At 26.0% G+C, this 57671-nt stretch carries 58 protein-coding genes and 4 tRNA genes (2 of these 62 running past the window's edge); 46 read left to right on the top strand and 16 right to left on the bottom strand.

Features of this window, described 5'->3' with window-relative positions:
- The 6 genes from AWT63_RS01195 to AWT63_RS01170 all read left to right on the top strand — a co-directional run.
- Positions 1-110: the 3' end of a PTS sugar transporter subunit IIB gene (locus tag AWT63_RS01195; RefSeq protein ID WP_068267838.1), read on the top strand. The gene continues 181 nt to the left of window position 1, outside the view; the window shows 110 of its 291 coding nt (coding positions 182-291); its start codon lies beyond the left edge, outside the window; it ends in the stop codon at positions 108-110.
- 54 nt (positions 111-164) lie between these two features.
- The gene (locus tag AWT63_RS01190; RefSeq protein WP_068267837.1) at positions 165-1208 is read left to right on the top strand and encodes a hypothetical protein; all 1044 of its coding nucleotides are present in this window, start codon (positions 165-167) and stop codon (positions 1206-1208) included.
- Positions 1209-1226: 18 nt separating this feature from the next.
- Positions 1227-2702, top strand: a complete 1476-nt coding sequence (locus tag AWT63_RS01185; protein ID WP_068267835.1) for a BglG family transcription antiterminator — start codon at positions 1227-1229, stop codon at positions 2700-2702.
- Between the two features lie 203 nt (positions 2703-2905).
- On the top strand, positions 2906-3967 hold the full coding sequence (gene ulaG, locus AWT63_RS01180) for an L-ascorbate 6-phosphate lactonase (protein WP_068267833.1): 1062 nt from the start codon (positions 2906-2908) through the stop codon (positions 3965-3967).
- Between the two features lie 10 nt (positions 3968-3977).
- Positions 3978-4835 carry an L-ribulose-5-phosphate 3-epimerase gene (locus tag AWT63_RS01175; protein ID WP_068267831.1) on the top strand — a complete coding sequence of 286 codons (858 nt, stop codon included), beginning with the start codon at positions 3978-3980 and terminating at the stop codon, positions 4833-4835.
- Positions 4829-5518, top strand: coding sequence for an L-ribulose-5-phosphate 4-epimerase (locus AWT63_RS01170; RefSeq protein WP_068267829.1), 690 nt, complete (start codon positions 4829-4831; stop codon positions 5516-5518). Before AWT63_RS01175 ends, AWT63_RS01170 begins: the two co-directional genes overlap by 7 nt.
- A gap of 126 nt (positions 5519-5644) precedes the next feature.
- Here the strand turns inward: AWT63_RS01170 and asnA are convergent, their stop codons facing one another.
- The 15 genes from asnA to AWT63_RS01090 all read right to left on the bottom strand — a co-directional run bounded on the left by asnA (position 5645) and on the right by AWT63_RS01090 (position 17707).
- Positions 5645-6649: an aspartate--ammonia ligase gene (gene asnA / locus AWT63_RS01165; protein ID WP_068267827.1), complete on the bottom strand. Its 1005-nt coding sequence runs from the start codon at positions 6647-6649 to the stop codon at positions 5645-5647.
- On the bottom strand, positions 6646-7329 hold the full coding sequence (locus tag AWT63_RS01160) for a TMEM164-related integral membrane acyltransferase (protein WP_068267825.1): 684 nt from the start codon (positions 7327-7329) through the stop codon (positions 6646-6648). Before AWT63_RS01160 ends, asnA begins: the two co-directional genes overlap by 4 nt.
- Positions 7329-9338: an NAD-dependent DNA ligase LigA gene (gene ligA, locus AWT63_RS01155; RefSeq protein ID WP_068267824.1), complete on the bottom strand. Its 2010-nt coding sequence runs from the start codon at positions 9336-9338 to the stop codon at positions 7329-7331. The genes AWT63_RS01160 and ligA overlap by 1 nt, the downstream gene beginning before the upstream one ends.
- 2 nt (positions 9339-9340) lie before the next feature.
- On the bottom strand, positions 9341-10801 hold the full coding sequence (gene guaB, locus AWT63_RS01150) for an IMP dehydrogenase (RefSeq protein ID WP_068267823.1): 1461 nt from the start codon (positions 10799-10801) through the stop codon (positions 9341-9343).
- Positions 10802-10804: 3 nt separating this feature from the next.
- Positions 10805-12421 (bottom strand): hypothetical protein, encoded by a 1617-nt coding sequence (locus AWT63_RS01145; RefSeq protein ID WP_068267820.1) that lies wholly within the window; start codon positions 12419-12421, stop codon positions 10805-10807.
- A gap of 2 nt (positions 12422-12423) precedes the next feature.
- Positions 12424-13125: a tRNA (guanosine(46)-N7)-methyltransferase TrmB gene (gene trmB / locus AWT63_RS01140; protein WP_068267819.1), complete on the bottom strand. Its 702-nt coding sequence runs from the start codon at positions 13123-13125 to the stop codon at positions 12424-12426.
- The gene (locus AWT63_RS01135; protein ID WP_068267808.1) at positions 13125-13919 is read right to left on the bottom strand and encodes a hypothetical protein; all 795 of its coding nucleotides are present in this window, start codon (positions 13917-13919) and stop codon (positions 13125-13127) included. The genes trmB and AWT63_RS01135 overlap by 1 nt, the downstream gene beginning before the upstream one ends.
- A gap of 26 nt (positions 13920-13945) precedes the next feature.
- Positions 13946-14029: transfer RNA gene (locus AWT63_RS01130), tRNA-Leu, on the bottom strand.
- A 35-nt stretch (positions 14030-14064) separates the two neighbouring features.
- Positions 14065-14835, bottom strand: coding sequence for an exodeoxyribonuclease III (locus tag AWT63_RS01125; protein WP_068267807.1), 771 nt, complete (start codon positions 14833-14835; stop codon positions 14065-14067).
- A gap of 18 nt (positions 14836-14853) precedes the next feature.
- On the bottom strand, positions 14854-15558 hold the full coding sequence (locus AWT63_RS01120; protein WP_068267805.1) for a radical SAM protein: 705 nt from the start codon (positions 15556-15558) through the stop codon (positions 14854-14856).
- Positions 15558-16265, bottom strand: a complete 708-nt coding sequence (locus AWT63_RS01115) for a queuosine precursor transporter (protein ID WP_068267803.1) — start codon at positions 16263-16265, stop codon at positions 15558-15560. Before AWT63_RS01115 ends, AWT63_RS01120 begins: the two co-directional genes overlap by 1 nt.
- Before the next feature lie 22 nt (positions 16266-16287).
- Positions 16288-16848, bottom strand: coding sequence for a hypothetical protein (locus AWT63_RS01110; protein WP_068267801.1), 561 nt, complete (start codon positions 16846-16848; stop codon positions 16288-16290).
- 622 nt (positions 16849-17470) lie between these two features.
- A tRNA-Phe gene (locus tag AWT63_RS01100) sits at positions 17471-17546 on the bottom strand.
- Position 17547: 1 nt separating this feature from the next.
- Positions 17548-17624 (bottom strand) — tRNA-Asp (locus AWT63_RS01095).
- Between the two features lie 7 nt (positions 17625-17631).
- A tRNA-Val gene (locus AWT63_RS01090) sits at positions 17632-17707 on the bottom strand.
- A gap of 96 nt (positions 17708-17803) precedes the next feature.
- Between AWT63_RS01090 and AWT63_RS01085 the strand changes: the two genes are divergently transcribed.
- The 39 genes from AWT63_RS01085 (at position 17804) to AWT63_RS00905 (ending at position 55509) form a co-directional block, all read left to right on the top strand.
- Positions 17804-18895: an MGDG synthase family glycosyltransferase gene (locus AWT63_RS01085; protein ID WP_068267794.1), complete on the top strand. Its 1092-nt coding sequence runs from the start codon at positions 17804-17806 to the stop codon at positions 18893-18895.
- 91 nt (positions 18896-18986) lie between these two features.
- A complete protein-coding gene (locus tag AWT63_RS01080) occupies positions 18987-20117 on the top strand; it encodes a glycosyltransferase (RefSeq protein ID WP_068267793.1) in 1131 nt (376 codons plus the stop codon).
- Positions 20118-20235: 118 nt separating this feature from the next.
- Positions 20236-20847 carry an O-methyltransferase gene (locus AWT63_RS01075; RefSeq protein WP_068267791.1) on the top strand — a complete coding sequence of 204 codons (612 nt, stop codon included), beginning with the start codon at positions 20236-20238 and terminating at the stop codon, positions 20845-20847.
- 1 nt (position 20848) lies between these two features.
- Positions 20849-22135, top strand: a complete 1287-nt coding sequence (locus AWT63_RS01070) for a glycoside hydrolase family 10 protein (RefSeq protein WP_068267790.1) — start codon at positions 20849-20851, stop codon at positions 22133-22135.
- Between the two features lies 1 nt (position 22136).
- Positions 22137-24107 (top strand): excinuclease ABC subunit UvrB, encoded by a 1971-nt coding sequence (gene uvrB, locus AWT63_RS01065; RefSeq protein WP_068267789.1) that lies wholly within the window; start codon positions 22137-22139, stop codon positions 24105-24107.
- Complete coding sequence (xseA, locus tag AWT63_RS01060; protein WP_068267785.1) at positions 24107-25363, top strand: exodeoxyribonuclease VII large subunit; 1257 nt, start codon at positions 24107-24109, stop codon at positions 25361-25363. Before uvrB ends, xseA begins: the two co-directional genes overlap by 1 nt.
- A gap of 43 nt (positions 25364-25406) precedes the next feature.
- Positions 25407-25847, top strand: coding sequence for a deoxycytidylate deaminase (locus AWT63_RS01055; RefSeq protein ID WP_068267905.1), 441 nt, complete (start codon positions 25407-25409; stop codon positions 25845-25847).
- 9 nt (positions 25848-25856) lie between these two features.
- Positions 25857-26555 carry a rhodanese-like domain-containing protein gene (locus AWT63_RS06280; protein ID WP_082680404.1) on the top strand — a complete coding sequence of 233 codons (699 nt, stop codon included), beginning with the start codon at positions 25857-25859 and terminating at the stop codon, positions 26553-26555.
- Between the two features lie 18 nt (positions 26556-26573).
- A complete protein-coding gene (locus AWT63_RS06275) occupies positions 26574-26906 on the top strand; it encodes an AAC(3) family N-acetyltransferase (protein ID WP_068267784.1) in 333 nt (110 codons plus the stop codon).
- Positions 26894-27214 (top strand): AAC(3) family N-acetyltransferase, encoded by a 321-nt coding sequence (locus AWT63_RS06270; RefSeq protein ID WP_068267783.1) that lies wholly within the window; start codon positions 26894-26896, stop codon positions 27212-27214. The genes AWT63_RS06275 and AWT63_RS06270 overlap by 13 nt, the downstream gene beginning before the upstream one ends.
- 122 nt (positions 27215-27336) lie before the next feature.
- Positions 27337-28455 (top strand): MFS transporter, encoded by a 1119-nt coding sequence (locus tag AWT63_RS01035; RefSeq protein ID WP_156414475.1) that lies wholly within the window; start codon positions 27337-27339, stop codon positions 28453-28455.
- Positions 28456-28479: 24 nt separating this feature from the next.
- On the top strand, positions 28480-28635 hold the full coding sequence (locus AWT63_RS06185; protein ID WP_156414474.1) for a hypothetical protein: 156 nt from the start codon (positions 28480-28482) through the stop codon (positions 28633-28635).
- 14 nt (positions 28636-28649) lie between these two features.
- Positions 28650-29309: a CPBP family intramembrane glutamic endopeptidase gene (locus tag AWT63_RS01030; RefSeq protein ID WP_068267779.1), complete on the top strand. Its 660-nt coding sequence runs from the start codon at positions 28650-28652 to the stop codon at positions 29307-29309.
- 138 nt (positions 29310-29447) lie between these two features.
- A complete protein-coding gene (locus tag AWT63_RS06480) occupies positions 29448-29582 on the top strand; it encodes a hypothetical protein (RefSeq protein ID WP_269431473.1) in 135 nt (44 codons plus the stop codon).
- Positions 29582-30286: a hypothetical protein gene (locus AWT63_RS01025; protein WP_068267778.1), complete on the top strand. Its 705-nt coding sequence runs from the start codon at positions 29582-29584 to the stop codon at positions 30284-30286. The genes AWT63_RS06480 and AWT63_RS01025 overlap by 1 nt, the downstream gene beginning before the upstream one ends.
- A gap of 60 nt (positions 30287-30346) precedes the next feature.
- On the top strand, positions 30347-31021 hold the full coding sequence (locus tag AWT63_RS01020) for a copper homeostasis protein CutC (RefSeq protein ID WP_068267776.1): 675 nt from the start codon (positions 30347-30349) through the stop codon (positions 31019-31021).
- A gap of 216 nt (positions 31022-31237) precedes the next feature.
- Complete coding sequence (gene msrB, locus AWT63_RS01015; RefSeq protein WP_068267774.1) at positions 31238-32290, top strand: peptide-methionine (R)-S-oxide reductase MsrB; 1053 nt, start codon at positions 31238-31240, stop codon at positions 32288-32290.
- 6 nt (positions 32291-32296) lie between these two features.
- Positions 32297-32980 (top strand): cytochrome c biogenesis CcdA family protein, encoded by a 684-nt coding sequence (locus tag AWT63_RS01010; RefSeq protein WP_068267772.1) that lies wholly within the window; start codon positions 32297-32299, stop codon positions 32978-32980.
- On the top strand, positions 32977-33453 hold the full coding sequence (locus AWT63_RS01005) for a redoxin family protein (RefSeq protein ID WP_068267771.1): 477 nt from the start codon (positions 32977-32979) through the stop codon (positions 33451-33453). Before AWT63_RS01010 ends, AWT63_RS01005 begins: the two co-directional genes overlap by 4 nt.
- Before the next feature lie 137 nt (positions 33454-33590).
- Positions 33591-36428: an excinuclease ABC subunit UvrA gene (uvrA, locus tag AWT63_RS01000; RefSeq protein ID WP_068267770.1), complete on the top strand. Its 2838-nt coding sequence runs from the start codon at positions 33591-33593 to the stop codon at positions 36426-36428.
- Positions 36425-37540 (top strand): sporulation integral membrane protein YtvI, encoded by a 1116-nt coding sequence (ytvI, locus tag AWT63_RS00995; protein ID WP_068267768.1) that lies wholly within the window; start codon positions 36425-36427, stop codon positions 37538-37540. The genes uvrA and ytvI overlap by 4 nt, the downstream gene beginning before the upstream one ends.
- Positions 37524-38471: an endolytic transglycosylase MltG gene (gene mltG / locus AWT63_RS00990; protein WP_068267766.1), complete on the top strand. Its 948-nt coding sequence runs from the start codon at positions 37524-37526 to the stop codon at positions 38469-38471. The genes ytvI and mltG overlap by 17 nt, the downstream gene beginning before the upstream one ends.
- Positions 38471-39325 carry a SpoIID/LytB domain-containing protein gene (locus AWT63_RS00985; protein ID WP_068267764.1) on the top strand — a complete coding sequence of 285 codons (855 nt, stop codon included), beginning with the start codon at positions 38471-38473 and terminating at the stop codon, positions 39323-39325. Before mltG ends, AWT63_RS00985 begins: the two co-directional genes overlap by 1 nt.
- A 7-nt stretch (positions 39326-39332) precedes the next feature.
- Positions 39333-40502, top strand: coding sequence for a tRNA lysidine(34) synthetase TilS (tilS, locus tag AWT63_RS00980; RefSeq protein WP_068267761.1), 1170 nt, complete (start codon positions 39333-39335; stop codon positions 40500-40502).
- Complete coding sequence (gene ftsH / locus AWT63_RS00975; RefSeq protein WP_068267759.1) at positions 40496-42502, top strand: ATP-dependent zinc metalloprotease FtsH; 2007 nt, start codon at positions 40496-40498, stop codon at positions 42500-42502. Before tilS ends, ftsH begins: the two co-directional genes overlap by 7 nt.
- Positions 42503-42519: 17 nt before the next feature.
- A complete protein-coding gene (locus tag AWT63_RS00970; RefSeq protein ID WP_068267758.1) occupies positions 42520-43173 on the top strand; it encodes an N-glycosylase/DNA lyase in 654 nt (217 codons plus the stop codon).
- 136 nt (positions 43174-43309) lie between these two features.
- A complete protein-coding gene (acpP, locus tag AWT63_RS00965; protein WP_068267757.1) occupies positions 43310-43540 on the top strand; it encodes an acyl carrier protein in 231 nt (76 codons plus the stop codon).
- Positions 43537-44235 carry a ribonuclease III gene (gene rnc, locus AWT63_RS00960; RefSeq protein ID WP_407921931.1) on the top strand — a complete coding sequence of 233 codons (699 nt, stop codon included), beginning with the start codon at positions 43537-43539 and terminating at the stop codon, positions 44233-44235. The genes acpP and rnc overlap by 4 nt, the downstream gene beginning before the upstream one ends.
- A 2-nt stretch (positions 44236-44237) precedes the next feature.
- Entirely contained in the window at positions 44238-44747 is a 510-nt protein-coding gene (gene coaD, locus AWT63_RS00955) for a pantetheine-phosphate adenylyltransferase (protein WP_068267756.1), read from the top strand.
- Complete coding sequence (gene radA, locus AWT63_RS00950) at positions 44740-46089, top strand: DNA repair protein RadA (protein ID WP_068267755.1); 1350 nt, start codon at positions 44740-44742, stop codon at positions 46087-46089. Before coaD ends, radA begins: the two co-directional genes overlap by 8 nt.
- Complete coding sequence (disA, locus tag AWT63_RS00945; RefSeq protein ID WP_068267754.1) at positions 46089-47168, top strand: DNA integrity scanning diadenylate cyclase DisA; 1080 nt, start codon at positions 46089-46091, stop codon at positions 47166-47168. Before radA ends, disA begins: the two co-directional genes overlap by 1 nt.
- Before the next feature lie 22 nt (positions 47169-47190).
- Positions 47191-48213: an extracellular solute-binding protein gene (locus AWT63_RS00940; RefSeq protein ID WP_068267753.1), complete on the top strand. Its 1023-nt coding sequence runs from the start codon at positions 47191-47193 to the stop codon at positions 48211-48213.
- A gap of 10 nt (positions 48214-48223) precedes the next feature.
- A complete protein-coding gene (locus tag AWT63_RS00935; protein WP_068267749.1) occupies positions 48224-49300 on the top strand; it encodes a nucleotidyltransferase family protein in 1077 nt (358 codons plus the stop codon).
- Positions 49297-50214: an alpha/beta hydrolase gene (locus AWT63_RS00930; RefSeq protein ID WP_068267748.1), complete on the top strand. Its 918-nt coding sequence runs from the start codon at positions 49297-49299 to the stop codon at positions 50212-50214. Before AWT63_RS00935 ends, AWT63_RS00930 begins: the two co-directional genes overlap by 4 nt.
- 53 nt (positions 50215-50267) lie before the next feature.
- Entirely contained in the window at positions 50268-51527 is a 1260-nt protein-coding gene (locus AWT63_RS00925; protein ID WP_156414472.1) for an MFS transporter, read from the top strand.
- An 11-nt stretch (positions 51528-51538) separates the two neighbouring features.
- Positions 51539-52348 (top strand): transketolase, encoded by an 810-nt coding sequence (locus tag AWT63_RS00920; RefSeq protein WP_068267742.1) that lies wholly within the window; start codon positions 51539-51541, stop codon positions 52346-52348.
- An 11-nt stretch (positions 52349-52359) separates the two neighbouring features.
- On the top strand, positions 52360-53289 hold the full coding sequence (locus tag AWT63_RS00915; protein ID WP_068267740.1) for a transketolase family protein: 930 nt from the start codon (positions 52360-52362) through the stop codon (positions 53287-53289).
- Positions 53290-53306: 17 nt separating this feature from the next.
- Positions 53307-54293, top strand: a complete 987-nt coding sequence (locus AWT63_RS00910) for a cell division protein FtsX (protein WP_068267738.1) — start codon at positions 53307-53309, stop codon at positions 54291-54293.
- Positions 54274-55509 (top strand): murein hydrolase activator EnvC family protein, encoded by a 1236-nt coding sequence (locus tag AWT63_RS00905; RefSeq protein ID WP_068267736.1) that lies wholly within the window; start codon positions 54274-54276, stop codon positions 55507-55509. Before AWT63_RS00910 ends, AWT63_RS00905 begins: the two co-directional genes overlap by 20 nt.
- Before the next feature lie 31 nt (positions 55510-55540).
- On the opposite strand, the gene AWT63_RS00900 is transcribed toward AWT63_RS00905, so the two are convergent.
- Positions 55541-56110, bottom strand: a complete 570-nt coding sequence (locus AWT63_RS00900) for a LemA family protein (protein WP_068267735.1) — start codon at positions 56108-56110, stop codon at positions 55541-55543.
- Between the two features lie 134 nt (positions 56111-56244).
- On the opposite strand from AWT63_RS00900, the gene lepA reads away from it, so the two are divergent.
- Positions 56245-57671 carry the 5' portion of a translation elongation factor 4 gene (lepA, locus tag AWT63_RS00895; protein ID WP_068267733.1) on the top strand. The gene runs 373 nt beyond the window's last position, so only the first 1427 of its 1800 coding nucleotides appear in the window; it begins with the start codon at positions 56245-56247; its stop codon lies off the right edge, out of view.

Here is a 57671-nt window from a genome sequence, read left to right as displayed (position 1 = left end):
AGGAATTTAACCAAGCAGTTGAAGCAGGTAAAAAAGTAATAGGACTTAAAAACCCAATATCTGATAAAGAAATGGAAGAAAAATTAAAAGAAGCAGGAATTATTTCATAATATTAAAGGCAGGTATTACCTGCCTTTAATAAATTAATATTGAAAGGAATTTATATGAAGATAACAAAACAAGTATTAGACCATTTAACAAAATGTTATTGCATTGCAAATATAACGTACAATAACGAACATCATATAGTCGTAGCAGCTGAAAAACAAGATCAATGCTATATATATAATCATAATTTTGAAAGAAAAGCTACAATATGGGACGGTCCTGGAGGAACTATGAGTATAGTTCCATTAGAAAATACTAATGGAAGCTTTCTTGCAACACAACAATTTTATTCTCCAAATGATTCAACTCAAGCAAAAGTAGTATATGTAAGTGGAGATGAAAATTATAATTTTAAAGTTAGAGTAATTGCTGATGTACCTTTTGCACATAGATTTGATGTGTTAAAAGGATTAGATGGAACAAAGTACTTTTTAGTTTGTGCTTTAAAATCAGCTCATGAATATAAAGATGATTGGAGAAGTCCGGGGAAGACATATTTTACAGAGTTGCCAGAAGATTTAGAAAATAGTCCTGTAATTACTGAAAAAGATTGTGAAATTATACAAGAAAATATGTTGAAAAATCACGGATATTATAAAATAGTAGAAGATGGTATTGAAAAAGGTATAATTTCATGTGATAATGGAATATATTTATATACTCCACCTGCAAGAAAAGGTGAAAAATGGAAAGTTGATTGTTTAGTAAATGACGCAGCAAGTGATGCAACATTAATAGATTTAGATGGTGACGGTCAAAAAGAATTAGTTGCATTTTCACCATTTCATGGTCATAAATTAAGAGTATATAAGAAAATAAACGGTAAATATGTATTGCATAAAGAGTTTCCTGAAGATATTGAATTTTTACATGCAATATGGGGTGGGCAAATTAAAGGTAAAAATGTAGTAGTAATCGGTAATAGAAGATCAGAAATGAAAACTTTTATTTTACATTACGAAAATGGTGATTATGTTTACAATGTAATTGATGAAAACGTGGGAGCTGCAAATGTAAATTATTTTGTTAAAGATAATAAAGAATACATAATAGCTGCAAATAGGGAAATTGATGAAATTGCCCTATACATAGTTGAATGATAAAAGAATAGGAGAAAAATGTATATTGATAAGGCACTTTATGACTTAATAAATCTTTTATTAATTTCTCAAAAAGAGCAAACTGTAACTGAACTTGCAAAAAAAATTGGAAAAAGCAGAAGAATTGTTTATTATAATTTAGAAAAAATTAATATTGAATTATCAAAATTAAATATTGAGATTATAGTAAATGATAAAAAAAATGGAATAGTTATAAATAATAAGCAAAGCGAAATTTTAAGAAATTTAATACTGGACAAAGAATATATATTAAGTAAATTAGAAAGAGAGTTAGCTATAACTTTATTAATTGCAACAAATCCAAAAAAACAGACTTTAGATTTCTTGGTTAATACATTTATGGTTAGCAAAAATTCTATATTGTCAGATATTAATTACATAAAATCCAAATTAAAAAAATTTAATAATAAAATTAAAATAAGTTCAGCTAATAAAGGTGGCTATAGAATAGTAGGACCTGAATTAATTCAAATACAATATATATATACAATTTTAAAAAAAATTTCTGAATTAAAAAATTATAAATATTTTGATTTTATTCAAAATCTTTATAAAAATACAAGCATTGTTTTTTCTGATGAATTTATTGAATCACTGATAAATGAGTTTTATATTTTGCAAGAAAAATTAGGGAAAAAAGTAAGTGTAAAAGAAACTGAACATTTTATTTTTTCTTTTCCTTATTTATATTTGTTTGCAGTTAGAATAAAAAATAAAGATATAGAAAAAGAGTTAATGGTTTTAAAGGAAAGACTTGAATATAAAATATTAAAAGATACTTTATATACTTTTAGTAGAGATTTTAATTTAGAATATAACGATAAGATTATAATGCTATTTACTTTAATTGTTTTATGTACTGGTAAAATTACTGATTCGCATAATGATAGTAAAGATTATGAAAAGCTAAGAGAAATTGCAAACATGTTAATTAGTAATTTTGAAAATGAAACAAAATTTAAAATAAATGATAAAATACAAATATCAAATGATCTGGTAACTTATTTAAAAGTAATGGGATTTAGAAGAAAATACAATATAATATCACAAGATATAAATGTAGATAAAGTAAAAAAAGAATACAAAAGTGTATTTGATATTGTAAAAAAAATATCGAAAACTAATAATTTAGATTTTAATGATGATGATATTTCTATAATTAGCTTAAATCTTGCAAGAGTAGTAAATATAGTAAAAAAAATTAATATACTTATAATAACAAATGAAGGTAATATTATAAAAAAATTATTAGTATCAAATTTAGAAAAACTTTTTTCAAATATACAAATTATTGATATTATTGATAAATCAAAATTTTCTAAATACAATACGGATAATATTGATTTAATAATATCTACAGAAGATGATATTAAGTATAAAAATGGCGTAGTATACGTTGATTACTTATTAAGTAATGAAAATTTAATTGATATATTTACAAATATATTAAAAATAACTGAAAATATATTATAAAAAAATCACAAGACTTATATATTTTAAATATAAGTCTTTTTTATTATAAAACAAGGTATATAGTATATTTTGGTTTAAATATGAACATACGCATATAACCATATTGAACTTTAAATATCCTAATTTTAAAATATAATAATAATGTAAGTAAATAATAATAAATTTTTTAACCGTTCTAATTTAATTTTAAGGAAGTGATTTAATTGTCAAAAGTAAATGAGATAACTAGAGAAAGTTGGATACTAAATACATTCCCAGAATGGGGAACTTGGATTAATGAAGAAATAGATGAAGAAATAGTTGAAAAAAATAAAGTTGCCATGTGGTGGCTTGGAAATATGGGAACTTGGATTAAAACAGAAGGCGATGCAAATATTTGTATTGACTTATGGTTGTCAACAGGAAAAAGAACAAAAACAAATAAATTCATGAAAGAAAAACACCAACATCAAAGAGCAGTAGGGTGTGTTAAATTACAACCTAATTTAAGAAATACACCTTGTTTAATAGATCCTTTTAAAATAACTAAAATAGATGCTATTCTTGCAACACATAGTCATAGTGATCATATAGATGTTAATGTCGCAGCAGCAATTACTCAAAATTGCCCTGAAGCAAAATTTATAGGTCCAAAAACTTGTGCACAACTATGGAGAAAGTGGGGAGTTCCTGAGGATAGAATTGTAACTGTAAGACCAGGAGATGTTGTTAAAATAAAAGACATGGAAATAGTTATGTTAGAATCTTTTGATAGAACTATGTTATTAACAGTTGAAGATGATGTAGTTTTAAAAGGTCATATGCCTCCTGATATGAATGATATGGCGGTAAATTACTTAGTTAAGACATCTGGTGGAAATATTTACCATGCAGGGGATTCACATTACTCAAATTATTATGTTAAACATGCAAGAGATCATAAAATTGATGTAGCTTTAGTAGGATATGGTGAAAATCCTAGAGGAATGACAGACAAATTAACAGCTTCAGATGTTTTAAGAGTAGCTGAAAGTTTAGATACTCAAGTAGTTATACCAATTCATCATGATATATGGACTAATTTCATGGCTGATCCTAAAGAAATACAAGTATTATGGAATATGAGAAAAAATAGAATGAAATATACATTCAAACCATATATTTGGCAACCTGGAGGTAAATTCATATTCCCTGATAATAAAGATGATATGGAATATATGTATCCTCGTGGATTTGAAGATGCTTTTGAAATCGAACCTGATTTACCATTTATTCAAATATTATAAGGCGATTGAAATGAGAAATTATGTTTTAGGTGTTTATGAAAAAGCTATGCCAAATAGCCTTACAATTGAAGAAAAACTTAAATATGCAAAAGAATTAGGATATGATTTTTTAGAATTAAGTGTAGATGAAACAGAAGAAAAATTATCAAGATTAGATTGGGATAAAAAAACTGTTGATGAATTAGTATTTGCGATGAAAAGAGTGGATTTTCCTATAAGAAGTCTTTGCTTATCAGGGCAAAGAAAATATCCAATGGGTTCATTAGATAAAAATACAAGATTAAAAAGTATGGAGATTATAACTAAAGCAATTAAATTAGCAGATTCTTTAGGTGTTAGAATAATACAGTTAGCAGGTTATGATGTATATTATGAAAAGGGGAACGAAGAAACAAAAAAACTTTTTATACATAATTTAAAAAAGGCTGTAGAAATTGCATCAAAATACGGAATTATACTTGCTTTTGAAACTATGGAAACTGATTTTATGGATACAGTGAAAAAAGCAAAAATAATTGTAAATAAAATAAATTCTCCATTTTTAAAAATATATCCTGACCTTGGAAATATTAAAAATTCATCATTAATATATGGTCATGATGTATTAGATGATATAAACGAAGGAGAATCTTTAACAGTTGCAGCACATATAAAAGAAAGTATACCGGGGCATTATAGAGAAATTCCATTTTTAACAGGGCATGTTAATTTTAAAGAATGTCTGACAGCTCTATGGAATTTAGGTGTTAGAAGATATGTGACTGAATTATGGTATACAGGGGCAGAAGATTTTACAGTTGATTTAAAATTTGCCGTTAAAACATTTAGAAAAATGCTAGATGAAATAGAGGGTGAAACTAAATGTTAGAAGAACTAAAAAAAAGAGTATACAAAGCTAATATGGATTTACCTAAATATAATTTAGTAAAATTTACTTGGGGAAATGTTAGTGAAATAGATAGAGAAAAAGGTCTTTTTGTAATTAAACCAAGTGGCGTTGAATATGAAAAACTGACATATGAAGATATGGTAGTAGTTGATCTTAATGGAAATGCAGTCGAAGGAAAATATAAACCATCATCAGACACACCAACACATTTAGAATTATATAAGGCCTTTGAAAATATAGGAGCAATAGTTCATACTCACTCAACTTGGGCTACAAGTTTTGCACAAGCAGGTAGAGATATTCCTTGTTACGGGACAACTCATGCTGACAGCATATATGGAAGTGTTCCTTGCAGTAGAAATCTTACAAAAGAAGAAATAGATAGTGGATATGAAAAAAATACAGGTAAAGTTATAATAGAAACTTTTAAAGATTTAGATTATGTTGCAACACCTGCAATTTTATGTAGAAATCATGGATCATTTGCATGGGGAGAAAATGCCAAAAAAGCTGTATATAATGCAGTTGTATTAGAAGAAGTAGCAAAAATGGCACTTTTAACAGAATTGTTAAATAAAGATGTTTGTGAAGCACCTAAAATAATACAAGATAAACATTATTTCAGAAAACACGGTAAAGATGCTTACTATGGTAATGATTGAAAAGATGATAAAAATTAAAATATAATTTTTGTAAGAGCCTAATTTAGTTTATAACTAGCTTAGGCTTTTCATTTTAATAAAAAAATAATGTATAAACAAATTTAATTTATACATTATCTTTATTTTTTATAATAAATTAATACCTAATTTTTCACAATCTTTTTCAATTTCAGCAGTCCATAATGAAGCTTGCACCTCTCCTATATGAGCAGTTTTTAAAAATAACATACATAATCTTGATTGACCTATACCGCCACCTATTGTAAGAGGTAACTCATCATTTAAAAGCATTTTATGAAAGTTAGTATAGTTTTTTATATTACATAAATCAAGTTGACTTTTTAATGAAGTTTTATCAACTCTTATACCCATTGAAGAAATTTCAAAAGCGATATCAAGTATTTCATTGTATACTAATATATCTCCATTTAATTTCCAATCATCATAATCAGGAGCACGACCATCATGTTTTTGACCTGAATTTAAAATATCTCCTATTTGCATAAGAAATACGGCACCATATTTTTTAGTAATTTCTTTTTCACGTTCTTTAGTTGTTAAAGTTGGATACATATCTTCTAACTCTTGTGAAGTAATAAAATGTATTTCTTTTGCTAAAAATGGAGTATATTTAGTAGGGTATTTTTCTTTTAACATTTCTTCAGTTTTTAAAAGAACTGAATATATTTTTTTTACAACTTCTTTTAAAAATTCAATATTTCTGTTGCTATTATTAATAATAAATTCCCAATCCCATTGGTCTACATATATAGAATGAATATTATCTAAGTCTTCATCTCTTCTTATAGCATTCATGTCTGTATATAAGCCGAAACCTTCCTTAAATCCATATCTTTTAAGTGCATATCTTTTCCATTTTGCAAGAGAGTGAACAATTTCAATAGTTTGATTAGGTTCTTCTTTCATATCAAAGCTAACAGGTCTTTCAATCCCATTTAATGTATCATTTAAACCTGAATCTAAACGTACAAATAAAGGTGCTGATATTCTAGTTAAATTTAAAGCTTTTGCAAGTTCAACTTCAAAGAAATCTTTAATTTGTTTTATTGCTATTTCCATATCAAGTATATTGAATATTGGTTCATATTTTTTTTGTATTTTTATGTTCATATTTTTTGTTCTCCTTGTTTTTTTATAGCGTGGTTATACATAATTCTATATATGATAAAATATGTTAATATAATTAATATTTTATAAAGTACTAAAGGCTTTATAAATTTTAAAAATGGTACAGCATAGTCATTTAAAAACATAAAATTAGTGTTAAATTTATGATTTATAAATGTATTTATTAATATTAGTGCAAACATAAATAATTTTGTAATATTATATCCTTTTTGTGTAATAGATACGTTAAGATAGAGTATACTATATATAAGTATTACATATTCAAAAGTATGTGTTGACATATATATTAATGGATAATACCAGCAATTAAATGTAGTGTAATCAGGAAATATTATTGCAAGTATTGCTCCAAACGAGAAAAAGTAAAGAATATTAAACAAAATCTCATTTTTAGTTATAAGAAATATAGCACCAATTATTAAAGATATATTGCACAAATGTAGTGGCAATATACTAAGCAGTCCATAATTTTCATATTTATAAACTACATAAGAATCCAAAATTTTTAGTATAAGTAAAAATATACCAAATAATATTGTGTATGTGTTTAAATGTTTTTTTGATAATAATTTTGGAATTTGTGTAAATGTTATAAACAAAATGACAGAATATAACATTAAAAATATATGTAGCATTCCAAAAGTTTCTAATTTATAAATCATTAATTTTTTCCTAATAATATTAAAAATTCATCTTCTGTTAAAATTTTTATACCTAAGTTAGTGGCTTTTTCAAGTTTAGAACCTGCTTTTTCTCCAGCAATTAAGTAGTCTAAATTTTTTGAAACAGCACTTAAGTATACACCGTTATACTTATTTATAATTTCTTTTATATCTTCCCTTTTAAAATTAGTAAATGTACCAGTTGCTAAGAAAGATTTACCTGATATATTATTGTTAAACAGTTTTTCTTGTTTGACATTTTTTAGATTAAAACCAATTTCTTTAAGTCCATTAATTATTCTAATTGAATTTGCATTTCTAAAATATGAGTATACAGAATTTGCAACTTTTTCTCCAACACCTTTTATTTGAGATAAAGCTTTGACATCAGCGTCTATTAAATCATCAATATTTTGGTATCTATCGCATATTAAAGAAGCAGTAGTTTTTCCAACATAATTAATTCCTAAAGAATAAATTACTTTATCAAAAGAATTATTTATACTTTTTTCAATGCTGTTAAGTAAATTTTCAACATTTTTTTCGCCCATTTTATCAATTTGTATTAATTCATCTTTAAGATTTTTTAAATTATATAAATCAAGGATATTAGTTATTAACCCTAAATCAATAAGTTTTCTTATTATTTTTGTTCCAAGACCTTTTATATTCATACAATCTCTTGAAACAAAATATTCAATAAGTCGTGTTAATTGTTCAGGACAATAAGGATTTATACATTTTAATGCTATTATGTTTTCAAATGAATGTAATTCATATCCACAACTTGGACATAATTTGGGTTTTTCAATTCTTTTTTCTATACCTGTTCTTTTTTCAAATAAAACATTTATTACTTGAGGTATAATTTCAGCAGCTTTTTCAACAACCACAGTATCAAAAATTCTTATATCTTTTTTATAAATTTCATCAAAATTGTGTAAAGAAGCACGTTTTACAACTGAACCTGATAAATTTGCAGGTTCAAAATTCGCAACAGGAGTAACTACGCCTGTTCTACCAACTTGATAATCAATAGAAATTATTTTGGTAATCGCTTGATCAGGTTTAAATTTATATGCAATAGCCCATCTTGGACTCTTAGCAGTATAACCTAATTTTTCATATAAAGTAATATCATTTATTTTTAAAACTAAACCATCTGTTTCATAATCCAATTTTTTTCTTTTTGTATTCCAAATTTCAATTGCATGTTCAATATCAGAGAAATCATTATATATTTCAAATACACCAGTTGTATTAAATCCTAAGTCTTTTAATAAATTAATGCTCTCCATATGAGTTTTAATACCAAAATCCTGAGAATTTACAACATAGTATAAATAACAATCTAAATCTCTTTCTTTTACAACATTCATATCAAGCTGTCTTATAGTACCTGAAGCAGCATTTCTAGGATTTGCAAAAACAGGTTCTCCATTTATTTCTCTTAATTCATTTAATTTATTAAATTTAGAAATAGGAAATACAATTTCACCACGTACTTCAATATTTATATTTTTATTTAGTTTGTGAGGGATATTTTTTATTTGCATTACATTTTCTGTAACATCTTCTCCATAAATACCATCACCACGTGTTACAGCTCTAACAAGTATACCATTTTCATAAATTATACTTATACTTATTCCATCAAGCTTTAACTCAAGAACATATTCTATTTTATTATTAGAATTTAATAACTTTTGAATCCTATTATTAAAATCTTTTATATCATTTATGTTATATGTATTAGCTAAACTTAACATAGCTGCATTATGCTTAACTTTTGAAAATTTTTCATTAACGTATCCACCCACATGTTCAGTAGGAGAGGATTCATCAATATATTCAGGATGCAATTTTTCAATTTCAACTAATTTTTTTAATAAATCATCAAATTGTTTATCTGAAATTAAACTTTCATTTTTTTCATAATAATGATAATTATATTTTTCAATTTCTTTTTTTAAATTTAGATAATTTTCATAATCTTTATTCATTTTCATCACTATTTTATTGAAGTGTAATTTGGAGCTTCCTTTGTAATAATTACATCATGTGGGTGACTTTCTTTAAGTCCAGCATTTGTTATTCTTACAAATTTTCTACTCTCTTTTAATTCATTTATTGAATGTGCACCACAGTACCCCATTCCTGAACGAAGACCTCCACATAGTTGGAATAAAGTATCTTTTATTTTTCCTTTATATGGAACCATTGATTCAATACCTTCAGGTACTAATTTATCAGTAGCAGATTCAAGTTGGAAATATCTGTCTTTACTTCCACGTTTCATTGCTGAAATAGACCCCATACCTGCATATGTTTTAAATGTTCTTCCGTTATAAATTATTTCTTCTCCAGGAGCTTCTTGTGTACCTGCAAGTAATCCACCAAGCATTACACAATCAGCGCCGGCAGCAATGGCTTTAACTATATCTCCAGATAATTTAATTCCTCCATCTGCAATTACACAAACATTTTTATCTTTACAATATTCATAAACTTCCATTATGGCAGTAATTTGTGGAACACCAACACCTGCAATAACACGAGTAGTACAAATTGAACCAGGTCCAATCCCAACTTTAACTGCATTAACACCAGCGTCAATTAAGTCTTTGGCAGCTTCTTTAGTAACAATATTTCCACCTATTAAATCTAAGTTTGGGAAAGTAGCTCTTAATTCTTTAACTTTATCAATAACTCCTTTAGAATGGGCATGAGCAGAGTCTACAGTAACAATGTCGACACCAGCTTCAACTAAAGCTCTAACTCTTTCTATTGTATCGGTTCCTATACCTACAGCAGCTCCAACACGAAGTCTACCTTTACTGTCTTTACATGCATTAGGATAATTTAATACATTATCAATATCTTTTATAGTTATTAATCCTTTTAATTTACCATTTTCAACTATTGGTAATTTTTCAATTCTATGTTTAAGTAATATCTCTTTTGCCTGTTCAAAAGTAGTACCTATTTTTGCAGTTATTAAATTTTCTTTAGTCATAACATTAACTGCAAGTTCATCTAAATTTTCACGATATTTTAAATCACGATTAGTAATAATTCCAAGTAAATTCATTTCATCATCAATTATGGGTAATCCTGATATTTTGTATTTACTCATAAGTTTATGAGCGTCATTTAAAGTAGCTTCAACTCCAAGTGTTATTGGATTTGTGATCATTCCACTTTCTGAACGCTTAACTTTTGATACCTCTTCTGCTTGTCTTTCAATAGTCATATTTTTGTGAATAAATCCAATACCACCTTCTCTTGCTATAGCAATAGCAAGTTGCGATTCAGTAACAGTATCCATAGCTGCACTTAAAATAGGAATGTTAAGTTGTAAATTTTTTGTCAAATTTGTTTTTAAACAAACTTTATGCGGTAATACATCAGATGCTTGTGGTATTAATAAAACATCATCAAAAGTTAAACCTTCTAAAATAATTTTACTCATATATTATTCTCCTCCTAACCAATTTATTATATGTTTTGTTTTAATAAACGATAATCCATTGAAAAAATCATTTGGATTTTCAATATTTCCCGCACTAACAGGGTGATTATGGAATATTGTTTCACCATTTAATATATGTTTTTCAAATGGTTTTACATCTTTACCCCATAGTAGATATATAATATTCATGTTTTTCGTACTGATATATTCTAATAAATCATTTGTAAATGATGACCAAAACTTTTTGTGAGAACCTGTATTATTAACTAATACGGTTAGAGTAGCATTTAAAAGTAACACACCTTGTTTTTCCCACGATTTAAAAAGTTTATCTGGAGGCAAAATTTTAAATTTACCTTTGTTTATATCTGTTTTTATGTCTTCTAATTCTTTAAATTTATTCTTATATGAATAGTATATTAATTTTAATATATTTTTAACAGAAGTATTCATGTTTTTTTCTGACCATGATTTTTCTTTTATTTCAAGAGCTAATCCTGTTGCAATAGCAGGATAATTATTATATGGTTCTTTTCCTAATATACAAACTTTTTTATTTGAAATAGGAGTATTTAAAGCTCTAAATATATTTTTTTTACTAGGTGTATAAATTGTTGCATTTGAAGTTTCAAGTTTTTTTATAAAGTTTTCAATTTCAGTAACTCTATTTATATTAAAAAATTCTCTATAATCTTCGTGTATTTTATATTTTTTCATAAAATCATTTATTATTGTAATATTATCTTCATCAAATAATGAAAAAATAAGTATTTGATTATTTTCGCATAAAACATAAAGAGTATCATCAAAATAGTAAATTTTTCTAATTTCACTTTTTATCCAATTAATAGTTTTAACAACTTTTAATTTGTCATTTGTTACGATTAATTCTCCACGTGATGTTCCAAAATAAAACCATTCGTCATCATTTTCAATATATGTAATACGTGAATCACAAATTTTCTTTGCATCTATAAGTTCATTTGATATTGCGTCCCAAATTTCAATAAGACCGTTAGCAGTTGCTCCAAAATATCTTGTTCCTATTAGTTTTACAAAGGTATGATTATTTTCAGAATGAATTGAAAATATTTCTGATAAATTTTTGCTGTAAAATATTTTTATAATATTGTCATTTTTACCAAATTCTCTGCTTTTTACAATGATATTTTCATTGATTATAAATATAGATAAGCTGGCTCTTTCATCACCAATATATGTTTTTATTTCTTTTTTGCTAAAACTGTCGTATGAATAAAGGTGATTATTGCTAATATATATTATTTTACCTTTATTTGTAACATTAATTGATTCAATGTTAAAATTCGGTTTAAATATACAATCAAGAACTTTTTTACTTGAACTATCGCATTTGTATATATAATTATTACTGCTTATAATATAAAAAGAAGAAGAAGTAAAAAGTTGACTTTCTTCTTTTATATACTTAATTGTTTCACAATTATTTATGTTTTTTATAATTTGTTTATCTTTAGAAAAATTTTTCTTAAAGAAAGTTAGACCTTTACCAATAGTGATAAGAGTATTATTTAATGGATTTAGCGTAAAATCTTTAATTTTATTGTCTAAATTTATTTTTTCTTTAAGTATCAGTTCCATTACTATTCCTTACATTTTAAAATTTCAATATATTTAATACTTATTTTTAATTTATTAATAAATAAATTTTCAAACTCAGTTCTAATGTTTTCTGGTTTGTAGTCAGTGTTATGTAAATCGTCAGTGTGATAAATTACTTTGTAATTATCAGTTTTTTTTATTAACTCTAAGACAGAGTTATAGTAATCTAGATGATCTGTTTTAAAATATATTTTTGAATTGTCTTTTAGCAGAGGTCTTAAAGTATTAAGTAAGCTTTCTGACAATATTCTTTTATGTTCTTCACCTTCCCAAGGATCAGGGAAGTTTATAAAAAGACCGGAAAGTTCATCATGAGCTATAAATTCATTTAAATGAGTAGCATCATATCTTATAAATTTAATATTTTTTAAATCACGTTTTTCTGATTTTTTAGCAGAATAGACAAGTCTTTTAAGCCTTAGTTCATCACCAATAAAATTTTTGTCTTTATGTTTAGTAGCCATTTCAATAGTGAAATTACCGCTACCTGATCCTATTTCAAGATAAATACCATTTTCATTTTGGAAAACATTATTCCAATTGCCTTTTAGATTTTTAATTTCTTCACCTGAAAATATTAAATAATTTGGGTATTCAACCATTTCAAACATATATTTATTGTAATATCTTTTTGGCTTATTAAAAAAGTAAGTCCAAAGTTCCTGCCCATTATAATTAATCATTAGTTAATAACAGCTCCATCATCTTTTTTATATTTTTCAATCTTTTTATCAATTTCATATTTATCAGTTATTTCTTTTATATATTTGCTCATATTTTCATTTACTTTTGTTTGAAATAAGAAAGTTGATATTTGAGAATAAGCATATTGAATATCCATATTTTCAAAATCTTTAGTATGATCTACATAATATTTGCTAACTTCTTCCTCTGTTATTTTAACATCTTTACTACAAAGTATATCTGCGTAATATTTAAGTCTTATTTCTTTTTTTATTGTTTCAAGTTCATCAGCATTATCCTCAAAAAAAGTATTTTTTATTGCTTCTTGTTTTAATAGATTTTGTAATAGAATAGATTTTATTAAATCGGGATTTCCCTTAGTAAATACTAAGTCTTGTTTAGATAAAGTAACACTTTCTTCCATGTTGTGGACCAAATTGTATACTAAATCTTGTTCTAATCCAAAATTAATTTCTTGTGTAAGTTGATTTTTTATAATGTCATGAGCTTTAGAAAAAGATATGTTTTGTGATTCAAAGTAGCTTTTATTTTCATTATATTTATCAATTATTGTTGTTTCTGTAACAAGTAATCTTGGTTCAACAGTTTTTCTCATGTAAAGTCTAACTGCCTCATTTTGTTCTATATATTTAATTTCTTCAAGTTGTTCTTCAGTAAATTCATAATTATAGCTTTCATTATATATAGCTCTTGAAACAAGTATATTTTTTATTGCTTCAGGGTTATAATTAGCTTGTTCTAGTTCTTTTTCTGTTAATTCAAGTGATAACATTTTATTCTCCTTTATAATATACAAAATGGTGCCTAGGAAGGGACTCGAACCCTTATGGATTTCTCCGTCAGATTTTGAGTCTGATGCGTATACCATTTCGCCACCCAGGCACCTTGTTTATTTATGTAATATAATTTTATTAAATTTATGATAAATTGTCAAGACTTATTATAAGTTCAACAGGACAATGATCAGATCCCATAACATCAGTTAGTATTTTAGCATCAATTAAATTAGAATTAAGACTATTAGAAGTTATGAAGTAATCAATTCTCCAGCCTGTATTTTTTTCTCTTGCTCTCATTCTGTAAGACCACCAAGAATAAATTTGTTCTTTATCTGGATAAAAGTATCGGAATGTATCTGTATATCCATTTTCAAGAAGTTTTGTAAATTTTGTTCTTTCTTCAATAGTAAATCCAGCACTTCTGGTATTTGTTTTTGGATTTTTTAAATCAATTTCCTTATGTGCTACATTTAAATCTCCACAAACAATAACTGGTTTATTTTCATTAAGCTTATTTAAATAATTTCTAAACTCATCTTCCCATATCATTCTATAATCAAGTCTTTCAAGTTCAGTTTTTGAATTTGGAGTATATACGGTTATGAAATAATAAGTAGGGTATTCAAGCGTAATTACTCTACCTTCTGTGTCATGTTCTTCTATTCCAATTCCATAAGTAACATTAATTGGTTTTTCTTTTGTAAAAACAGCTGTTCCTGAATATCCTTTTTTTTGTGCATAATTCCAATAAGTATAATAATTTTCTAATGGAAAATCAATTTGACCGTCTTGAAGTTTTATTTCTTGTAAGCCAATAATATCCGGATTTTCCTTTTTTAAAAATTCCATAAATCCTTTTGTAAGTACAGCACGAAAGCCATTTACATTCCAAGATACTAATTTTTTCATACATAGCCCTTTCCTAAATTATGAATAAACACCGAAATCTTTATTATCTATTAATATTTCAAGTTTTTCATTATTTTTTATTGTTGGATAAATTTCTTTTATGAACCATTTAACAAGATTTTCATCTCTTTTTATACTAGTTCCGTTGTCTATAAAAACACTAATAGTAGTTATATTAAAATTTTGTAAACCTGTATTTATATCATTTAGAATTTGTTCTTTTGTTTGCCCTTGTGTACAAATTAAAAGTAGAACAGTATAATATTCTTGTTTTACTTTTTCAAAAATTTTATCTGTTAAGTAAAAATTTTTCTTTAAAGTCTTTATTCTATATTTATTATCAAAAGTTTCAATTCCTATAATAAAACGAATTTCAATATCTGAAAAAAAGTTTCTTATTTCATCAAGTCTTTTAACATAACCAAAGTATGCTTCAAAGTAGAGTATTTTAATATTTTTTTCATATACTATACGTCTTATTTCTTCTAAAGTAGAAATAGGTAATTCAAATACAGAAGCTGAATTAATAACTTCTAATACTCCAAATTCACCGGTTATGTTTTTAAGAATTTCCATATTTACATTGTTTATTTCATTTTCATCAGTAGAATTATCTAAAATATAGTTGCAAAAAGCACATTTCCCATAATCACAGGGAAGACTTTTTAATAATACAATTTCTCTTTTATTAACATAATCAGTTATTTTACTATATCTATTCATTAAAATTCTTCAATTTTCCCTTCTTTTTTCCACCAAGCTGCAATATATACAAATGGAGTATCTAAAGTAGAAATAATAACTTTTAAAAAGTAAGTTGAAAACATAATACTAATTAATATTTTAAAATCATATATACCAGCAAAAGCTACAAGGGTAAAAATAACATTATCAACTATTTGACTAAGTATTGTACTTAAATTGTTTCTTATCCATATATTTTTAAAGCTTGGCCATAAGCTTCTTATTGCTTGGTATGCGTAAATATCAACTAATGAAGAGCAACCATAAGCAGTAAGAGAAGCGAATGTAAGTCTATAAAGTGGTGCAAATAATGCAACCAAATGTGGTTGAGCTGTATCTTCAGGAGCAACATTAACGTGTATTGCAATACTCATTATTATTGTCATAAATATCATAGTTGCAAATCCAATTGTAATTACTTTTTTCGCATATTGTTTACCATAATTTTCAGATAAGATATCTTCAATTAAAAATATTCCACCATATGCTATATTTCCCATGGTTGTAACTACACCAAATATAGTCATAAGTTTATTTACTTGTATATTAGCAACAACTATTGATAGGGGGATAAAAATTAATATACCGACTTTTCCCCATTTTTTATATGCGATTAATATAAATGTATAATTAACTATTATATATATAAGCCACAAAAGTTCATTTAATGTGAATATATTTTTCATTTTTTAATTCTCCTTTTTTTAGTTAAATATCTATGAAAGATACTAACATAAAAACACATAAAATACAATTTGAAAAGAATAGAGAGCTATCTATTTTATGAAAAAAATAAAAAAAATACTGATAGAAAAAATCCATATTATAAAAATTATTGCATAAAATTTTACCATTTAATATTTCAATTTTTTTTTGTATCTTTTTTGTTTTCATGTAAATTTTTTCTTCTGAAGTGATAACATCATTATCATTTTTAATAATTAATTTAATACAATGGGTATATACGTTAATTTTGTTATGAATATTTTCTAAAAATTCTAATTCAACATACATTTCTTTAGTGACATTGTTAATTAATTTGCTTAACATAACAATATTCTCTGTTTCTTGTAAATAATTAAAACAAAGAACAATGTTTTTAATAGTTTCAATTGACTTTATTATACTAGTTTTACCTATTCCATTTCTCCCAAATATTCCTTTAATTCTAAAATTGTCAGGATTAAATTTTTGTAAATTATTTTTATAAAAATCAATTTGAAATTCATTAGATATACTTTTTAGGGATAAAAGAAAAAAATTATTCATAAAATTCCTCCTTTATTTACATTTTGTAATTTATTTCACTGTTTTTTTAGGAAAAAGTCCAGAATTTTAATAAAATTTGTTGAAATTTGTATAAAATTTAATTGTTGTGAATAAATTAAAATTTTGAAATAGATACCCTTTCAGTTATTATTAAGGTTAAGAATTATCTGAATATTTAGAATATGAATTTAGAAAAAAATTAAATAAAAAAAGGGAGTGTCCGTAAACAAATCCCAATATACATATATATTATTTATCATTATTTTCATTACAAAGTGACGAAGCGAATACTAATGCCATGATTAAATTAAAAATTATAAAAGGTGGAAATAAAAATGAAAGTAGAATAAATAACCACCCAACAGGATGCAATAAATAACTTAATAAAAAAATCACAAATAAAAGTATAAAATTTTTATTTTTATTCATAATGTTTAATTTTCCTTTTTTTATTTTAATTATATCACTTCACTTAACTAAAATCAATATTAAATGTGAAAATGACAAAATTAAACATATATAATTTTTGATTAATTATTATTAAAAAAACGTGAAAGTTCACAAAAATAAATAAACAGGGCTTAACCCTGTTTTTATTAATTTCAAAATATATTCTTTAAAATGGTCCCCAGACGCGGAATCGAACCACGGACACAAGGATTTTCAGTCCTTTGCTCTACCGACTGAGCTATCTGGGGTTGGCGGAAGTGACGAGACTCGAACTCGCGACATCTTGCGTGACAGGCAAGCACTCTAACCAACTGAGCTACACCTCCAAAAAAATGGTGGTCACAACTGGGCTCGAACCAGTGACCCCCTGCTTGTAAGGCAGGTGCTCTCCCAACTGAGCTATGCGACCTAACAGAAGGAATAATACAGTATTAAATAAAATTTGTCAATAACTTATTGAATTTATTTTTTTTTTATTATATCATTTATATGAAAGGGGAGATTTATGAAGATAATGATTTTAACTGCTTCTACAGGTGCAGGACATAATCAAGCAGCAAGAAATATAGCGAATGAATTTTTAAAATTGGGCAATGACGAAATAGAAATTTTTGATTTTTTTATGGATACATCTAAAAGAGCAAATGAATTTGTTACAAAGAGTTATGATACGTTCGCTAATAAATTTCCAAATACATATGGCTTTATTTATAACATATCAAATAGAAAATTAATAAATGATATATTTATGAAAAATCTATTTTTTAAAGTAAAAGATAGAGTTAAGAAAAAAATTCTCGAAGATAATCCAGCAGTTATTGTCTCAACACATCCTATGAGTGTACCTTTAATAATGAAAATATTTGAAGAAGAGAATATTACAATACCGTTTGTTCAAATAGTTACTGATTTTAAAGCACACTATATTTATGTTGATAAGGGAGTTACTGCATATATTACAGGTAGTGAGTATACTAAAGAAAATTTAATAAAATGTGGCGTAAGTAGTGATAAAATATTTGTATATGGAATACCTATTAGAGATGAATTTAAAACTGTAAATAAAAGTGAAACAGAAACGTTTAATATACTTTTAATGGGTGGTTCAATGGGTCTTAAAAAGATGGAAGATTCTGTTGACGTATTATTAAATTCTGATTTAAATGTAAAAATAACAATAATTTGTGGAAATAATACAGAACTTAGAGGAAAACTTGTAAAAAAATTTAAAGATAAAATTATATCAGGTAAAACTGAAATTAAAGGTTTTGTTAATAACATTGATGAGCTTATGGACAAGTCAAAACTTATTATCACAAAACCTGGTGGTCTTACTTCAACAGAAGCTATTAATAAGCAAATACCTATGATTATTCCGTTTTCTATACCAGGACAAGAAGAAGAAAATACAGCATTTTTAGTTGAAGAAAAAATGGCTATTAGTATTAATGATATTGATGATTTACCTAAATATGTAAAAATGTTATTGGAAAATAAGGAATTATATAACGAAATAGTTGATAATATGAGAAAATTATCTGAAAGTTACTCAGTTGAAAAGATTGTTGATTTAGTACATAATTTGAAAAATAACTAAATAATGTGGATAAAAAGTAAAAAGATATTAAAGAATTATGAAAACTATGATATAATATGGATTATTTAAATCAAATTGAAGAAGGTAATCTATGAAAATACTAATAGTTATGAATGAATACTTTTCCAAAAGCAATGGTATGAGTATATCTACGCAACGTTTTGTTGAGCAATTTAAAAAAATGGGAAAAGAAAATGAAATAAGAATTTTAGCAGGTAGTTCAAAGGGAACTCCTGATTATCCACTACCTGAACTTATAGTGCCAATTTTTAATTCAATAATTAAAAAACAAGGATTTTCTTTTGCTAAAGTAAAAAAAGACGTTGTATATGAAGCTGTAGAATGGGCAGATATAATCCATCTTGAAGATCCGTTTTATTTATGTTCATATACTGCAAGAGTTGCTAAAAAGATGAATAAACCTTGTATGGGAACATTTCATTTATATGCTGAAAATATGACATATTCAGTAGGATTAGGGTGGCTTAGGCCAGCTAATGTTTTAATAACTTGGGCATTTAAACATTTTGTATATGAATATTGTAGTGATATTCAATGTCCAACAGAAGCAGTTAAAGAAAGACTTATAAGATACAAGTATAATTCAAATTTACATGTTATTTCTAATGGTATACATAAAGATTCAATTGTACCTCGTAGTGAAAAACCAACTCAATTTAAAGATAAATTTGTAATAATAAGTGTAGGTCGTTATTCTGTTGAAAAAAATCAAATACTTTTATTTGAGGCAATAAAAAAATCAAAATATGCTGATAAAATACAATTAATATTAGCAGGTAAAGGTCCACTTGAAAATAAATATAGAAAATTAAGCGAAAGTTTACCTAATAAAGCTATACTTGAATTTATGTCTCAAGAGCAATTAAGAAAAACAATCTCATATTCTGATTTATACATACACTGTGCTAATGTTGAAGTTGAAGGAATGTCATGTATGGAAGCATTTGCAAGTGGTTTAGTTCCTTTAATATCAAATAGTTATTTATCTTCAACTAAACAATATGCATTAAGTGAGAATAATTTATTTAAAGCAAATGATTCAGATAGTCTTAGAGATAAAATTGATTATTGGATAGAACATCCTGAAGAAAAAGAAGAATTTAGTAAAAAATATATTGAGTTTGCAAAAGAATATGATATAGAAAATTCTGCGAAAAAATTATTTGAGATATTTGAAAATTTAGTAAATAAAAATAATTAAATATATTTTAAGCCTTTAATTTAGTGAAAAATACCACTATTTTATTGGCTTTTTTTGATGTAAAAATAAATACAATTTTTTATTATTTTGTGTTATACTTACCATAAAGGAGTCTGTAATGATAGAAAATTTTGAGAAAGTAACGGCTTATGCAAGAAGTTTATTTAAAGAAGATAAAGATATATTAGAAGTAAAAAAATATGGTATTGATAATAAAGTTCCTATAGTAACAGAAGAGGTACTTAACTTTATGTTATTTTTAATTAAACACAATAAGTATAAAACTTGTCTTGAAATAGGAAGTGCAATTGGTTATTCTGGTAAATATTTAGCTAAAAATTTACATTTGACAACTATTGAAATTGATGAAGATAGATATAATATGGCAAAGAAAAATTTAGAAGGGCTAAATGCTGATATTTATCTTGGAGATGCACTAAATATATTGCCTAAACTTTCAAAAAAATTTGACTTTATTTTTATTGATGCTTCAAAAAGTCATAATATGGAATTTTTTAATTTATCATATGAAAGACTTAACGATGGTGGTATGATATTCATTGATAATATAGCATTTAGAGGATATATATGTGAAAGTGAATATAATAAAAGGTACAAAACAATAATTAATAAATTAAAAGAATTTATTAATTATTTAAATGAAAATTATGACTTTGTCTTCTTACCTTTCGGTGATGGAGTAGGCATAGTTACAAAGAAAGGAATATAATATGAAAAAAATAGTAATTTCTTTAGGATTAGCAGCATTTTTAGTATCATGTTCATATGTTTCTAAAGATTATAAACAAGTTATGGGAGAGCAAAAAACTGAAAAAATTGAAAAAAAACCGGGTAAAGACACAGAATTAGGAAATAAGAGTAATGAAGATATATTATCTAATGAACAATTATCAAAACAAGTTTTTGACAGAAGTAAAAGAAAAGTAAATACTAATTTAAAAGGTGTTTGGGTTTCAACTGTATTTAATTTAGATTTCCCAAAGAATAAAGGATATAATCCTGAGGTTCAAAAAAGAGAAATTGATAAATTAGTTGAAAATGTTAAAAATTGGGGATTAAATGCTATCTTTTTACAAGTTAAACCTACAAATGATGCGTTTTATAATTCAAAAAATTTACCTTGGTCTATGTATTTAACTGGTATAGAAAATCAATATCCTGGTTATGATCCTCTAGCATATTTTATACAAAAAGCACATGAAAATAATATTGAATTACATGCATGGATAAATCCATATAGAGTTGCTATGACAACAGATCGTAGTAAATTGTCTTCTAAAAATGTAGCAAATCAACATCCTGATTGGGTATTTGAATATGATGGTAAACTATATTTAAATCCTGGAAAACCTGAAGTTGTAAAATATTTATATAATAATATAGAAGAAATAGTTAAAAACTATAACATAGATGGTGTTCATTTAGATGATTATTTCTATCCATATCCTAATGGAGCTAAGAAAATCCCTGATTTTGATATTAGAGAATATCAAGAAAATGGAAGTTCATTTAATACACTTGGAGATTTTAGAAGAAATAATGTAAATGATTTAATAAAAAATTTATCTACATCAATTCATAAATTAAAACCAAGTATTTCATTTGGAATAAGTCCATTTGGTATTTGGAGAAACCAAAGTACAGATTATAGCGGTTCAAATACAAATGGATTACAAGCATACGATGATTTATATGCTGACAGCGTTAAATGGATGAGTGAAGGTTGGATTGACTATATTGCACCTCAAATATATTGGCATATTGACCATCCAAAAGCAGGTTATGAAAAACTTGTTAATTGGTGGAGTAGTGTATCAAAAAGAACTAATACCCCATTATATGTTGGAGAGGGAGTATATAAAGTAAATGAATGGCCTAAAGGCGAAGTGAGAGAACATAAAAATATAAGAAATCAAAATTCTGCTGTAAAAGGTTACATATTATTTAGATATGATACACTTTTAAACAATAAATGGATAATTGATGAGATGAATTAATATGGATTTTAAATTATACTCAAAATTTAAACCTACGGGTGATCAACCACAAGCAATAGAAAAACTTGTAACTAATTTAGAAAATGGAATATATGAGCAAATTCTTTTAGGAGTTACAGGTTCAGGAAAGACATTTACTATTGCTAATGTAATAAATAGATTAAATAGACCTGCTCTTATTTTAGCACCCAATAAAACATTAGCAGCTCAATTATATAATGAGTATAAAAAATTTTTTCCTGAAAATGCAGTTGAATATTTTGTATCATATTATGATTATTATCAACCGGAAGCATATATTCCACAAACTGATACATATATTGAGAAAGACTCATCAATAAATGAAGAAATAGATAAATTAAGACACGCTGCTACGGCAGCTCTTTTAACAAGGAGAGATGTAATTATTGTAGCGTCTGTTTCAGCAATTTATGGTTTAGGTTCAAAAAAAGCATATAATGATAATGTTATTCCAATTGATAAAAAAGTAGGAATTTCTAGAAAAAAATTAATTAAAAGACTTATTGAACTTAGATATAATAGAAATGATATGGTACTTGAAAGAGCTTCTTTTAGAATAAAAGGAGATATTATTGATTTACTGCCTCCATATCAAGATAGTGCATACAGATTTACATTTTTTGATGAAGATTTAGAGTATATGTACGAGATAAATCCTTTAACAGGTAAAAAGATTAAAAATTTAAAAAGACTTGCAATAATGCCTGCAACTCATTATTTATCAACAGTTGATAATCATAATATGTTTATGAAAATAAAGGAAGAACTTAAAGAAAGAGTAGATTTTTTTGAAAAAAATAATAAATTATTAGAAGCACAAAGAATAAAACAAAGAACAGAATATGATATGGAAATGATAAGAGAAATAGGTTATTGTAAAGGAATTGAAAATTATTCAAGATATCTTGCTGATAAAAAGCAAGGTGAAACTCCTGATACTTTAATTGACTATTTTCCTGATGATTTTATTGTATTTATTGATGAGTCTCATATAACAGTTCCACAAATAGGTGGTATGTATAACGGGGATCATTCAAGAAAAAACATGTTAATTGAAAATGGTTTTAGACTACCAAGTGCCTTTGATAATAGACCGCTTAGACTAGAAGAGTTTTTCGCTAAAATTAATCAAGTTGTATATGTTTCAGCTACACCAAGTGATTACGAGCTTACAAATTCTAAAGATGAAATAGTGGAACAATTAATAAGACCTACAGGACTTATTGAACCAAGTATAGAAATCAGAAAAACAAAATATCAAGTTGATGATTTACTAGAAGAAATAAAAAAGGAAGTTGAAAAAAATCAAAGAGTTTTAATAACAACTTTAACTAAGAAAATGGCAGAGGAATTAACTGACTATTATTTAGAATTAGGAATTAAAGTAAGATACATGCACTCTGATATTGATACAATTGAAAGAGTTGAAATAATAAAAGGCTTAAGAACAAAAGAGTATGATGTACTTATAGGTATTAACTTACTTAGAGAAGGTTTAGATTTACCGGAAGTAGCATTAGTTGCAATACTTGAAGCAGATAAAGAAGGATTTTTAAGATCAAGAAGATCACTTATACAAACTATGGGTAGAGCATCTAGAAATGTTGAAGGTAGAGTTATACTTTATGCAGATACAATAACAAAATCTATGAAAGAAGCGATAACAGAAGTTGACAGAAGAAGAAAAATACAAAATGACTATAATATAGCAAATAATATTAATCCTAAAACTGTTACTAATAGCTCTGTTGATTCACTTGTAGAATATGATGAACAAGAGACTGTTACTGAAAATACAGTTGAATTTAAAAATATAAAAGATATAGAAAAACAAATATCCAAATTAGAAAAAGAAATGAAAAAATATTCAAAAGAGCTTAATTTTGAAAAAGCAATTGAAATAAGAAATAAAATATCGCAATTAAATAAAATTCTTATGGAGGTTATGTAGTGAAAACCTATACAGTTGGAGAAATAAATAATATTATAAAAGAATATCTTGAAAGTGTAGTGATGCTTAAAGCTTTTTGTGTTGAAGGAGAAGTATCAAATATTACGTATCAACAAAGGCACATGTATTTTACATTAAAAGATGAAAAAAATAATATTAAATGTGCGGGTTTTAACTATATAGTAAATGATATCCCAAGAAACTTAAAAGAGGGAGATCATGTTAAAGTTTATGGGAAAATAAATGTATATAATGTCAATGCAACACTTCAAATTGTTTGTAGTAAAGTTGAAAAAATTTCAAATATTGGGGAACTATATAAAAAGCTTGAAGAATTGAAACTAGAATATCTTGCCAAAGGATATTTTGATAAAGAAATAAAAAAGCAAATACCCAAGTATCCAAAAAAAATAGGTGTGGTAACAGCTCATACAGGTGCTGCAATACATGATATTATAGATACAACACAAATTAGAAATAATAATGTTGATATATATGTATATTCAGCGAAAGTGCAAGGAGAAGGTGCAGGTTTATCAATAGCTGAGGGAATAAGAGTTTTAAATAATAAAAATTTAGACCTTGATTTAATAATAGTAGGTCGTGGTGGTGGAAGCATAGAAGATTTATGGGCATTTAATGAGCGTGAAGTTATAGAAGCTATATATGAATCTAAGCTTCCAATAATTTCTGCTGTAGGACATGAGGTAGATGTCTTATTATCTGACTTTGCAGCAGATTTAAGAGCAGCAACACCAACTCAAGCAGCACAGCTTGTTGTACCTGAAAAAAAAGAAATTCTTAAAATGATTATAGAAATGAAAAGAAAATTAAATGTTGATTTGATGCAAAAATTAAAACTTCAAATAAAAGAAGTAGATAATTTGAAAAATAACTATTATTTTAAAGAATTTTATACAAATAGGATTTTAAGTAACTATCAATTAATTGATAAATATACTATAAGACTAGAAGAAATCATGAAATTAAAATTAAACTATGATGAAAAAATTAAAAGAATTGAAAGTATAAAGAAAAATCTTGACAGTATTATTTTAAATAAATTGGAAAATAAGAAAATCAAAATTGAAAGTTTGAAAAATAAGCTTGAGAAATATAATTTGAATGAATTATATGATAGAGGTTTTAGTATAACACTTGTGAATAATAAATTAATAAAAGATGTAACACTAAAAAAAGGTATGAAGTTAGAAACTGTTTATAAAAATGGTAAAGTATCAAGCGAGGTGAAATAACGTGTCAAAAAGAGAAGATTACATAAGTTGGGAACAATACTTTATGGGTATAGCATTTTTGTCTGCACAAAGAAGTAAAGATCCTGTAACTCAAGTAGGAGCTTGCATAGTAAAAAATAACAAGATTATAGGTATAGGATATAACGGGTTTCCAAGAGGAAGCAGTGATGATATTATGCCTTGGACAAAAGTAGGAGAAGTATTAGATACAAAACATCCTTATGTAGTTCATGCAGAGCTTAATGCAATATTAAATAGTATTAAAGATTTAGAAAATAGTACAATATATGTAACTCATTATCCTTGCAATGAATGTGCAAAAGCCATAACACAATCAGGAATAAAAAAAGTAGTTTACTACTCAGATAAACATAAGCATCATGAATTATTAAAAGCTTCTACAAGAATAATGGAAAATGCTGATATAAAAATTGTTAAATATATTGATGAAAAAAATGAAATTAAAATAACTTTTGGAGATTAGAGGACAGCTATGTTTGATTTTTTGAAACCAGTACCAAGTATAAAAATAGAACAACTAAAAGAAGATATGGTTTTAATAGATGTACGAAAAGAGGAAGAATATAAGGAAGGACATATAAAAGGTTCTAAAAATATTCCATTAGATAAAATAGAAAGTTTTTGTGGAGATAAAAATAAGAAAGTATATGTCATATGCAGAAGTGGAAGAAGAAGTAAGATAGCAACAAAGTACTTAAATAAAAAAGGTTATGATGCCTATAATGTATTAGGTGGAATGCTTGAATGGGAAATGCTAAAAGTAAATTTTTATGATAATGTTGAAGATAGTTTGTTAAAGTTTGCAGTGATTATTACAAAATTTAATGATGAATTTGTATTTTGTAAGCACAAAAAAAGAGATACATTAGAAATTCCAGGTGGACATAGAGAATTTGGTGAAGATATTCTGACTACTGCAAAACGTGAATTATATGAAGAAACAGGAGCAATAAAATATACAATTACTCCTATATCTATTTATTCAGTTACTGTAAAAGGTGTTGAAACTTTTGGTATGCTATATTTTGCAGATGTAAAATTATTTGAAAAAGAATTACACAGTGAAATAGAAAAAATAGTTTTTTTGAAAAACTTACCTAAAAATTTAACATATCCTGAAATACAACCTAAATTAATAAGTATAGCCAAGCAAAAAGGGTTTATTAAATAAGAAATAGAGGAAATAATTATGTATGAATACTTGACAAAGACCGAAAAAAAAGGTTTAAAACCAATCACAATATGTGATCTAAAAAAAATATTTTTAAATGTAGGGGTTGAAAAAGGCGATGTATTAATGGTACATTCATCAATTTCATCTTTAGGCTATGTTGTTGGAGGGAGCGAGGCTATATATGAAGCTTTAATTAGTATAATTGGTCCAGAGGGAACTATAGTTGTTCCATCTCAAACAGTTGATATTTCAGATCCGGCTTCTTGGCAATATCCTCCAGTACCTTCAGATTGGTTTGAAATTATCCGTTTGGTTTGCATTCTCCTTTGTCTAAAATGTATGATTTAAATGCTAAAATTTTAATGATAGGAACAGATTTTGAAACCAATACATCAATTCATTTAGCAGAAAATTTTCTTGGAAGAGAAACAATTATAGAAAAAAGTAAAATGAAACATAATGAAATAGATAAATGGGTAGAATTTAAAAATATTGAGGTTGATATCTATGATGATTATCTAGAAATTCAAAAGTTATTTTACGATTATTTATCCATTAAACCCATAAAAGTTAATGAAGCTGAGATTAGTTGTTTCAGATTAAAGGAATGTGTTAATTTTTCAAAACAATATTATCTTGATAGGGGTAAGAAGTGAACGTATTTTTAAGGAATAAAATCTATAGATTAATAACTATATCAGATTGTTTATCTTTAATAGGTGACTCAATTTTTTATTTAGCATTAATTGCGTATGCTAATAAACTATAAAATAATATTATGGCTATATCTATAGTAACAGTTTCAGAAACATTACCTCCATTTTTTTCAGTTTATACGGGATATTTAGTTGATAGAACTAAAAATAAAGCTTTTGCTGATATAGTTTCTAATTTGTTGAGATTTATTATTTATGTTTTAGTTGCAATAGTTTTATACATTTATAATGGTATTACAACAATTATTATCATATCTATATTAAATATCTTATCAGATTTAATAGGCTCTTATTCAGATAACTTAAGATTTCCTATAATCTATTCAATTATTCCAGAAGAGGATATGGAGGAAAGTTTTTCTTTTTCTAATATTACATACTATATTTTCTCTTTTGGTGCTAAAGTATTTGGTGGGATTATATTATTGCTTTTGGGTTCAAATTTTATTACATTTTCAATTTTAAACAGTATAACATTTTTAGTTGCCGGTTTAATGATGATACATATTTTTTCAGATTTAAGATTTAAAATTTTAGAGTATGAGAAAAATTTAAATCAAGATAATGAAAATAATAATGATATTAAGATTTTTAGAAGTATATTAAGGCTTTTAAAGAATAAAAAGATAATGAAAGTGCTTCTTCCAGTGTCGCTATCAAATTCTTTAGTAGCTTGTTTACTATCTTTCATGTATGTATATATTAATAATCCTAAAATATTGAGTCAGTTACCATATGAAACGATTATTAGTTTATTGGGAGGTATATCAGTTATTGGTATAATTGTAGGAAATTGGGCTTCAACTAGATACTTTAAATCATTTTCAATATTTAAGTCTCTCAATTTTATGTTAATTATCTTAGGTATGATTTCTTTTCTTTTATTTACTAATTCAAATATATATATTTTATTAATTTTTATTTTTATCCTATTTGGATTTGAAGGAATTTTATCTCCCCAATTTAGTCTATATTTAATGGAAAATCAAGATTATGATAGTCTAGGTGTTTCAAGTGGAGCAATCAATACCTTATTAGCAGTTACAATACCAGTACAAATTTTTATAGTTTTAACTAGTGCAAATATTTTTGGTCTTTGGTTTTCAGAAATATTATTATTTGTTTTTGTTATAACTTATCTGGCTTTGGTTAATAGATTGGACAAAAAATATGAGGATTAAGAATACTATTATGAAAGGAAAAAAATGAAAAGAGAAATGACTATAATAGGGGTAATTATGTTTATTCAAGGTATATTACTTACAGTTATTCCTATGTATATGGAAAATGTATTAAAAAATGATGTATTAGTTGGAATAATAGCAACTATAATAGGATTAATAATTCCCATTTTAATATAGGAATAAAACAATACGTGAAAAATATTAGTGAAGAAAGAAAAAGCATTAGTATTTATGAAATTGCATTCTTTTTTGCATTGTGTTGTGTAGTTACCTTAGTTTTATCAAATATTTTGGAACCAATATTTCATTATTTTAAATTAATTGAAGATACTTCGTTGTATTCTGATGCTTCAACAAGTATATCACTTGTGGTTTATACAGTAATAATAGGATCTATATTTGAAGAAATGCTATACAGAGGTTTTTTACTAAGAAAATTGGAAAAATATGGTCCATTTTTTGCCGTTATAACATCTTCAATATTCTTTGGAACAACACATCAAAATATATATCAAGTTTTTGTAATAGCTATTGCAAGTACAATTATTGGATATGTTGCGTATAAATATTCATTTAAAATTGCAGTTTTACTTCATATAATGAATAATCTTAATGTTGAAATAAACTCACAATTAGCAAATATAAATGCATCATACAGTACATATTATCAATATGCACTTTTCGTCTTATCACTTATAATTACAATAAAATATAAAGATATAATAAAAAATATTAATATATTAGATAGATTTAAGCATGAAAAAGAAAGTTTTAAAACTTTTTTTACAAGAATACCTGTCCTAATTCTACTTTCTCATGACATATTTTTTACGATTATATCGGCATTTTAAATAAAAGCTCTAGAGTCTTAAATTCTAGAGCTTTATTTTATTGCAAGTAAAATCACCCTTGATTTTACAAGAATTTTCTTGATTTTATTGAAAAAGATGTGATACTATCATACGTGAGTTTTTAGATGGTAGAAAAAAATGAGAAAAATTATTTTAGGAATTATGACTTTAGCCAGTATTAGTGCGATGTCGTACGATTTTGAGGCTAATATAAAGGTTGGATATGATTTTTTTAGAAATAGTACAAATGTAAAATCTGAAAGAAAAAAATAATGCATAAAGATCCAGATGTAGTAGATGTTCCATATAGTAGAGGTTTTGTAATAGGTGCTGAAATTTATCCAATCCACTTTTTAGATAGAAAGCTAAAATTAGGTGCAGGTATTGAATATAACTTTGGAGAAACAACAGTAAAATATAGAAATTTGAAGAATAATACTAATGATTATTCAGTAACTATGATACCTATTTATGCAACATTAAAATACAATTTCTATAAACATAACAGTGGATTAAATCTTTATACATTCGGAAGAGTAGGATATGCTATTTCAAGAGAAGTATATGATTATGGAAGGCAACCATACATTCAAAATAGATTTAAAAATACTAGTGGTGTTTACTACGGTTTAGGATTTGGGCTGGATTATAAATATTTCTTAGCAGAGGTTTTATATGATGGAAAGTATTTTTCTAGAATGAAAAAATATACTATATCTACATCTACAACATCGTTTGCCACCCCTGCTAATTTATCGGATTCGTATGATACTAGTATTAGTATAACATCTTATACATATTATACATCACATTATTTTCATCACAAGCTTGGTGTAAGATTAGGGTTAATATTGGATACAAATGATTTTAATAAACCACAAATTCAAGATTATCCAAAATGTGTAGAAAAGGTAGTAGAAAAAATTGTTAAAGTACCTGTAAGAGCTAAAGAAAAGACATTACGAATAAAAAAATAAATGTGAAAAATTGATTTTAGCATAATTGATATGATATATTAAAATAAAAAGGCAAATGATATGAAGAAAATAGAAATATGTTTACAAAATATTGACGATATAATACTTGTAAATAAGTATGAATGTATATCTAGAATAGAGCTTAACAGTGCAATTGAAGTAGGAGGACTTACACCAGATATAAATTTATTGAAAAATGCAAGAAAAGTTAGTAATAAGAAGATAATATCAATGATAAGAATACGTTCAGGTAATTTCATATATACAGATAATGAATTTGAAATTATGCTAGAAAGTGCAAAAAATATTATTAATTATTGTGATGGATTAGCTTTTGGTGCATTGAATGAAGATTTAACAATAGATGTAGAAAAAACTAAAAAAATTATAAACTTGTGTAGGGAAAATAATAAAGAGTTTGTATTTCATAGAGCTATAGATATAGTTAAAGACTATAAAAAATCAATAGAATTACTAGATAAATTAGGTGTTGATAGAATACTTACAAGTGGTCATGAAGTAGATGCAGTTTTAGGTTTTGAGAATATAAAAAGGTTAAATACAAAATGTGAAATTTTGATAGGTTCCGGAATAAATATAGAAAATATTAATTTATTTAATGGGTATAATATCCACGGTACATTTTCAAAAAGAGTAGATTCAAAATTATTCGGTTATTATTTAAAAGTAGATGAAAAAATATTAGATAAAATAGATAAAATGTATAGTTTTTAGGCTATACATTTTTTTCTTTGAATATTTTTATTTTCATATAATTTTTATTTGAAGCTATAAGCGGCTATTTAGTGAGTTTAAAAATAAAAGTTATGTCAAAGTCAATAAATACAATCCTTAGAATTGCCTTAGAATTATCTTAGAATTGTCAAAATCTATTGATTTTTAAAAATTCCTATGTTAAACTTTATTAAATCAAGCAGGGAGGATTTACTTATGAAAAAAATGTTTGTTTTAGCGGTAGTAGCACTTACAGCTATAACAGGATTTGCATATAAAAAGATGCAAACAACTAGTAAAAAAACAATGATTGTAAAAGATAAGAAAACAAATCCTAAAAACTACAGAAAAATTTATTTAGCAGGAGGTTGTTTTTGGGGAGTAGAAGAGTTTTTTGAAAGAACACCAGGAGTAGTAAATGCCATTTCAGGTTATGCAAATGGAAAAACGAAAGATACAAGTTACAATTATATCTCACAAACAGGACATGCTGAAACTGTTGAAGTTACTTATGATGCAAGTAAAACAGATCTTGAAACATTATTACAACAATATTTTACTATAATAAATCCAACTAGTGTAAATAAACAAGGAAATGATGTAGGAACACAGTATAGAACAGGAATTTATTATGTAAATGATGAAGATAGAGAAGTAATTACAAAAGCACTTAATAATTTACAAAAGAAATTTGATGCAAAAGTAGTAGTTGAAAATTTAAAATTAAATAATTTTATTGTGGCTGAAGAGTATCATCAAGATTATTTAAAGAAAAATCCAAATGGATATTGTCATATTGATCTAAGTAAAGCAGGTCAGGTAATAATTGATAAAGATAGATATCCAAAAAATTTAAAAGGATTAACAAAAGAACAAATAGAAGTTACACAAAACGGTAATACAGAATATGCATTTTCTAATGAATATTGGGACAACCATAGACCTGGTATATATGTTGACATTGCAAGTGGAGAACCTTTATTTTCTTCAGCAGATAAATTTGATTCAGGTTGCGGATGGCCAAGTTTTACAAAACCTATTGTAGACTATGTTGTGACATATAAAGATGATTTTTCATTTAATATGCATAGAACAGAATTAAGAAGCCGTAGTGCGGATTCTCATTTAGGACATGTATTTAAAGATGGTCCGGCAGATCGTGGAGGATTAAGATATTGTATAAATAGTGCAGCAATTAAATTTATACCTCTTGATGAAATGGAAAAAGCAGGATACGGATATTTAAGACATTTAGTGGAAGGGAATTAGTTCAAAATGAGTGAAAATATTTATTTATGGTCGGCATATATAGGAGGGATTATTACTTTCTTATCACCTTGTATATTTCCAATATTACCGGTTTATTTATCAATATTAGGAAAAGATGGTAAGAAAATATTAAATACATTCTTATTTATATTGGGATTATCAATAACATTTATACTTTTAGGATTTAGTTTTGGGTTTATAGGACAATTTTTGGTAAATCCTACTGTAAAAAAAGTATCAGCAATAATTGTAATATTACTTGGATTACATCAAGCTGATATACTAAATTTTAGCAAACTTAAAGAAACAAAAACGGTAGAAGTAAAAAAACAATTTAAAAGTAGTGCTGTAGAGTCATTTGTTTTAGGGTTAACTTTTAGCTTAGGTTGGACGCCTTGTGTAGGACCAATACTTGCAACAATATTATCATTAACAGTTGATTCAGCTTCACAAGGATTTGGAGCAATATTAATGGCATTCTTTGTTCTTGGATTTGCAACACCATTTTTAATCTTTACAGTATTTTATAAATATATAAACAATAAATTAGGATTTATTAAGAATAATTTAGAAACTATAAAGAAAATAAGTGGATATTTAATTATAATTTTAGGTATTTTGTTATTCTTTGATAAATTTGAAGCAATAGTGACATACTTTAATGGAATAAGTTTAGGAGGAATAAAATGAAAAAATTAGCAGCAGCAGTAATGTCTTTAGCATCTATATTTTCAGTAGCAGCAGGAATTGATGTAAATTTAAAAGATATTAATGGAAAAGAGGTAAAATTAAGTCAATTTAGAGGAAAACCAACATATATAAAAATGTGGGCATCTTGGTGTCCTATATGTCTTGCGACTTTACCGCATACACAACAATTAGTAAGAGAAAAAAATAAAGATTTTAATGTAATAACAGTAGTTTCACCAGGACATATAAATGAACAAACAACAAAAGAGTTTTTAAAATGGTGGAAAAGTTTATCACAATATGGTGATATACCTGTCTATCTTGATGAAAGTGGAGAATTAATAAGAAAAGCAGGAGTTAGAGCATATCCTACAAATGTTTTCCTTAATAAAAATGGGGAAATTAAATTTTCAGCTCCAGGACCTATCTCAAGTGAGATTATAAAAAAACACATCAAGGAAAGAGCAAAATAAATTAGTTAAATTTCAATCTCTCTATAAAATATAATTGTTATTACGGGATCAAATCAATGGTTTGGTCCCTTTTAAATTTAACTTATTTTTATGTTAATTTTTACCTATTCATGATATAATAATAAGCGAGGTGTAAAATGGATTTTATTAGAATAAAAGGAGCTAGAGAACACAATTTAAAAAATATTAACTTAGATATTCCTAAAGGTAAAATGGTTGTTATAACAGGTGTATCGGGTAGTGGAAAATCTTCAATAGCTTTTGATACAATTTATTCAGAAGGACAAAGAAGATATGTTGAAAGCTTATCAGCATATGCAAGACAATTTATTTCACAAATGAAAAAACCTGAATTAGATAGTATTGAAGGTTTATCACCAGCAATATCAATAGAACAAAAAAGTGTTTCAAAAAATCCAAGATCAACTGTTGGAACAATGACAGAAATATATGATTATATGAGATTATTGTGGGGTCATATAGGTATAGCACATTGTCCTTTATGTAATAAAATAGTTAGTAAAAAATCAATACAAGAAATTATAGAAGAAGTATATGCAAAATGTAATGAAAAAGATAAATTAATCATATTATCACCTGTAGTAAAAGATAAAAAAGGAACTTTTAAAAATCTGTTTATTTCATTACAAAAACAAGGATTTCAAAGAGTAGCTGTAGATGGTACTGTATTTGATCTTGATGATGAAATAGAAATTGATAAAAATAAACGACATAATATTTATGTTATTGTTGATAGAATAATAATTAGAAAAGATGAAGAACAGGAAATATTAACAAGAATCACAGAAAGTATAGAACAAGGTATAAAGCTTTCACAAGGTAGCATTGAAGTTGAACTTAATAAAACTAGATTAAAATATAATGAGAATTTTGTATGTGAAAATCATGAAGATATAGCTTTTCCTGAAATTGTACCAAGATTATTTTCATTTAATGCACCTTATGGTGCTTGTGAGAAATGTAATGGACTTGGCTCAGCATTAGTAATTGATGAAAATAAGATAGTAATTGATAAAAATTTACCGTTAAATAATGGAGGAGTTTTTGTTTGCGGAGGAAGCTCAAAAACTTCATGGACTTATAAAATGTTTACGGATTTTTTAAAAGCTCATGATATTGATGAGAATTTAAGCTTTTCACAACTTTCTGAAAATCAAAAGCAAATTTTGTTTTATGGAACTGACAAAAAATTTAGATTTACTATAAACACTAAAGAATATAATTATGATGGATATAAAACATTTGATGGTATTATATCTCTTGCAAATAGAAGATACAAAGAGTCATTTAGCGAAAGTATAAAAGAAGAGCTTGAAAACAAGTATATGATTGAAAAAACTTGTAGTGAGTGTCATGGTGATAGATTAAAAGATGTAGTTTTAAATATTAAAATAAATGAAAAGTCTATTATTGATGTGACTAAATTAAGTATATCTGATGCTCTTATATTTTTTGAAAATTTGGAACTTACAGATAAGGAAAAGAAAATAGCTCAAGAAATATTAAAAGAAATAAGAGAAAGACTTAGTTTTATGGTTAATGTAGGTCTTGACTATTTAAGTTTATCAAGAAATACTAGAACTTTATCAGGAGGAGAAAGTCAAAGAATAAGACTTGCAACTCAAATAGGAAGTAAACTTACAGGTGTTATTTATGTTTTAGATGAACCAAGTATAGGACTTCACCAAAGAGATAATGAAAAATTATTATCAACTTTAAAAGATTTAAAAAATATAGGAAACACTCTAATAATAGTAGAGCATGATGAAGATACTATGAGAGAGTGTGATTATTTAATTGATATAGGTCCTGGTGCTGGGATTTGCGGAGGAAATATAGTCGCACAAGGTAGTCCTAATGAAGTTATGAAAAATGAAAATTCAATAACTGGAAAATATTTAAGTGGTAAACTTAACATAGAAATACCAAAGAAAAGAAGAAAAGCAACAAAGTTTTTAAAATTAAAATCATGTACGGGTAATAATTTAAAAAACGTTGATGTTGATATACCACTTGGAGTATTTACTGTTGCTACAGGAGTATCTGGAAGTGGAAAGAGTACTCTTATAAATCAAACTTTATATCCAATATTAAGCAATGAACTAAACGGTTCAAAACTATATCCGCTACCATATAAAAGCATAAGTGGTATTGAAAACGCAAAAAAAGTTATTAATATTGATCAAAGTCCAATAGGAAGAACACCTAGGTCAAATACTGCGACATATACAAAGATTTTTGATGATATAAGAGATTTATTTTCAAAAACAAACGACGCAAAAATACGTGGATATGATAAAGGAAGGTTTTCTTTTAATGTAAAAGGTGGAAGATGTGAAGCTTGTTCGGGGGCAGGTATAGTTAAAATTGAAATGAATTTTTTACCTGACGTATATGTAGAATGTGAAATATGTAAGGGTAGAAGATACAATAATGAAACTTTAGAAGTAAAATATAAAGGAAAAAATATTGACGAAGTTTTAAATATGACAGTAAGAGAAGCGTATGAATTTTTTACAAATATTCCATCACTTAATAGAAAATTAAGTACTTTAATAGATGTTGGTATGGATTATATTTCACTTGGTCAAAGTGCAACTACTTTATCAGGGGGAGAAGCACAGAGAATAAAACTATCAAGTGAACTTTCAAAAACAAGTAATGGAGATACAATATATATATTAGACGAGCCAACTACGGGACTACATTTTGAAGACATTAGAAAATTATTAATAGTTCTTAACAGATTAGTTGAGAATAATAATTCAGTAATTGTAATAGAACACAATTTAGATGTAATAAAATCAGCAGACTATATTATTGATATAGGTCCTGAGGGTGGACAAAATGGCGGACAAGTCATAGCACATGGAGAACCTGAAAAGATATGTAAAAATAAGAAATCTTATACAGGAAAATTTTTGAGCAAAATTTTAAGGAGGAAAGATAAATGAAAGGGTTTGACATTAAAAGATTAACGCCGCTTATTTATGTGATATCGGTATTAATATTACTTTTAATTACATTCAAACTATTGGTGTTTTTACTACCTTTTGTAATAGCAACAGCTATTGTAAGTGTTACAAACCCAATTGCAGGATATCTTAGTTCAATACTGAAAATAAAAAACGCAATTGCTAAAGTTATAACTTTAACTTTATTTTATATGATAATCTTTTTAATAGTTTTTATTGTATTATTTAATATAACGGTAGAAGTTGTTAGATTTGGAAATGAATTAGCACAAAATTCTCAATCACTTATACAAGCAATTAATGATTTATCAAAAGAAATTAATTCATATATATCATTTTTACCAAAGTACACAATTGATTATGTAAATAGTACTATAGTTAAATTGGTTAATTATATTTCAAATTACGCTTTGATAATACTAAATTCAAGTATAAGTTTAGTAAAAAAGTTACCGACTTTAACTGTATATACAATAATAACAGTATTATCATCTTTTGTAATTTCAAGTGATAAAAAAGAAATAGTAGATTTTTTTGAAAAGCAAATGCCTGTTACTTGGATTGAAATGTTTTTCAAAATAAAAGAAAATGTTTTAACTATGATATTTATGTATCTTAAAACACAATTAGTATTAATAACATTATGTTTTTTTGAATTAATTATAGGACTTAATATAATAAATTTATATACAAATAAAATAAGCTATGTACTTATAATAGCCATTGCAATAGCATTAATTGATGCTTTACCTATACTTGGAACTGGAACTGTTTTAGGTCCTTGGGCTCTTATATCTATTTTACAAAAAGAATATATTTTAGGTGTAAGCTTACTTGTATTATATGCAATTATTACTTTGGTTAGACAATATAGCGAGCCTAAATTATTAAGCAAAAATGCAGGAATACACCCACTTTTAACATTAGTTGCAATGTATAGTGGATATAGAATATTTGGAGTTCTTGGATTTTTATATGGACCTATAATTATGACTATAATTAGAATTGTATTTACAAAAGAAATAGAGTATGGATTTTTTAAGTATTTAATTAATGAAAAAAGGAAGGAAATAAATGAAGAAAATATTTAATGTTTTGTTTTTTATATTCGCAATTTTCATACTGTCATCTATGTATATGTATTACGATATATTTTATAAATCATACAAGACGGATAATAAAGAGTTAGTAGTAGAAAAAAAATACAACTTTAGAAAAATATATAGTATGCTTAATATTAATTATTCATTAGCAGACAAAGTATTTTTTAAATTAACGCAAAATGATAAGAAAATAAAAAGTGGTAAATATATTTTAAAACCTAAAATTACTAAATATGAAATAATTTCTATGATTATTTCTTCAAAAAGAGATGAAATATCTTTAACAATACCTGAAGGATTTACTTCAAATCAAGTGTTGGCAAGAATAGAAGCCTTAGGTTTAGCAACAAAAGAAGAAATGTTGTCTGAAATGAAAGAATATACTTTCTATTATCCTCATTCTGATAACTTTGAAGGATATCTTTATCCGGAAACATATTTTTTCAACCAAGATAGTAGACCTAAAGAAATACTTGATAAAATACTTGAAACTTTTTTACAAAAATTTCCGCCGGCAGATTATCCTAATAAAAATGAATTTTATAATAACTTAATTTTAGCATCTATAGTTGAAAGAGAAACAGAAAAAGAAGAAGATAAACCTATAATTGCAGGTATATTTAAAAATAGACTTAAAATTAATATGCCTTTACAATCAGATGCCACATTAAGATATGAACTTGAAAGAAGAGCATATAAAAAGGATTTATTATCTTCAAAGTCTAAGTATAATTCATATAAACATAAAGGGCTTACACCTACACCTATAAGCAATCCAAGTTATGATACAATTATAAAAACTATGAATCATACAGACACTTCATATTTATATTTTTTTATGTATAATAATAAGACTTATTATTCAAAAACACACACAGAACATTTAAGACAAAGAAAAGAAAGCGGACATTTAAAATAATGAAAAAATTAATATTTTTATTGGTATTTGTAATTAGTTGTACTTCAATAAATACAAATAAATCAAAAATTGATTTAAATAATGAACAAGTTATAAGAGTAAAAGACAGTAAAACAAATGAAATAACAAAAATTACGCTTGAAAAGTATCTTTATTCAGTTGTAACTTTTGAAATGGGGAAAAGTTTTCCTATTGAAGCCTTAAAAGCACAAGCTATAGCTGCAAGAACTTATGCACTGAAAAATATCTTAAGAAATGTAAATAAAGATTTTGATGTGTATAACGATACTTATTCACAAGTTTATAGAAAAATAGATAATGTAGATAAAAAAATAGAAGATGCGGTAAATGATACGAGAGGTATAATTATTGTATATAATAATAAACCTATTGATGCACTATATCATTCAAGCAGTGGAGTAAAAACTAAATCTGCAAAACAAGTTTATGGAAATGAAGTTGAATATTTACAATCTGTTGAGGATTATACTACAGATAGATTTTGGGAGTACTCGATAAAATTATCGGACTTATCTAAGATTTTAAATATACAAGTATCAGAAATTAAAGCTAAATTTGAAGATGAAATTAGTGTAGAAGAAGTAATAATAAATAATGAAACTCCAATAAAAGTTGCAAAATTTAGACGTTTACTAGGAAATTCAAAGTTAAAAAGTGCAAACTTTAATATGCATGTTGAAAATGGTAGTGTGTATTTTCAAGGAGTAGGATATGGACATGGGGTAGGAATGTCACAACATGGTGCTAAATATTTAGCTAAGTTTTATAACTATACTTACGATAAAATACTTAAGCACTATTACACTGGAGTTGAATTAAAAAAAATATATTAGGAGATATATGAAAAAAATATTAATTGCATTTTCTGGTGGACCCGACTCTGTTTATCTATATTATCATTTAAAGAAAATGGGGCATATTTTATATATTTGTTATGTTAATCATAATTTAAGGGAAGATGTGAACAATGATATAGAATTTGTAACCAAATTTTGTAATGATGAAAAAGTTCCATTTGTTATTAAAAGTATAAATATATCAAATTTTAGTGAAAATATAGCAAGAGAAAAACGATATATTGAACTTGAAAAAGCAAGGGTCCAATTTGGCTGCGATTATATTGCTACAGGTCATAATATGAATGATAATGTTGAAACAATATTATTTAGACTGGCTAGAGGAACAGGAATAGAAGGTCTTAAAGGAATACCTAAAAAACGAGGAAATATAATTAGACCTATAATTGATATTCAAAAAGAATATATATTAGAATATCTTGATAAAAATAATATAAAGTATTTAAGAGATTATACAAATGAGCAGAATATATATTCAAGAAATATTATAAGAAATAAAATTATACCTATTTTAAAAGAGATAAATTCAAATGCTATAAATAATATTGCAAATTTAATAAAGCTTGTAAATGAAGATGATGAAAAAAATAGATATATTATTACTGAATTAAAAAGAAATAATATAAATATTAATAAGAATAAAGTTGATGAAATTAAGTCAACACTTTTAAAATCAGGAACAAGTATAAGATTAAACGAAAAGTATATTTGGTATAATGGATATAATTTTAAAGGAATAAAAGAATTAAAAAATAGTGATTTTTCTTATTTCTTTTATAATACTATAAATTTAAACGAAAATTTTAATATTTACGAGTATAATATTAGCTTTGCAAACGGAGTGACTATAAAAAATAAACTTGAAAAAAAAGAGTATAAAATATATAATGTAGAAAACGTTTCAAAACTAATAATAAGAAATAGAACAAATGGAGATAAGATAAATTCAAAGAAAATAAAAGATATTTTGATTTCAAAAAAAATTGAGCGTTATGATAGAGATAAAATACCTGTTATAACTGATGAAAATAATAATATTTTGCTCCTTGCAGATATTAAATCATCAGATTTTGTAAAAGAAATTAAAAATATTAATGAATTAGAAGATAATAAACTATATGTTTCTATTGAAAGAAAGGGGCATAAATGTTAGAAAATAACGAAGATGATAAAAAAGAACAAGAAGAGACACAACAAGAGGAAAAACAACAAGAAAAAGAAGATAAAAAAGATGAAATAGATGATGATGAATTATTTAAAAAAAGAATAGAAGAAATACGAAATCAAAATTCAAAAATGCCATTTAATAAAATGGGCAGTCCTATATTTTTTGTTATCATAATTGCATTAATTTTCATGGTTTACTATTTTTCAAAACGTGATATGGTAGGTAAAATTAATCAAGAAGTAACATATACTGCATTTATATCAAAGCTTAAAACCGGAGATATAGCTGAAGTATATGAAAAAGACGAAAATATATATGGAGAAGCTAAAAAAGACAACAAGGTTTATTATACAAAAAAAATTACTAATAGAATTGGTGAAGATAAATATTTAATTGAAACAATAAATAGTAATCAGGATATAAAATTATCATCACAAAGTACAGCATTAAAACAATCATTTTTTAACCTTATATTTAGTTTAGCACCATTACTTATCTTACTTGGTATGTTTATATTCTTATCAAGAAGAATGATAGGTGGTGGAGGAGCAGGAGGAGTTAATCCATTTACTTTTGGTAAAACAAAAAGTAAGATTAAAGAAAAACCGATTGTTACTTTTGATGATGTTGCTGGAGTTGATGAAGCTAAAGAAGAGTTAAGAGAAGTTGTAGAATTTTTAAAAGATGCAAGTAAATTCTTAAAAGCTGGAGCTAGAGTTCCAAAGGGTGTACTTTTATTAGGAGAACCGGGAACAGGTAAAACACTACTTGCAAAAGCTGTTGCAGGAGAGTCAGGAGCATCATTTTTCAATATTTCAGGTTCTGAATTTGTTGAAATGTATGTAGGGGTTGGGGCTTCAAGAGTAAGAGACTTATTTGAAGAAGCAAAAAAAGAAAAACCGGCTATAATATTTATTGATGAAATTGATGCTATAGGTAGAAAAAGAAGTGTTGGTCGTTCAGGCGGTAATGATGAAAGAGAACAAACCTTAAATCAATTGCTTGTTGAAATGGATGGATTTGAAACAGATTCACAAATAATAGTAATAGCAGCAACTAATAGAGATGATATATTAGATTCTGCACTTTTAAGATCAGGAAGATTTGATAGAAGAATTTCAGTTGCAGCACCTGATTTAAAAGGAAGAATTGACATATTAAAAATACATGCAAGAAATAAAAAATTAGCAGATGATGTAAGATTAGAAGATATTGCAAAAATTACACCGGGATTTGTTGGAGCAGATTTAGAAAATATCTTAAATGAAGCGGCAATACTTGCTGCAAGAGATCAAAGAGATGTTTTAAAAATGGCAGATTTAGATGAAGCTGTTGATAAATTAGGACTTGGCTTAGGTCAAAAAAGTAAAATTATTACAGCTGAAGACAAAAAAATGTTAGCTTATCATGAAGGTGGGCATGCTTTAGTAGCAAGTTTAATACCTGATACTGATAAAGTACATAAAGTTACAATAATCCCAAGAGGTAATGCAGGTGGTTACACAATGACATTACCAGAAGAAACTTTAAATAAGAGAAGTAAGATGATACTTGCGGATATAATGGTAGCATTTGGTGGTAGAGTTGGAGAATATTTGGGAATGTCAGATATAGGAACTGGAGCATATTCAGATATTCAAAAAGCGACATATTATGCTAAATTATTCGTTCAAAGTTATGGCTTAGATACTGAATTAGGACCTATAAATCTTGAACAAAGTAGACAGGAAGAATATGCTTTTGTATCTTCAAACAGTGATGAAACAATGCGTGAAATTGATAGAAGAGTAAGAGAACTTTTAAAAGATTTATATGATAAAACTGTAAAATTATTAAGTGAACATAAAAAAGAATTAGATGAAGTAGCAAGTCTTTTATTAGAAAGAGAGACTGTAACAGGTGCAGAAATAAGAGCAATAGTTGCAGGTCATACTCATCAAGAAGTTTTAAATATGAGTGATGAAGAAATAGCAAAATATTATTAGTATCATATGGAGAGTTTATGGAAATTAACAAAGATTTACATGAGAAAATTTTAGAAATAAATGAAAGTATAAAAGAAGATGTCGATCAGAAGATAAGAGAGTATAAAGCGGCATTTAATTATGACAATAAGAAGTTTTTTTGTGAAGTTGCATTTTGCATATTAACGCCTCAGTCTAAAGCTCTTAAATCATGGGAGATAATTCAAACTTTAGATGAAAATGGTTTACTTTATAACGGGCAATATGAAGATATAGTAGATTATTTAAATGCAATAAGATTTAAAAATACTAAAGCAAAAAGACTAATAATGTTAAGAGAGTTAATGACTGTAAATGGAGAGCTAAATCCTAAAAAAGTTTTAATGAGTAATGGAGATGTAAAAAAAATAAGGGAATGGATAATTAAAAACATAAATGGTATGGGTCTTAAAGAAGCAAGTCATGTACTTAGAAATTTAGGTATGGGAGAAGATATTGCAATTTTAGATAGACATATATTAAGAGTGCTTAAAGATTTACATGTTATAGATGAAATTCCTAAAACATTAACATATAAAAAATATATAGAAATTGAAGATAAAATGAGAGAATATTCAAAATATTCTAAAATTACAATGGATAGACTTGATTTAGTATTATGGTATAGACAAGTTGGATATATATTTAAATAAAAACATATAAAGAAAGTGTCAATTAAATTTTTTTAATTGGCATTTTTTGTTTTTAGATATTCGTACACAAGTATTATAAATACTTGAAAATATGGGATAAAATGTAGTATAATCTATATAATTGGGAGGAGAAAAAATGATAGAAAAAATAAAAGAAATTATAATGGATCAACTTGACGTTGAAGAGAATGAAATAACTATGGAAAGTTCTTTAGTTGAAGACTTGGGAGCAGATTCTTTAGATATTGCAGAACTTATGTCATCATTTCAAGATGAATTTGATGTTGAATTAAATCCAAAAGATGTTGAAAAAATAAAAAAAATAAAAGATTTAGTGGCATATATTGAAAATCATAAACAAGGGTGATAACTTTGAGAGCTAGATTATTAAACCTTATGGAGAAAATCGGTTATAAATTTAAAAATGAGAAATATTTATTAGAAGCTATAACTCATAGTTCATATGCACATGAACATTCTTATCTAGGTATAAAAAATAATGAAAAATTAGAATTTTTAGGTGACTCTGTTTTAGATTTAATAACTACTGAATATCTTATAGAAACACATAAGACATTTAATGAGGGAGAGCTATCTAAATTAAAAAGTCAGATAATAAGTGAAACTGTTTTTTCATCAATTTCAACAGAAATAGGATTAGGAGATTACTTATATTTTAGTAATGGAGAAATAGCATCAGGCGGTAAATATAGAAAATCGATATTAGGAGATGCTTTTGAGGCGTTAATTGGGGCAGTATTTAAAGACTCTGATTATTATACAACTAGAGAAGTGGCACTGAATTTATTAAAAAATAAAATAGAACATATAAATGAAATAGAAGGTGTAAGAGATTATAAAACGGATTTACAAGAATATGTACAATCAAAGTATAAGATAACACCGGAATATATACTTGTTGATACAGCAGGTCCAGACCATGACAAAATATTTAAAGTTAATGTCATTGTAAATGGTCAAATTAGGGGAGAAGGAATTGCTAAGAGCAAAAAAGAAGCTGAAAAATCTGCTGCTAAGAATGCACTTGAAAATTGGGAGTAATTATGATAAAAAAAGCAATTTATGCGGGTAGTTTTGATCCTATAACTAAAGGTCATTTAGATATAATAACAAGAGCAAAAAATCTTACAGATGAATTAGTAATAGGAGTTTTATATAATATAAATAAAAAAGATTATTGGTTTACTGTTGATGAACGTATAGAAATGATTAAAAATAGCATAATTGAGATGGGACATAGCTTAGACAATATCAAAGTTATTTCTTTTAATGGACTTTTAGTTGAACTTATAGAACAAGAAAAAATTGACGTATTAATAAGAGGATTGAGAGCAATATCTGATTATGAATATGAAGTACAAATTAATTTAATTAATGATATGCTTAGCAAAAAATCATTTGAAACAATATTTTTAAATGCTTCAAGACAATATCTATATCTTAGTTCAAGTGTAGTAAAAGAAGTAGCAGTAAATAACGGAGAATTATCATACTTTGTTACAAACAATGTAGCAAAAATGTTAAGAGAAAAGGTTGAAAAAATAAATGGCTAAAGAAAGAGTAACATATATATGTTCAGATTGTTCTTATAAAACTATAAAATGGGTAGGGAAATGTCCTAATTGTGGTGCTTGGGGAACTATTGATGAAGAAATAATTATGAAAGATTTGGATAAATTAATTACTAAATCTGTACCGGCACAAAAATTAGACGATATAAATATAGAAAAAGAATTTAGAATAAATACTAAATATATTGAATTTGATAGAGTGTTAGGTGGAGGTTTAACTAAAGCGGAAGTGGTTTTAGTAACAGGAGCTCCTGGAATTGGAAAGTCAACTTTTTTAATATCATTGCTTAATGAATATTCAAAAAAAGTTAGCACTTTATATGTTTCGGGCGAAGAATCTTTAAGACAAATAAAAGAAAGAGCCAATAGGTTGTCTATATCTTCAAATAATTTATTTTTATTAAATGAAACTAAATTAGAAAATATTATCGGAACTATAATTGAAAATAAACCGAGTGTTGTTGTAATTGATTCAATACAAACTCTTTATTCTGAAAATATTAATTCATTGCCTGCCAGTATAAGTCAAATAAAAGAATGTTCTTTAAAATTAATAGAAATTGCTAAAAAATATGATATTGCTTTCTATATTGTTGGGCATGTCACAAAAGATGGGAAACTTGCAGGTCCAAAATTATTAGAACATATGGTTGATTGCGTTATTTCTTTTGAAGGTGATGAAAATAATTATTATAGAATAGTAAGAAGTACAAAAAATAGATATGGTTCTACAAATGAAATATCAATATTTGATATGAAAGAAACTGGGATTGAAGAGGTTAAAAATCCTTCCGAATTTTTTATAGCTTCAAGAGAAGAAAAAAATATTGGAAGTATAATAGTACCTTGTATTGAAGGAAGTAGAGTAATATTATTTGAGATACAATCACTGATATCAAATGCTATTTATGGTTATCCCAAAAGAATAATACAAGGATTTGATAAAAACAGAATGGAAATATTACTTGCGGTTTTATCTAAAAATATGAAAACAGACTTTAATACAAAAGATGTATATATAAATATACCCGGTGGAATAGAACTAGATGAAAGGGCAAGTGATATGGCTATTATTTTATCACTTATTTCAACCATTAAAGAACAAGCTGTGAGTGCAAAAATTGCAGCATTAGGAGAGCTTGGTTTAAGAGGTGAGGTAAGAGCGGTATCATTTATAAAAAAAAGGATAAAAGAGCTAATCAAATTAGGTTTTACAGGAGTATATTTACCAAAAGTTCATGAAGAGGACTTAAAAAAAGAAAAGTTAAATATAAAGCTTAATTATATTAACAATATAAGTGAGCTTATAGAAAGGATAAACTAATGTCATATAGAGATAGAAATGAGCTATTTGACCAAGTGTTTAGTATAATGGCTCCAGGACAACCACTTAGAAAAGGTGTTGATAGAATAAAAGAAGCTTCACTTGGTGCCCTTATAGTTTTAGCAGAACCAGATGAATTAAAAAATATAATTGAAGGCGGATTTACTCTTTATACTGATTTTACACCTCAAAAATTATATGAACTTGCGAAAATGGACGGTGCAGTAATAATATCAAAGGATATAAAAAAAATATATGGTGCAAATATTCAATTACAACCGGATCATAATATAGAAACGGATGAAAGTGGAACAAGACATAGAACAGCACATAGAATGGCAATACAAACAGGTCATATGGTAATTACCATATCTGAAAGAAGAAACAAAATTACTGTTTTTAAAGACAAATTTAAGTATATATTTGATTCTATAGGTGACGTTTTAATTAAATCATCACAAGCTATTATGTCTCTTGAAAAATATTCTAGTATAACGACAAAGTATTTAAATAATCTTAATTATTCTGAATTAGAAAATATGGTAACTCTTGATGATATAATAAGTGGAATCAGATTTTATTCACTGTTATTTAATATGGATGATAAGGTTATTCAATATATATCAGAACTTGGAACAGAAGGAAAAACTTTACAATTGCAGCATACTGAAATTATGCTAGGGCAAAAAAATAATTTTATAAATTTAATAAAAGATTATTCAAATTATGAAAATGATAAAATAGAAAAACCCGAAAAAATATATGAAAAAATCACACAAGTTGAAAATTTAGATATAACAGATGATGAGGTAATTGCTAAATTACTTGGATATAATTTGAAAGTTGTTATGACAGAAGATATATTAATTCCTAAAGGATATAGACTACTTAATAATATAAATAGGCTTAGTAAAAAAGATATAGATAATATTATTGAAGAATTTAAAGATATTCATGGTATATTAAGTGCTACATTAGATGATATACAACATATAAAAGGGATTAATAAAAATAAAGCTGAAAAAATAATTAAAGTTAATACAAGATATAGAAACACAATAAAATATGAAAAACAATAAGCAGTTTGAAGGAAGGTGAAAAATGAAAAAAATACTTTATATTTTTATTATTATATTTACTCTTATAAGCTGTAGTGGCAATAGAGAGGAATTAAATATTTATACTTGGAGCGAGTTTATACCTGAAGAAGTTATAGAAGAATTTGAGAAAAAAGAGAATATAAAAGTCAATGTAAGTTACTATGAAACAAATGATATGATGTTATCAAAATTATTATCTGGAACAGATGAATATGACATAGTATCTCCATCAACTGATTTTATAATCACTATGAAAAAATTAAATTTAATATCAAAATTAGATAAATCAAAGTTAAATGGAATATTTGAAAATATCAGAATAAATAAAGATATCATAGATAAGTATGATAAGAACTTGGAATATTCAATTCCATATCAAATATTTGCAACAGGTATAAGTATTAATAAAAAATATGTTGATGAAAATGATAAAGATATTTTATCACAAAGTGCAAATATTTTTTCAAACAAAAAGTACTATAAAAAAATGACAATGTTAGATGATGCAAGAGAAACCTTAGGCTTAGCTTTAAGTTATTTAGGTTACAAAACATCAACTTCAAATGATAAAGAACTTGAAGAAGCCAAGAAATTATTACAGGAGTGGAAATCAAATCTTGTAAAACTTGATAACTTAAATTATGGTAAGGGTCTTATAGCCGGTGAGTTTTATATCGTACATGGTTATCAGGACATATTTTATGAACTTGATGAAAAGGATTACAAAGATTACATATTTTATCTTCCTAAGGGTGCATTAATGTACATTGATAGTATGGCTATTTTAGAAAAAGCAAAAAATAAAGAAAATGCATATAAATTTTTAAACTACTTGTATTCAAAAGAAAATTATAAAAAAACTGTATTAAAATTTAAAACACCAAGTGTGTTAAAAGGTCTAGAAGATATTAAAACTATACTTACGTTGGAAGAAGTTTTGAAAAATTCAACATTGCCTGAACCACTTGATGAAGTTTCAAAAGAAAAACAAGATAAAATATGGAATGATATAAAATTAAAATGAGGCAAAATTTATGATATGTGGTGTAGTTGCAGAATTTAATCCATTTCATAATGGACATAAGTATCAATTAGATGAAATAAATAAGCTTAATCCTGATATAAAGATAGCACTTATTTCAGGTGATTTTGTTCAAAGAGGAGAATTAAGTATACTAAGTACTTATGATAAAACTAGAATAGCACTTGAAATGGGCTATGATATAGTTGCTGCAATTCCTGATAAGTATAGTATACAAAATGCAGAAATATATTGTAGTTTTGCTGTTAAAATTCTTAATGAATTAGGAGTGGATTATCAAATATTTGGCGTAGAATCAAATGATATTTCTGATATTTATGCTTTAATTGAGACTGTTGAAAATGTAGATATAAAGCCCTATTTAAAACAAGGTTATAGCTATAATAAATCAATAAGTTTAGCTTTAGGTGATAAGTCTTATTTATATACATCTAATAATATACTTGCCATGGAATACATAAAAGCTATAAAAAAATATAATTTAAATATAAAACCTTTGTCAATAAAAAGGATAAATACAGATTATAATGACCAGATAATTAGAAGTAATTTTGCAAGTGCAAGTAAAATAAGAGAATTAATAAAAAGTAATGAATCTTTTGAATATTTAGTACCATATAAACATAAATTAAATTACATTCATTCATATGAAGAGAAATTATTTTCATTATTTAAATATATATTTTTGACTAGAAATAATGATAATATATATGATATGACAAAAGAAATTTACAACATAATAAAAAATAAATTAAAAATATCAAATAATTATTTTGATTTCATTAATAATATAAATTGTAGAAATGTATCAAAAACAAGAATTAAAAGATTAATGTTAAATGTTATTCTTAATATTAAAGATTTTGATATAAATAAAGAAGATGAAATTAAAGAAATAAAAATTTTAGGTCTAAATAAAAAAGGCGGAAAATACATAAAAAATATAGAAAAAGCATATGTTGACTATAGTCAATTTAAAGAATCTGAAGAAGGATTTTTATTATTAAAAGAGTATTTATTTGAGTCAAAAAAATTCAATAAATTAATATATTGGGAAAGTGAGAAATGATGTTTTTACTAGATAAAATTGAAAAATATCCAAGAAAAACACTGGAACAGTCACTAAGTGAAGTTATGAAAAGTAAAAATAAAATGATAGGTGGTATATATTCTCCTATAATATTTAATATGAAGTATGAGGAGATTAAATATAGTTCTATTGATGGAATAACTTTGTATGGTTGGCTTATTAAATCTGAAAATGCTACAAAAACTCTTATTTTTTGCCATGGAAGAAATAATAATAGAATATTTTGCCTAAGATTTCTACAACTTTTTTTAGATATGAATTTAAGTGAAAGTTACAATATCTTTATTCCTGATTTTAGAAATTCAGGAAAGTCTGATATTGCTAAAACTGGTTTTGGTTATTTTTTTGCAAGGGATATATACAGTACAATTAAAATGTTAAAATCAGAATTTTCATATAATAATTTTATACTTTATGGATTTTCACAAGGTGCTATGGGTTGTAGTGCAGTTCCTTATTTATATAAAGAAGAATTAAAAAATGAAAATATTAAAATTGAAAAATTAATATTAGATAGTCCTGTTGCAAATATAAAAAAATTGATATTAAAAAATGCTAAAATAAAAGGTATACCAATACCTAGATTAATAACTTATTTATCGCTTAAAATATTTAATAAACATATTGATTATAGGTTAGATGATATGAAGTTATCAACATTACTAGGAATAGTTTCGACTCTTATAATTCAATCAGAAAAAGATAACTTAACACCGTATGATATTGTTAAAGATGAATTTGAAAAATTTAATATTAGAAAAGAAAAAGATCAAACGCTTGCTAGTGTTCAATTTAAAGCTTTTAGAAAAGGGCAACATGTAAGAACATACTTAGAATATAAGCAAGAATATACGCAAACAATAAATAAATTTTTAGAAAGTGAGAAATTGTGAATAAATTAAGTAAAAAATCCTATATTCTTTATGGATTAGGTGTTTCATATTTTATGTTAGATCAATTATTTGTGCAGTGGTTAAATTATTTTTATTTACCACCTGAAAACTCTACATTACAACCAATTCTTACAGCAAGATACTTAATATTTGGTTTTATATTTATGAGATTTATTGATTCTATTGCAGATCCGATAGTTGGATATATGTCAGATCATAACAATTCTAAATTTGGACGTCGTTCATTTTTTATGATAATAGGTGGAATACCGTTAGCCTTATCAATGATACTTTTTTATTTTCCGCAAGGTAATAGTCAATTGCAATTATTAGCGTACTTTTCTATAATAGGTGCTGTTTATTTTATAGCGTATACTTTAGTAGGAGGTCCGTATAATTCACTAATACCTGACTTGGCAAATACAAAAAATGAAAGAATAAACTTATCAACAGTTCAATCAATCTTTAGACTTGTATTTACAGCAATACCTATGATTTTATCACCAAAATTAATAGCAATATTTTCAAAAGGTTCAACTGAATTACATGGATTTAGAAAAACTATTATTTTATTTTCTTTATTATCATTAATAGGTGTATATGCGTGTGCCTTATTTCTTGGTGAAAGAGAAATTAAAAATAAAAAAGAAATATCAAAAGGTGCTAGTTTTAGAGAAACTGTAAAACAATTATATAATAGAGAAATAATTTTATATTTCTTAGGATTTTTCTTTTTCTTTAGTGCATTTAATATTTTAAGAAATGTAATAAATTATTATGTAGTAATAGTAATGGGGAAAAGTACGAGTTCAGTTACTTTAATATCTGTGATAATTTTTGGTATTGCAGCAATATTTTTCCCGATAACAAATAAACTTACTAAAATATTTGGATTTAAAAAAATGATGATATCAAATATATCAGCGATAATATTAGGGACAATAGGACTTATGGTATTTAGAAATAATAATTTATCAATAATTTACTTTTTTTATGCTATAATAGGAACAGGTATTAGTGGTGCGGCATTTATATTCCCACCAGCAATGCTTAGTGAAATATCTACCGGAATAGCAAATAAAACAGGAATTTCAGTTGAAGGACTATTATTTGGAATACAAGGATTCTTTTTGAAACTTGCATTTATGGTACAAGCAATAATATCAATTTCTGCACTTATTTATAATAGTAAACCTAATAGTTTAGGACTTAAGTCTGCAAGTTATGATGGAGTAATGTTAAGTTTACTAATAGCAGTTATTTTATTTATATTATCAATGATATTTTATACTATGAAAAAAAATGAAATTTAATGGAGGTTAAAATGCAAAATAGAGAGTTGGAATCTATTTCAAAAGAAATTAGAAAAAAAATAGTTGAAATGATATATCATGCTAAATCAGGGCATCCGGGTGGTTCATTATCAATAGCTGATATTTTAACTGTTCTGTATTTTGAAGAAATGAATATTGATGTTACAAATCCGAAAATGGTTGATAGAGATAGATTTGTATTAAGTAAAGGGCATGCAGCACCTGCTTTATATGCGGCTTTGATGGAAAAAGGATTTATGGATAAATCATTAGTAACTCAACTTAGAAAATTTGGTTCTCCACTACAAGGACATCCTGATTTAAAGAAAATTGAATCAATTGAAATGTCAACAGGTTCATTAGGACAAGGACTTTCAGCAGCAAACGGTATGGCATTATCATCTAAAATGTTTGGTCCTGAATTTAGAGTGTATACTATACTAGGAGATGGTGAATTACAAGAAGGACAATGTTATGAAGCTGCAATGGCTGCAAGCCACTATAATCTTGATAACTTAGTTGCAATTATTGATAATAATAATTTACAAATAGATGGAGATGTTGATAAAGTAATGAGCATTTATCCACTTAAAGAAAAATTTGCTTCTTTTGGTTGGGAAGTAATTGAAATAGATGGTCATAATTATGATGAAATAAGAAATGCACTAAAAAGAGCAAGAGAAATAAAAAATAAACCAACAGCAATAATAGCAAAAACTATAAAAGGTAAAGGTGTATCATTTATGGAAAATCAAGCTGGTTGGCACGGTAAAGCACCTAGTAAAGAAGAATTTGAATTAGCGATTAAAGAATTAATGTAGGAGGTATGAAAATGGAAAAAAAGGCAACAAGACAAGCATTTGGTGATGCGTTAGTTAAACTTGGAAAAGAAAATGAAAATATAGTTGTGTTAGACGCCGATTTAACAAAATCTACAATGACTACATTTTTTCAAAAGGAATTTCCTAAAAGACATTTAAATATGGGAATAGCTGAAGCAAATATGATGACAACAGCAGCTGGTATAGCAACTACAGGTAAAATACCATTTGCATCAACTTTTGCAGTATTTGCAGCAGGGCGTGCATATGATCAAATAAGAAATAGTATTGCATATCCTAATTTAAATGTAAAAATATGTCCAACTCATGCTGGAATATCGCTTGGAGAAGATGGAGGATCTCATCAATCAATAGAGGATATAGCACTTATGAGAGTATTACCAAATATGGTTGTATTATCTCCGGCAGATGCAGTTGAAACAGAAAAAATGATATTTGAAGTAGCAAAATATAAAGGACCTGTATACATTAGACTTGGAAGACTTGTAGTACCTACAATATTTGATGAAAACTATAAATTTGAAATAGGGAAGGCTGTAAAAGTAAAAGATGGAAATGATGTAGCTATAATAGCAACAGGGCTTATGGTATATGAAGCAATGGTTGCAAGTGACATTTTAAAAAATGAACATAATATTAACGCAAGAGTAATAAATATGTCAACAATAAAACCTCTTGATAATGATATGGTGCTTAATGCTTCAAAAGAATGTAGCTTTATTGTAACAGTTGAAGAACATTCAATAATTGGTGGTTTAGGTTCAGCTGTTTCTGAATATTTATCAGAAGTAAATCCTACAAAAGTAATTAGACATGGTGTAAAAGATATATTTGGTCAAAGTGGAGAAGGAAATGAAATGCTTGACAAATATAACTTAAGAGCAAAAGACATAGTTGAAATTGTTTTAAACAATAGATAATCGCACAAGGGGGAATGATGAACAATCATAAATTTAGTGTTAAAAAGCTGCTTGTGGATAAAAGTATTGTATTTTCATCAGTTATAACACTTATAATAATCTTTATATTAACGTATACTTTTTCTTTTGGACTACTTAGTCTTAAAAGTTATAGCACCAAATATGAAGATTCAAATCAAATAATTGCGTATCTTAATGACTTAAGTGAAGAGAATAAAATAGAACTTAATAAAAAAATATTAGAAGTTCCTGGAGTTGCATCAATAAGATATGAATCAAAAGAAGTTGCACTTAAAATAAGTGCAAAGGAGTTAGGAGTAGAATTATCAAACGAAGAAAATCCATTAAATGATGTATTTTATATTTACTTAAAAAATGATGTGAACATTAATAAATTAAAAGATAGTTTAACAAAAATGAGTGAAATAAAAGAAATTGATTTTAGAACTAAAGCAATAGAATCATCAATGGCATTTAATAAGAATATTAGAACACTAACATACAATGTAACAATAGTTTTAGCATTATTTGGTGCTCTTATGATATATAATATAGTTGGATTTTCTGTGAAATCAAGAAGAAGAGTAATACATGCTAATTTACTTAGTAAAGTTGATCCGCAATCATTAAAAATTGCATTTTTTATGGAAAGTGTAATTACAACAATAATTGCAACAGTTTTAAGCTTTGGAATATATATTATTTTAAAGAAGTTTTTAATTGAAAGTATTACTATTTTAATACCTGCTTATACAGCATCAATATTTTTAGTAACTGAAATTGAAATAGCTATAGCAATAGCAGTAATAACAATAATAATTGCATTAATAATAAATTTCTTAATGATGAATAAGTATTATAAAATGTCTTATTATGAAACTGAAAAAGAAAAAATGGATGAATTAATTGAAAGTACTGTTGAAGAAAACATTGAAAATACTGATGAAAATATTGAAGACATTGACTTGGAATTAGGTGTTGAAGATGAAGAGATTAAAGAGTAATTTAATATTTTTAATTTTATTTTCTATATGTACAATAATTTCAACAGCAGACAGTCAAATTGATAAAAATCAAAAAAGAATAAATCAAATAAATAGTCAGGTAGATAAAAATAAAAATAAAATTAACAGTAATAATAAACAAATAAGTAACGCTAAAAGAACAGAAGCGGATATTCAAAAAGAAATAAAGCAATTAAATCAAAAAATTGTTACATTACAAAATGAATATAATATTTTGGAAGCAAAATATGTTGAATTATTGAAAGCTATTGGTAAAAATGAAAGTGAAATTAGAGATAGTATAAGAAAAATTAATAGTAGTAATGAAAAAATACAAATTAATAAATCTGAATATGCTACTAGAATATTAACTTTAGATAAAATAAGAAGAACAACAAGCATACCTAGTGAAAATAGCGTTGATCCTGCTTCAAGAGCAAAAAGAAAACACGATGGTAAAATTATTCTTGAACTTCAACAAAATAAAATCAAACAAATTGAAGAATATAAATCGGGTGTGGAGCAAAATAAAGCTAAGGTTGAAATTATTAAGCAAAAAAATATGAATGAAGCAGAAAAAATAAAGAAAGCTAGAATAGCGTTAGAAAATAAGAAAAAGGAATTAAACTCTGCTAAAAATTCTAAGGATAGAGCAGTTGCAGAACTTAAAAATTTACAAAACAGACTTCAAAAAGAAAATAAAAATATTGAATCTGATAATAAAAAATTAATAAGTGAAAAGAATAGATTAGAAGCTCAAATTAAAGCTATAATTGCAGCGGCACAAAAGAGTGCAAATAGCAACAAATCTGATAATAATTCTACTATAAAGAACATAGTAAAAGGTACTGGACAATTAACTATGCCTATAAATGGTAAAGTTGTTGTAGGATTTAAGCAAGAAAAAATACCAGGACTTAAGAGTAATGGTATTGAAATAAAAGGAACATTAGGTCAAACTGTAAAAGCAGCTGATACCGGAACTGTTATATACTCAGGAAATTTAGGAAATTTAGGTGGAGTTGTAATAATAAATCACGGTGGAATAATTACGGTTTATGGTAATTTATCAGGTATTAAAGTTTCAAAAGGAACTAGTGTAAAAAAAGGTCAAGCTATTGGGACATTAGGAAGAGATTCGACTTCAAAAGACACAGTTTTATACTTTGAAACAAGACAAGGTGTAAATATAGTAAATCCAATGAGTTATTTATAAAAAAAAAATACAGGGAAACCTGTATTTTTTATTAAAATTCAACTTTTACATTTTGTTCTACATCGTTTGTTGGTTCAAATAGTACTGCTTTTCTAAAATTAAATATTGAGAAAAATAGTGAATTAGGGAATTTTTCTACAAAAATATTTAATTCTCTGCAAGTTCCGTTATAATATTTTCTAACTGAAAGTATTTCGTTTTCTACATTTTTTAACTCTTCTTGTAAATTTAAGAATGAAGTATCTGCTTTTAATTCTGGATATGCTTCATGAAGCATCATAATAGATCTTAATGTTTTTGAAAGAACGTTTTCTTGTTGTAATATTTTATCAACGTTTTCAATATTTCCCATATCTATACTTATCATTTGATTTCTGGCATTTATAACTGCTTCAAGTGTAGATTTTTCGTGAGCTGCATATCCTTTAACAGTGTTTACCAAGTTGGGAATTAAATCTAATCTTTTTTGAAGATAAACTTTAACATTACTCCATGCTTCTTTGTTATAATTATCTAAAGTAACATATCTATTTTTTATTGATAATGAAAATAGAAATATAACTGCTAAAATAGATACGATAATAATGAAATAAATATTCATATTTTAATCCTTTCTATTAGTTATTATATAAATTATAGCTAAGTTTTATGCAAAAGTAAATATTAAAATGATAATCCTTTTTATTTTATTTAAAATTATGATATAATCAATTATATAAAATTTAGGAGAAAAAAATGGTAGATAAAAAATTTAAAAGGAATTTTTCTATTATTGCACACATAGATCATGGTAAGTCTACGATAGCAGATAGACTTATTGAAAAGACCGATACAGTATCTGAACGTGAAATGAAAGAACAATTATTAGATAGTATGGAGCTTGAAAGAGAGAAGGGTATAACAATTAAAGCTCAAGCAGTTACTCTTAATTATCATGCAAAAGACGGTAATACATATGAATTAAATCTTATAGATACACCTGGACACGTTGACTTTATATACGAAGTTTCAAGATCACTTGCAGCATGTGATGGAACACTGTTAGTTGTTGATGCAGCACAAGGTATAGAAGCTCAAACACTTGCAAATGTATATTTAGCATTAGAAAATGATTTAGATATTTTACCTGTAGTAAATAAAATTGATTTACCATCAGCTGATCCAACAAAAGTATTACTTGAAATTGAAGATGTAATTGGACTTCCTATAGATGATGCAGTATTAACATCAGCTAAAACAGGACTTGGAATAGATGATTTACTTGAAAAAATAGTAACGCATTTACCTGAGCCAAAAGGTGATGAAAATGCACCACTAAAGGCACTTATTTTTGACTCTCATTACAATGATTTTAGAGGTGTAATTACATATATTAGAATAATAGATGGAAGTATAAAAAAAGGTGATAAAATTAAAATAATGTCAACAGGAAAAGAATTTGAAGTACTTGAAGTTGGTATTTTTGCACCTAAAATGAAAGAAGTTGATGTTTTAAATACAGGTTCAGTAGGATATTTAGTTACCGGTATAAAATCAATAAAAGACACTCAAGTAGGAGATACTGTAACATTAGTTAATAATCCTACAGATAAACCTTTAGAAGGATATAAACCTGCACAAAGTATGGTATTTGCAGGGATATACCCAATATCAACAGATGATTATGAAGATTTAAGAGAAGCATTAGAAAAATTGCAACTTAATGATGCATCATTATCTTATACACCTGAAACTTCATTAGCATTAGGATTTGGATTTAGATGTGGATTTTTAGGTTTATTACACATGGAAATAATAGTTGAAAGACTTAGAAGAGAATTTGAAATTGATTTAATTTCAACAGCACCATCTGTTCAATATTATGTAACTCCTGAAAATGGGACTACACTTATGATTGATAATCCAGCAGAATTTCCTGAAGGTAGAAAATATATTGAAGAACCATATGTAAAAGGAACAGTTATTGTACCTAAAGATTATGTTGGAAATGTAATGGAATTATGTCAAGAAAAAAGAGGTACATTTTTAAATATGAATTACTTAGATGAAACTCGTGTTATGATAGAATATGATTTACCTCTTGCAGAAATTGTTATTGATTTTTATGATAAATTAAAATCAAGAACGAAAGGTTATGCTTCTTTTGAGTATGAACTTATTGG

The sequence above is a fragment of the Caviibacter abscessus genome (genome assembly GCF_001517835.1).
Classification (GTDB): Bacteria; Fusobacteriota; Fusobacteriia; order Fusobacteriales; family Leptotrichiaceae; genus Caviibacter; species Caviibacter abscessus.
Note: the sequence above shows the minus strand (reverse complement) of the source record. Positions and strands in the feature narration are given on the sequence as shown.

Excerpts from the sequence above, each read along its gene's own strand:
- AWT63_RS01115 (WP_068267803.1), bottom strand. The coding sequence starts at position 16,265 with ATGAAAAATATATTCACATTAAATGAACTTTTGTGGCTTATATATATA.
- AWT63_RS01170 (WP_068267829.1), top strand. The coding sequence starts at position 4,829 with ATGTTAGAAGAACTAAAAAAAAGAGTATACAAAGCTAATATGGATTTA.
- AWT63_RS00920 (WP_068267742.1), top strand. The coding sequence starts at position 51,539 with ATGCAAAATAGAGAGTTGGAATCTATTTCAAAAGAAATTAGAAAAAAA.
- AWT63_RS01145 (WP_068267820.1), bottom strand. The coding sequence starts at position 12,421 with ATGGAACTGATACTTAAAGAAAAAATAAATTTAGACAATAAAATTAAA.
- AWT63_RS01185 (WP_068267835.1), top strand. The coding sequence starts at position 1,227 with ATGTATATTGATAAGGCACTTTATGACTTAATAAATCTTTTATTAATT.
- disA (WP_068267754.1), top strand. The coding sequence starts at position 46,089 with ATGTCATATAGAGATAGAAATGAGCTATTTGACCAAGTGTTTAGTATA.
- AWT63_RS01010 (WP_068267772.1), top strand. The coding sequence starts at position 32,297 with ATGAGTGAAAATATTTATTTATGGTCGGCATATATAGGAGGGATTATT.
- AWT63_RS00925 (WP_156414472.1), top strand. The coding sequence starts at position 50,268 with ATGTTAGATCAATTATTTGTGCAGTGGTTAAATTATTTTTATTTACCA.
- trmB (WP_068267819.1), bottom strand. The coding sequence starts at position 13,125 with ATGATTAATTATAATGGGCAGGAACTTTGGACTTACTTTTTTAATAAG.
- AWT63_RS01160 (WP_068267825.1), bottom strand. The coding sequence starts at position 7,329 with ATGATTTATAAATTAGAAACTTTTGGAATGCTACATATATTTTTAATG.
- msrB (WP_068267774.1), top strand. The coding sequence starts at position 31,238 with ATGAAAAAAATGTTTGTTTTAGCGGTAGTAGCACTTACAGCTATAACA.
- radA (WP_068267755.1), top strand. The coding sequence starts at position 44,740 with ATGGCTAAAGAAAGAGTAACATATATATGTTCAGATTGTTCTTATAAA.
- ligA (WP_068267824.1), bottom strand. The coding sequence starts at position 9,338 with ATGAAAATGAATAAAGATTATGAAAATTATCTAAATTTAAAAAAAGAA.
- AWT63_RS01135 (WP_068267808.1), bottom strand. The coding sequence starts at position 13,919 with ATGTTATCACTTGAATTAACAGAAAAAGAACTAGAACAAGCTAATTAT.
- AWT63_RS01085 (WP_068267794.1), top strand. The coding sequence starts at position 17,804 with ATGAAGATAATGATTTTAACTGCTTCTACAGGTGCAGGACATAATCAA.
- AWT63_RS01005 (WP_068267771.1), top strand. The coding sequence starts at position 32,977 with ATGAAAAAATTAGCAGCAGCAGTAATGTCTTTAGCATCTATATTTTCA.
- AWT63_RS00940 (WP_068267753.1), top strand. The coding sequence starts at position 47,191 with ATGAAAAAAATACTTTATATTTTTATTATTATATTTACTCTTATAAGC.
- uvrB (WP_068267789.1), top strand. The coding sequence starts at position 22,137 with ATGGATTTTAAATTATACTCAAAATTTAAACCTACGGGTGATCAACCA.
- tilS (WP_068267761.1), top strand. The coding sequence starts at position 39,333 with ATGAAAAAAATATTAATTGCATTTTCTGGTGGACCCGACTCTGTTTAT.
- ytvI (WP_068267768.1), top strand. The coding sequence starts at position 36,425 with ATGAAAGGGTTTGACATTAAAAGATTAACGCCGCTTATTTATGTGATA.
- AWT63_RS06275 (WP_068267784.1), top strand. The coding sequence starts at position 26,574 with ATGTATGAATACTTGACAAAGACCGAAAAAAAAGGTTTAAAACCAATC.
- acpP (WP_068267757.1), top strand. The coding sequence starts at position 43,310 with ATGATAGAAAAAATAAAAGAAATTATAATGGATCAACTTGACGTTGAA.
- AWT63_RS01025 (WP_068267778.1), top strand. The coding sequence starts at position 29,582 with ATGCATAAAGATCCAGATGTAGTAGATGTTCCATATAGTAGAGGTTTT.
- AWT63_RS00985 (WP_068267764.1), top strand. The coding sequence starts at position 38,471 with ATGAAAAAATTAATATTTTTATTGGTATTTGTAATTAGTTGTACTTCA.
- AWT63_RS01125 (WP_068267807.1), bottom strand. The coding sequence starts at position 14,835 with ATGAAAAAATTAGTATCTTGGAATGTAAATGGCTTTCGTGCTGTACTT.
- AWT63_RS06185 (WP_156414474.1), top strand. The coding sequence starts at position 28,480 with ATGAAAAGAGAAATGACTATAATAGGGGTAATTATGTTTATTCAAGGT.
- AWT63_RS06280 (WP_082680404.1), top strand. The coding sequence starts at position 25,857 with ATGTTTGATTTTTTGAAACCAGTACCAAGTATAAAAATAGAACAACTA.
- AWT63_RS01070 (WP_068267790.1), top strand. The coding sequence starts at position 20,849 with ATGAAAAAAATAGTAATTTCTTTAGGATTAGCAGCATTTTTAGTATCA.
- AWT63_RS06480 (WP_269431473.1), top strand. The coding sequence starts at position 29,448 with ATGAGAAAAATTATTTTAGGAATTATGACTTTAGCCAGTATTAGTGCG.
- AWT63_RS01035 (WP_156414475.1), top strand. The coding sequence starts at position 27,337 with ATGGCTATATCTATAGTAACAGTTTCAGAAACATTACCTCCATTTTTT.
- AWT63_RS01075 (WP_068267791.1), top strand. The coding sequence starts at position 20,236 with ATGATAGAAAATTTTGAGAAAGTAACGGCTTATGCAAGAAGTTTATTT.
- uvrA (WP_068267770.1), top strand. The coding sequence starts at position 33,591 with ATGGATTTTATTAGAATAAAAGGAGCTAGAGAACACAATTTAAAAAAT.
- AWT63_RS00970 (WP_068267758.1), top strand. The coding sequence starts at position 42,520 with ATGGAAATTAACAAAGATTTACATGAGAAAATTTTAGAAATAAATGAA.
- AWT63_RS06270 (WP_068267783.1), top strand. The coding sequence starts at position 26,894 with ATGTATGATTTAAATGCTAAAATTTTAATGATAGGAACAGATTTTGAA.
- AWT63_RS00930 (WP_068267748.1), top strand. The coding sequence starts at position 49,297 with ATGATGTTTTTACTAGATAAAATTGAAAAATATCCAAGAAAAACACTG.
- AWT63_RS01175 (WP_068267831.1), top strand. The coding sequence starts at position 3,978 with ATGAGAAATTATGTTTTAGGTGTTTATGAAAAAGCTATGCCAAATAGC.
- AWT63_RS01055 (WP_068267905.1), top strand. The coding sequence starts at position 25,407 with ATGGGTATAGCATTTTTGTCTGCACAAAGAAGTAAAGATCCTGTAACT.
- AWT63_RS01080 (WP_068267793.1), top strand. The coding sequence starts at position 18,987 with ATGAAAATACTAATAGTTATGAATGAATACTTTTCCAAAAGCAATGGT.
- guaB (WP_068267823.1), bottom strand. The coding sequence starts at position 10,801 with ATGAGTAAAATTATTTTAGAAGGTTTAACTTTTGATGATGTTTTATTA.
- AWT63_RS00935 (WP_068267749.1), top strand. The coding sequence starts at position 48,224 with ATGATATGTGGTGTAGTTGCAGAATTTAATCCATTTCATAATGGACAT.
- asnA (WP_068267827.1), bottom strand. The coding sequence starts at position 6,649 with ATGAACATAAAAATACAAAAAAAATATGAACCAATATTCAATATACTT.
- mltG (WP_068267766.1), top strand. The coding sequence starts at position 37,524 with ATGAAGAAAATATTTAATGTTTTGTTTTTTATATTCGCAATTTTCATA.
- ftsH (WP_068267759.1), top strand. The coding sequence starts at position 40,496 with ATGTTAGAAAATAACGAAGATGATAAAAAAGAACAAGAAGAGACACAA.
- AWT63_RS00905 (WP_068267736.1), top strand. The coding sequence starts at position 54,274 with ATGAAGAGATTAAAGAGTAATTTAATATTTTTAATTTTATTTTCTATA.
- AWT63_RS00900 (WP_068267735.1), bottom strand. The coding sequence starts at position 56,110 with ATGAATATTTATTTCATTATTATCGTATCTATTTTAGCAGTTATATTT.
- coaD (WP_068267756.1), top strand. The coding sequence starts at position 44,238 with ATGATAAAAAAAGCAATTTATGCGGGTAGTTTTGATCCTATAACTAAA.
- AWT63_RS00915 (WP_068267740.1), top strand. The coding sequence starts at position 52,360 with ATGGAAAAAAAGGCAACAAGACAAGCATTTGGTGATGCGTTAGTTAAA.
- AWT63_RS01120 (WP_068267805.1), bottom strand. The coding sequence starts at position 15,558 with ATGAATAGATATAGTAAAATAACTGATTATGTTAATAAAAGAGAAATT.
- AWT63_RS01190 (WP_068267837.1), top strand. The coding sequence starts at position 165 with ATGAAGATAACAAAACAAGTATTAGACCATTTAACAAAATGTTATTGC.
- AWT63_RS00910 (WP_068267738.1), top strand. The coding sequence starts at position 53,307 with ATGAACAATCATAAATTTAGTGTTAAAAAGCTGCTTGTGGATAAAAGT.
- AWT63_RS01110 (WP_068267801.1), bottom strand. The coding sequence starts at position 16,848 with ATGAATAATTTTTTTCTTTTATCCCTAAAAAGTATATCTAATGAATTT.
- AWT63_RS01020 (WP_068267776.1), top strand. The coding sequence starts at position 30,347 with ATGAAGAAAATAGAAATATGTTTACAAAATATTGACGATATAATACTT.